The organism is Paraburkholderia sp. USG1 (assembly GCF_031570135.1).
Classification (GTDB): Bacteria; Pseudomonadota; Gammaproteobacteria; order Burkholderiales; family Burkholderiaceae; genus Paraburkholderia; species Paraburkholderia dioscoreae.
Genome location: NZ_JAMWXW010000014.1, coordinates 169609 through 212901, shown reverse-complemented (window position 1 = coordinate 212901; position 43293 = coordinate 169609). Strand labels below are relative to the sequence as shown.

Genomic DNA, 43293 nt, shown 5'->3' with positions numbered 1-43293 from the left:
ACACCACCGGTTGCTCGACTGGTGCGGCGGTAGTTTCGATCCTTCTGCCTTTGACCTCCAAGGCCTCAACGAACGCCTCTTCGAGATCAAATTCTGATCGTCAAGACGGCCGCCAAATGTCGCTTACGAAGAACCCACAGGCCTGCATCGAGGACATTGAATACCGCCAGAGTCGTGGGCTCGATCAGCGGATCGTCGCCACGCTCGCCGGCTGCGACTGGATTCGTAATGCCCAGAACGTCATATTGAGCGGTCCGACCGGCGCCGGAAAGACGTGGGTCGCCTGCGCGTTTGCACAGCAGGCCTGCCGGCAGGGCTTCTCAGTACTTTATGTCCGCGTTGCCCGGTTGTTCGAGGAACTGAAAATTGCGCACGGCGACGGCAGCTTCACCCGTCGACTGGCTCAGCTTGCGAAGATGGACGTCCTGCTGCTGGACGACTGGGGCCTGCAAGATCTCGATCAGGGCGCTCGCAATGATCTGCTTGAAGTGCTCGACGATCGCGTCGGAACCCGATCAACGATCATCACCAGCCAGTTGCCCCTTGAGCACTGGCACGCATGGCTACAGGATCCCACACTCGCTGACGCCATTCTCGATCGTCTCGTACATCAGGCACACAAGCTCCCATTGAAGGGCGAATCAATGCGCAAAAAGAACAAACCCGACGACGACATAGCCTGATTCCGAACACTCACGCTACAATCCATGCACTACGCAGTACCGCCTTCCAGCCTGTTCGGCTTCGCCGAAACGTCCGTTCGACATCCCCGAAATACGCACTCACGTCGAATTCAGTCTCATCGTTCCCGATGCGGAAAACCAGTCACTCGCTGGAGAAATCGCGAAGCTTCTTGTGTCTCAACCTGACTAGCAGGCAGCTCAAATACACCCCGACAGAAGTAGCCTTACCCATAAATAGCGGTCCCTTGTAACGTCGGAATGACCTGCTTGTCCATCATATGTAGGCTCGGCCATGATGGTCGCGACGTGTGGAGAGAAAATATTGGAAGAAAATTGATCCGGTGGCTCCTGTGAATAGTGGAGCCTGGATCGGGGCGAGGAAAGGAATTTCGTACACCGTAAATGCAACTGGCGTGGCACACAAGATTGTATGTCATCGATGAAAATGCGATTTCATCGTGATCTGCAATCAAGCTGAGAAAAAGGCCTTGCATGCTGCAAGGCCTTCGGGGTGAGTTTCACGCATGTGCCCAATCTGCTTCATCGAGTTCGCTGCGGTCAATCCGGTTGTGATTGACCAGCAGTGTACGGATGGTCAAGCTGGATACATGGAAGTGGTGAGCGACATCCTGCTGGTTCTCCATCGAGTAATCTCCATCCAGCATGTCGTCAACGGCCTGGAACGGACTGAGGAGTTCTGCTGCGAATGCGCGCTGCATTTTCTGGCGGTAAGTATCCGAGCGCGTGGCGGGACGCATGGGATCTTCTGTGGTGTGGATCAGGCTGTCACCCAGCAGACGGGCCAGTTCGAAACGACGCCCTGTATCCCATCTGGAGCGCAGCACGGTCCGTTGACGCTGATCAGACTCAGACAAGGTGAAGGACAGGTCGAGTGCCTGTTCTGAACGGTTAAGGATATCGCGTGGTGCCCCGTACATCTGGACGAGCCGGTCATTTGTGATCGCGACATCCGGATCGATGTTTTCCTGAGATCGAAGTAGTTGTGCCGCGCGGATACCTACTCGCCACGCTGCGTCTGCATCATGGGGAGTCGGCGCGTGCAGCGTGATGCGGTCTTGAGGGTTGGTAACAGTGCCTCGTGCATGACCTAATTCAAGCAGGTGTGCGATATCGGGTACGGCCTTGCCTGGAATGCGGTTAGCGGCGATTTCTTCAAGCGCTGTTTGGCCTGTGGCTACGATATTGCCCGCGAATTGATGGAGCAGGCCTTCGTCCATTTCGCCCGGATCCTCTCCCAGCAGGGCTTCGAGTTTGCGGTGCATGGACAAGGCCGGATCTTGGCGTTCTTCGATGACATCCCGCCAGATTTCGTGCAGGTTGCTGCCGGCAACCCCGCGCGTTTGCAGTCGTTGCAAAACCGCTTCAATAAACAGATCGATTCCGACTTCAAAGTCAGTGGCAGGGAGGACGCTTACGCTGTCACTGATATAGCGGTATGGTGTGTTTGCGCGCTCCGCTGTGGGCTTGCATACCAGCGTAACGCTTTTCCCATCGGAAACGATGCGAATATTTGGCCAGATATAGCCGCCACCGATGCTTGCCATCGCGTGCGAGAGTTCCCAGTCGAGCGACTGCTTGTGTGGTTCCCAACGCAGGCGCCACCAGTTCCAGGCGAGCCACTCGGCGAGGTGGTAGGCGGACAGATAGGGCGAGTGCCGGATGCTCTGCAAAAGCCGATCGTGGCCTGCCGTCAGGCAGGCATCGTAGGCGTAGATGCCAAGCGCAGCAAAACCGGCTCGCTCTTCCGGCGATCCCGTTTCCAGTTCTGCCCAGTCGGCATTTATTGACCAGCGTTCTGACATCTTTCTTTCCAGATCGATTTTACGTACTTGTGCATGTCATCTTCATCTTCCAGAGGATACCCGTGGTATTCCCCAGTCCCGTGGGTGTCTGTTTTGGCTTCAAATACCTCGCCATGCTCTGACACGCTCCAGATGAACTTCGGGAATCCATTGGCCTGAGGCTCGCTGATCAGGCCACATTCGATACCGCTCGCTACAAGCTGCTTCGCCTCAGCGAGGCGGATGGTCCGTTCCAGATCACAGAGTGACTTGGTGGGGCGGGGGTTTGTTCGCTGTAACCCGTAATCAGCCGGATTGCGCTTGTGGTGACCACTGCCGACGTAGCGTACGGCTTCCGTCAGCGCCACTTTCTCGTCCTCGGTCAGACGCTCGGGTGGGGCGATGCGGCGTTTGGGGTTATTTCCGTTGCGTGCCATAGACTTGATCCGGCTCGAGTTGCAGGCAATTCTATCCCTAACCTGATTTCCTAAGTATTTTCGCACACCTAGGAGGGCTTCGAGGGCTGTGATTGCCTGTGCTGGCTGGTCACAATCGGCCTGAACATTTCCATGGCTAGCCGAAAGGGCCCTCCTTTTTGGCCGGATGCGGCCGATAATCGTCACGCTGCGATTGCAGTTTGTGGGTCTGGCTGTACCGTATCTATATACGTTTGCCAATCGTTCATCAGGATGCGACGTTTGTCGAACAGGGCTCCGCGCTGATAGGCTGCCTCGCTGTCGTCGGCAAGCTTGTGCGCCAGCGCGTGTTCAATAGGTTCCTTCGCGTGGTGTGAGACTTCACCAGCCCAATCACGAAAACTGCTGCGCATGCCATGTGGTACCACCGGCCGATTTCCTTCCATTGGATCGACCCATATGGGCAGGCCGGCTTTCCGTCTCCTGCCATTGATTATCTTGATGACTTTCGCCATTGCGGCGTTTGACAACCCCTCGTCTCCACTTGGAAAGACATAAGGGTTTTTGCTAATCTTCTTGCCCGCATCGCGTTCAGCGCATAGTGCATTCAGGATTTCTATGGACCGCGGGGAGAGCGGGATGTGATGGGCGCGACTGCGCTTCATCCTCGGGCCAGGCACAATCCAAACCTCGTTTTGGAGATCGATTTCGTCCCATGTTGCGCCGATGGTTTCGTTGGTCCGGGCGGCTGTCAGTATCGTGAATTCCAACGCGCGGGCTGCTACGCCCGGACGTTCACGGAGTTCCCGCATGAACGCATTCATGTTTTTGTAAGGCAGTGCGGGAAAATGCGACTCGTCCTGCACCTGACTCGGTTTCGGCAGGAGGGTGTCCAGGTGGTTCAGCCATGTAGCCGGGTTGTCTCCCGTCCGCAGCTTGCGGGTCTTCGCCCACGCGAGAATCCGTTCAATCCGGCCCCGGACCCGGGACGCTGTTTCGTTTTTTGTGGTCCAGAGTGAATCCCGCTCCAGAATGCGGATGACGTGGTGTGTGTCAATATGTCCCACATCCAGAGCGCCGATAATCGGACTGGCGTATGTTGCCAGGGTGTTTGTCCACTGATCTGCGTGTTTGACGTTCTTCCAGCCGCCGCGATGCGCCTCAATGTACGCGGCGCTGCACTGGTCGAATGTCATCCGGTTGGCGGCCGTTGCCTTGGCTGCGGCGCGCTCCATTTTAGGGTCGCCGCCGGCGGCCAGGATGGAGCGTTGCTCAGCGGCTTTCTCGCGCGCTGTCTTCAGGCTAACAGCCGGGAACGCGCCGAGTCCGAGATCATGTGTTTTACCATATCGGCTATATCGAAATATCCATGACTTGGTTATGGTTTTGCTTACCTGAAGCCACAGGCCACCGCCGTCGCCGTAGTAGCCTGGGACTTTCAGTTCATCCACGCGCCGTGCCGACAGCTTGCTGGTTCCTCGTGCCACGAATCTCTCCGCCTAACCCATCTACCCACGTTTCTACCCATGTTGTGGTCGTTGATTCCACTGTTCAATAGTAGACGAAGATGGACATAAAATTCAAGAGAAACAAAGGGTTGGGTGATAATGAGTGAGGTGGTGTGAGATGCCGGTATAGGCGGAGACGGACTCCGTCTCCGCCAGCGATGGTGGCAAACCCCGCAGAGTTTAGGCTCTGCGGGGTTTTGTTTTTTGGGGCGCATTATTCGATACGTCCTTTCTGCCCGCGTAGTCATAGCCCATCAAACCCTTCTATCACCGGTTTCCGCCGCGTGCGGTGGATGCCCCTCTCGGTTCGGAGAACCAAGCCGCAGTTTCTGCGAGATGATTGGGATCTGTCTGGTAGTCGAACGGCCGTAGCGCGCTACGTTGATAACACCGGCAAACATCGGGCCGAGCTCTGCGATGATCTCGACCCGATGCAAGTATTAGCGGGCGTTTGAATGTTTCATGTCCTCTAATCATCGATGGCCGTCCTTGTGACGAAAAATATGTACAACGAACCGATCTGTTGCATCGTGCAACCTGCCGAACAAAGTGCGCCGAGTAGGGGTAGGGCGGCTCAATCTCTTGCCTGGAGGTCAACCTGCATGCCAAAAAACACGGAGCCTCCGCTAACTGCCCCTTCGCTATCAACATACTCACACACCACGAATGTGAAGGGTATTTCGTACCATGCCGCTGACCGATGAAGTGCTCATGCGACGCTTTAAAGTCCTTATTTTTTCGATATTCTGGATTGGCTGTCTGATCGGCCTGGCTATCTCTATTGACGACACAAAAGATTTTCTCTACGCGGCCGTCAAAGCCCCTGGTCGAGTCGTCCCGCTAAATGCGGGTGGCAGTCATCCGCAGATCGAATATGTAAACAAAAAAGGGGAGCGCGTTTCATACCCTCAGGGCGGGTGGATTGCTGGCTATAAGGTCGGCGACCGGGTCACCGTTCTCTATCTGGAATATTCCCCCAATCCCCGTCCGACGATTGGTCGGGTTGGTGCGATCTGGTTTCCGAGTATTTTATTGACTGCATTTGTTGTAGGTATTCCGGCCATAGGGCTGTTTAATTTATTGATTGTGAAGTTTCCTGGGAAAGGGGATCACAGCAAATGGCGTATCTGAGGCAAAGCAAGTGGACCTATGATACAAGCGCGACGCTGGGTCTCAGTCTGGGTTTTTCCGTGATATCGGGCAGTATGATATCGTTGAATGATCCAGACAGAAATCCGCACCACTTCCATTTTGGCGCGTTCGGCGTTGGGATTTCTCGAGGCCTTGCTCTGACGAGAATAGAAGTTCCTCAGATAATAGTCAGGAACTATGATTTTTCTGGCTCGGTCGCTCTGTATGACGTGATAATCACGCACGTTGCGCCGCTCGCGAACGAAACAACTTGCCACGAAAGTGTCCGCCTATCCTTTTCGACCATGAAGCAGGAATATATCGTTCAGAATCCTCTCGGCGGCAGCGGTGGGACGGTGACGGCCATGATGTATATCAAAGAAAATAGCACCGTCAGATAGAGCAACGCTGCTGTAAGACGACATTGAAGAGACTGTCCATCTGGACGGGGCGCGCCGAATAACGATGGCCTGATGGCGGCGGCAACCCTGCGTGTCCGCCAATGTGCGCCTGCTCGGCCGTCAAGCGCTGCAGCACGCGGCGCCACGAGGACGAAACCTGAGCCGTTACGAACACCCGCACCGATTACAACACCACCCCTTCTTCACCAAAACCTCATCCAATGTAACGAGACGTAACCAGTCACGCGCGAGTGCGATGTTATGCATCAGTTATTACAAAGTTGAAATACGCTGGACAGCGCCTTGCGTTATATTGCCGCCAACAACACATTCTTCCAAAGGGTGATCGATGAAGTCCGCTCGTTTTGTTCCGCTTCTGATCGGGGTTTTCGCGTTGGGCGCGTCGGGTGCTGCAATGGCCGGCGGTCTCAACGTGGGTGTCAACATCGGCATTCCCGCGCCGGTTTACGTCGCGCCGGCACCGGTCTATGCACCGCCGCCGCCGCCTCCGCCGCCGGTCGTGTATCAACCGGCTCCCGTGTACTACGGCGGCCCGTCGATCGTAATCGGCTGGCATGGCGACCGCTATTGGGACGGCCGCCGCTACTGGGCGCGCGATGACTGGTATCGCCATCATCCCCCGGGGCGTTACAACTATGGCCACGACCATTACGATAATCGTCGCGGCTGGCATTGAGCGTCCAGACAGGGATTGATCGAACCGCGAAGTCAAAGAAAAGCCGCCCGGGAGGGCGGTTTTTCTATTGGGCTTCCGCAACAGGCTAGCGAAACACAGCTGCTCGAACAGAGCGCCACACGCTCAAGCGAATCACACTCTCACTCCGCAACAGCAGCCATGCCGCCCACCACCGCATTAAAGCCGCTATCGACGTGCACGATTTCCGCGGTCACGCCGGCCGCCAGATCCGACAGCAGGAAAGCCGCCGTGTTGCCGACCTGTTCGATCGTCACATTGCGCCTGAGCGGCGCATTCTGTTCGACGAACTCGAGAATCTTGCCGAAGCCCTTGATGCCGCTCGCAGCCAGCGTCTTGATCGGGCCCGCCGAAATGCCGTTGACGCGCACGCCTTTGGCGCCGAGCGAGACCGCCAGATACCGCACGCTCGCTTCGAGCGAAGCCTTGGCGAGACCCATCGTGTTGTAGTTCGGAATCGCGCGCTCGGCGCCGAGATAGCTCAGCGTGAGCAACGACGCGTCCGGTGTGAACATGGACTGCGCGGCCTTGGCGAGCGCGGGGAAGCTGTACGCTGAGATGTCATGCGCGATGCGGAAATTTTCGCGCGTCATGCCGTCGAGGAAATTACCGGCAATCGCTTCACGCGGCGCAAAGCCGATCGAGTGGACCAGACCGTCGAGGCCGTCCCAGTGTTGCTTCAGCGAAGCGAAGAGGGCGTCGATCTGCGCGTCGTCGGCGACGTCGCAGGGGAACACCAGTTCGCTGCCGAACTCGCCGGCGAACTCCGTGATGCGGTCCTTGAAGCGCTCGCCGACATAGGTGAACGCCAACTCGGCGCCTTCGCGCCTGCAGGCTTGCGCGATACCGTATGCAATCGAGCGGTTCGACAACAAGCCGGTCAGCAGGATACGTTTGCCAGCGAGGAAGCCCATGGAATCTCCTGTTCAGATCGGCGTGCCTCACACGTCGACGCTGTGTGCAACCGGCGTGCGGATCGCGCAGGTTTATTGGGTAGAATTCTCTCACACTGCAATTGCCCACTGATCAACAAGACCTCTATGACGACTGGCTCGCGAAGGGTTCCAACGCCTCGTGCACTTCAGTGCAGCGTGATTCACAGACCCTCGCGCGCCGGCTGCGCGCTCGTGCCGCGTTCATGGCGCTCCCTCTGCGCGGCCATGATGTGCGGCGTGCTGGCGGTGGCCGGGTTGCTCGTGGCGCCGAGGGCGCAGGCGGTCCATGCGATCGCGCAATACGGCGACCCGAAATATCCGGCGAATTTCAAGCACTTCGACTACGTCAACCCGGACGCACCGAAGGGCGGCACGCTGGTGCTGGCCAATCCGAGCCGCCTCACGAGCTTCGATAAATTCAATCCGTTCACACTGCGCGGCAATACGGCGCCCGGTGTGGACCTGCTGTTCGAAAGCCTCACCACCGGCAGCAGCGACGAAGTGGCGTCCGCCTACGGGCTGCTCGCCGACGACATCAGCATCGCGCCGGACGGCTTGTCCGTCACCTTCCACATCAATCCGCGCGCGCGCTTTTCGAACGGCGAGCCGGTCACCGCCGACGACGTCAAGTTTTCGCTCGATACGCTGAAGAGCCCGCAGGCCGCGCCGCAATTCGCATCGATCTTCGGCGAGATCACGCGCGCGGTGGTCGTCGATTCGCAGACGATCCGCTTCGAGTTTCGCCAGCGCAATCGCGAGTTGCCGTTACTTGCGGGCGGTATGCCGGTGTTCTCGCGCAAGTGGGGGATGAAGCCGGACGGCAGCCGGATTCGGTTCGACCAGCTCGCGTTCGAAAAGCCGATCAGCAGCGGTCCCTATCTGATCGAGCAGTACGACAACGGCCGAACGATCACGTACCGGCGCGACCCGAATTACTGGGGCGCGGCGCTGCCGGTGCGTGTCGGCACGAATAACTTCGATCATATTGTCTACAAGCTGTATTCGGACAGCACGGCGCGTCTGGAAGCGTTCAAAGCGGGCGAGTACGACGTACTGGTCGAGTATGTCGCGCGCAATTGGGTTCGGCGTGACGTTGGCAAGAAGTTCGATAACGGCGAGCTGATCAAACAGGTGTTTCCGCAACATAACGGCACCGGCATGCAGGGCTTCATGCTCAACACGCGGCGGCCTTTGTTTCAGGACGTGCGCGTGCGCAAGGCGCTCGATCTCGCGCTCGACTTTCAGTGGCTCAACCGCCAGTTGTTCTTCAATCAGTACACGCGTATCGACAGTTTCTTCGCCAATACCGATCTGCAGGCGAAGGGGTTGCCGTCGCCAGGCGAGCTGGCGTTACTCGAACCGTGGCGCGCGAAGCTCGACCCGGCGGTGTTCGGTCCGCCGCCGAAGCAGCCGGACACCGATCCGCCCGGCTCGCTGCGCGCCAATCTGTTGCAGGCGCGCGCGCTATTGCAGCAGGCCGGCTGGACCTATCGCGACGGCGCGTTGCGTAATGCCAAAGGCGAGCCGTTCCGCTTCGAGATTCTGGACGACTCCGGCTCGTCCGCGCAGATGGAGCCGATCGTCGCGACCTTCATCCGCAATCTGCAGAAGCTCGGCATCGAAGCCACGTTTCGCGTGTCGGATTTCGCGGTCTATCAGAAGCGTCTGGACAGCTTCGATTTCGACACCACGACGATCCGGATGCCGGACGTGCAGGTGCCCGGTTCGGAGCAGATCGAGCGCTTCGGCAGCAAGGCCGCGGATACGCAAGGCTCCGACAACATGATCGGGCTGAAGTCGCCCGCGGTCGATGCCATTCTGAGCGCGCTCGTGCATGCGCAGACCCGCGAGCAACTGATCGATGCCACCCACGCGCTCGACCGCGTGCTGATGCATGGCTACTATGTCGTGCCGCATTGGTACAGCGCGACGCACCGGGTGGCGTTCAAGCGCGGCCTCGCGTGGCCAAAAACATTGCCCCTGTACTATTCAGCAGAAGGCTGGATCACGTCGACGTGGTGGTTCGCGCAGCCGCAAGCCCAGGCCCAGCCGCGCTAACGCGTCATTCATTCATCGCCTTCGCACCGGAACCGCCGCTATGTGGAGCTACATCCTCAAACGCCTGCTGCTCATGATCCCGACCCTGCTCGGCGTGCTGACGCTGACTTTCGCCGTGATCCAGTTCGTCCCCGGCGGCCCGGTCGAGCAGATGCAGCACGAATTGCGCAAAGGCGCGGAGAACGGTGCGCCGTTCGGTTTGCGCGCGCATAGCGGCGTCGACGCGCAGCAGATCGCGCAACTGAAGGCGCTCTACGGCTTCGACAAACCGCCGCTCGAGCGCTATGTGCTGATGCTCAAGCGCTTCTCCACTTTCGATCTCGGCCAGAGCTATTTCCGCCATCAAAGCGTGTGGTCGCTGATCGTCTCCAAGCTGCCGGTGTCGATCAGCATCGGCTTATGGACGTTCTTTCTGACGTATCTGATATCGGTGCCGCTCGGCATTGCCAAGGCGATCCGCAACGGCTCGCGCTTCGACGTCGCAACGAGCCTCGTGGTGCTGATCGGCTACGCGATTCCGGGCTTTGTGCTGGGCGTGTTGCTGCTCGTGCTGTTTGGTGGCGGCACGTTCCTGCAACTGTTTCCGCTGCGCAATCTCACGTCGGACAACTGGGCTCAATTGAGTGTCGCCGGCAAGGTGCTCGACTATCTGTGGCATATCGCGTTGCCGATCACGGCCTCGGTCGTGGGCAGTTTCGCGGTGGTCACCATGCTGACGAAAAACGCTTTTCTCGACGAGATCCGCAAACAATACGTGCTGACCGCGCGCGCCAAAGGTCTGTCCGAAAAGCGCGTGCTATGGAAGCACGTGTTCCGCAATGCGCTGTTGCCGCTGATCGTCGGGTTTCCGGCCGCGTTCATCGGCGCGTTCTTTACCGGCAGTCTGCTGATCGAAACGCTGTTTTCGCTCGACGGGCTCGGGCTGCTGTCGTATGAATCGGTGGTGCGGCGCGACTATCCGGTCGTGCTCGGCACGCTGTATCTGTTCACGCTGATCGGTCTTGCAACCAAGCTGATTTCCGATCTTTGCTATGTGTGGGTCGATCCCCGCATCCAATTCGAACAACTGGAGCGCTGATGAATCGAGCCCGTCTTTCCGCCGATGCGTCGGCGCGCGCCGAAACCGCGCGCGCGTTCGTCTCGCCTTCGCCTGCGCGCCGTGTCTGGCAGCGCTTTCGCCAGCAGCGCCTGGGCTACTGGAGTCTGATCGTATTCGTGGTGGCGTTCGCGGCGAGTCTGGCTGGTCCGCTGTGGTCGAACGACAAGCCGCTCGTGGTGCGCTATGAGGGCAACCTGTATTTCCCGATGTTCAAGACCTACGCGGAAACCACGTTCGGCGGCGATTTCCCGACGCCGGCCGATTATCTCGATCCGTATGTCAAGCAGCGCTTCGACGCGCCGGGCAATTTCGCGCTGTATCCGCCGAATCGCTACTACTACGACACGCTGAACTACTTTTCGAAGGCGCCGAACCCGGCCCCGCCGTCGCGCGACAACTGGCTCGGCACCGACGACCGTGGCCGCGACCTGTTCGCGCGTTTGCTGTACGGCTTCCGGGTGTCGGTGGAATTCGGGCTGGTGCTGACGCTGATCGGCACGATACTCGGAATTGCGGCGGGCGCCGTGCAGGGTTATTTCGGAGGACGTATCGATATCATCGGGCAGCGTTTGATCGAAATATGGAGCGCGATGCCCGAGCTTTATCTGCTGATCATCTTTTCGTCGATCTTCGAGCCGGGCTTCATTCTGCTGATCGTGCTGCTCTCGCTGTTCGGCTGGATCGGCCTGTCCGACTATGTGCGCGCGGAGTTTCTGCGCAATCGCCACCAGGATTATGTGCGCGCGGCACGTGCGATGGGGCTGTCGAACTGGCAGATCATGTGGCGGCATGTGCTGCCCAATAGCTTGACGCCGGTCATCACCTTCCTGCCGTTTCGCATGAGCGGCGCCATTCTCGCGCTGACGAGCCTCGACTTTCTCGGTCTGGGCGTACCGTCGCCGACGCCGAGCCTCGGTGAACTGCTCGCGCAAGGCAAGGCGAATCTCGACGCGTGGTGGATTTCACTGTCTACCTTCGGCGTACTGATAGCGATGTTGCTGCTGCTGACCTTCATGGGCGATGCGTTGCGCAACGCGCTCGACACACGCATCTCCGATGCCATGCGCGCCGGAGGCAATCAATGAGCGCCGGCTTGCAGAACAACGCACCGCAGGCCGCGACGCCGCTGCTCGAGCTGGAGCATCTGCACGTGCGCTTTGGCGACACGGTCGCGGTGAAGGACGTCACGCTCGCGATCCAGCGGGGCGAGCGGGTGGCGCTGGTCGGCGAATCGGGGTCGGGCAAAAGCGTGACCGCGCTGTCGATCCTGCGCCTGCTGAGCGACGCGCAGGTGAGCGGCTCGATCCGTTTCGACGGCGAAGACCTGCTTGCCAAAAGCGAGCGCGAAATGCGCGGCATGCGCGGCTCCGATATCGCGATGATCTTTCAGGAGCCGATGACCGCACTCAATCCGCTCTATACGGTCGGCGACCAGATCGCGGAAACCATCGTCGTGCATGATGGCGTAAGCGCGCACGAGGCGCGCAAACGCGCGGTGGCGCTGCTGGGGCGCACCGGCATTGCCGAACCGGGCAAGCGCGTGAACAGCTATCCGCATCAGCTTTCCGGCGGCCAGCGTCAGCGCGCGATGATCGCAATGGCGCTGGCGTGCCGTCCGCGTCTGCTGCTGGCCGACGAGCCGACCACCGCGCTCGACGTCACGATTCGCGCACAGATTGTCGAACTGCTGCTCGAATTGCAACGCGACGAAGCGGAAAAGCGCGGCATGGCGGTTCTGCTGATCACGCACGATCTGAATCTGGTGCGCCACTTCGCGCAACGCATCGCGGTGATGGAGAAGGGCGTTCTGGTGGAAAGCGGGCCCGTCGAGCAGGTCTTCGGGGCGCCGCAGCACCCATACACGCAGCGTCTGCTGGCGAGCCGCCCGGAACGCACGGTTGTGCCGGTGCTGCCGATTGCGCCGGTGGTGCTCGAAGGGCGCGACATCTCGGTCGATTTCAAAACGAAGCTGCCGGGCTTCAGCGGCTGGTTTCGCTCGGGGCGGTTTCGCGCGGTCGCGGACGCCAATGTGTCCGTGCGGCAGGGTGAAACGCTTGGGATCGTCGGCGAATCGGGTTCGGGCAAATCGACGCTGGCGATGGCGTTGCTCGGTCTGCAGCGCACCGTGCACGGCGAGATCGAGTTTCAGGGCAGGCCGCTCGGCAGCTATCGCGGCGCCGAACAGACCGCCTTGCGCTCGAATATGCAGGTCGTCTTTCAGGATCCGTTCAGTTCGCTGTCGCCGCGCCAGACCATCGAACGCATAGTGGGCGAAGGGCTTGCGCTGCACCGGCCGGCCATGACGCCGCAAGCGCGGCGCGACAAGGTGATCGCGGTACTGCGCGAAGTCGGCCTCGACCGCACGGTGCTGCAACGCTATCCGCACGAATTTTCCGGCGGCCAGCGTCAGCGGATCGCCATTGCGCGCGCGCTGGTGCTGGAGCCGCGCATTCTGATCCTCGACGAACCGACCAGCGCGCTCGACGTTTCCATTCAGCAGCAGGTGTTGAAACTGCTCACCGGGTTGCAGCAGAAGTACAACCTGGGCTTCGTTTTCATCAGTCACGATCTGGCTGTTATCGGGGCGATGGCGCATCGTGTCGCGGTCATGCAAAACGGTTCGATCGTGGAAACGGGGGGCGTTGAGGAAATTTTTGCGAGACCCGCGCACCCCTACACTCGAAAGCTGCTGAAAGCAGCTCTTGACCATTGATTTTTCACCCTTTCACCAATTGGGTGCGTGTCTCGATTGATTTTTTCTATTTGTTTTGACACGTGAATACTTACTGGCTAGTATCGACCAAACTTTTTCCGTAGCTCCCTGATTCTTAGGCAAAAAATACCGACCAATGCAGCACAGAAACCTAACCCAGGCTGGTACGCGCGTCGTCGCCGGGATGTTCATTGGCGTCTTGATGGCAGCAACTCCCGGCGCGTTCGCCGACGAAGTAAGCAGTTTCAATCAGAATGCCTCATATTCGACCCTCAGCGGGTCGAATTCTTTGCCCACTTCCAATTCGCAAACCACCGCGCCGGAAAGCGACAGCGGCGCCAAATCGTTTCTTTCCGGCATGGCCGGAAAAGCGGGCGACGTGGTGGTCGGCGCGCTGAACATGATCGGCGTGCGCTACCGCTGGGGCGGCAATACACCGGATTCCGGGCTCGATTGCAGCGGCTTCGTGCGCTACGTGTTCCAGGACACGCTCGGTATGGCGCTGCCGCGCCGCGCCGAGGAAATGAGCCGCGTCGGCGAGAAGGTTCGCGTGAGCGACCTGAAGCCGGGCGATCTGGTGTTCTTCAACACCATGCGCCGCACGTTCTCGCACGTTGGCATCTATATCGGCGACAACAAGTTCGTGCATTCGCCTTCCACGGGCAGCACGATCCGTGTCGACGACATGGATAGCGGCTACTGGGAAAAGCGCTTTACCGGCGCGCGCCGGATCGAGACGTCCTATCAGGACGGCCAGGATCTGCGCAAGCGCGTGAACGCGGCGATCGGCGGCAATCAGTAAGGGATAGTGTGGCCCGGTCTGTGGCCCATTCCGCGGCGGTTCCGGCGTAAAAAAGCCTGCTTCGTTCGAAGCAGGCTTTTTGCATTTGAGCGGCCAACGAGCCGCTTCGCAGAGCGCTTCAGGTCCGCTACGTCGCTACGCGACTCGCTGCCAGCTTGCGCTGCAACTCCGGCATCATCTTCGCCACCGCTTCTTCGCCGGCCAGAATCGCGGCGTTGCGCTGGGAGAAATCGCTGCCGCTCATGGCGGCCAGATTCGGCCGGATCACGACGTCGGCGTACTTGTCGAGTTCATAGGCCTTGATCGTCTGGCCCATGATCGTGAAGGTTTGCATCAGCACGTCGAACGAGCTGGCCGTCAGGCCGCTTTCCGGGCGCTGCGAGATATCCACGGCGATCACGAAATCCGCGCCCATCTTGCGTGCGAACGACGCCGGCACCGGGCTCACCAGCCCGCCGTCCACATACTCGTGTCCGCCGATCTTCACCGGCTCGAAAATCGACGGCACGCTGCACGACGCACGCACCGCGACGCCGGTATTGCCGCGCTGGAACAGGATCGGCTGGCCGGTTTTCAGGTCGGTCGCGACCACGCCGAGCGGCTTGGCCATTTTCTCGATCGGACGGTTGTTGAGCGTCGTGTTCAGGTAGTTCTGCAACGCGACGCCTTGCAGGAAGCCGCGCGTGCGAAACGGCATGGCCCAGTCGCTGATCGATGCTTCGTCCATGCTCAAGGCGAGCTTGTTGAGCGCGAAGCCGTTCATGCCCGACGCGTACAACGCACCGACCACCGAACCCGCACTGGTGCCGGCCACCAGGTCGATCTGGATATTGCGCGCCTCGAGCCCCTTGATCACGCCGATGTGCGCGAAGCCGCGCGCGGCGCCGCCGCCCAGCGCGAGCGCGACGCGCAGCGGCCGCTGTGGCTTGTCGAGTGGTGGCGTGTTGGTGGTGGGCGTGGCGGCAACGGGCGTGCTATCGGTTTTGCCCCCGGTGGTGGTGCAGGCGGCCAGCACCGCGGAGGCGGCGGCCAATGAAAAGTTGCGGCGGGCGAGGCGAGGCGATGAGGGTTTCAACGAGTTCTCCAGCAACGGCGCGGGCAACGCAATCGGCGTCACCCTTGCCGCGATCAGGCAGATAGTCAGACGACAGGATCGCCGGCGGCGATACCAAGGCGCTGTGGATTGAACTCCGGCCGCAGCGCGCGCACATCATAAATCAAAGCCAGGTGCGCGCGGCGGCGCGGTAATGAAACGTTGCAGAGGAAACGCTCGGGCGCTGCGCGACGCGGCACGCGGGCCGCATTGGCCGTTCGGACGAGGGCAGGCAACCCGCTTGCGGAAGGTATAATTCGCCTCTCGCATTTATTTCCTTCGTGTCCATGCGCGGCGCCTGCCTGCCGCACGGGCGCGGTCCGCTGCCACGCTTCACGGGCTGCTTCACGGGCTATGTCCCACCCAGGCGCCGGCGCCTGTCTTCCGAGTAACCGCTAATGACCACCTCTGTTCGCACCCGTTTCGCACCGAGTCCCACCGGCTTCATCCACCTCGGCAACATTCGCTCCGCGCTTTACCCGTGGGCGTTCGCGCGCAAGATGAACGGGATCTTCGTGCTGCGGATCGAGGACACCGACGTCGAGCGCTCCACAACTGAATCCGTCGACGCCATTCTCGAAGGCATGGCGTGGCTCGGCCTCGATTTCGACGAAGGTCCGTTCTACCAGATGCAGCGCATGGACCGTTACCGCGAAGTGCTCAAGCAGATGCAGGACGCGGGGCTGGTGTACCCGTGCTACATGTCGACGGAAGAACTGGACGCGCTGCGCGAACGCCAGCGCGAAGCCGGCGAAAAGCCGCGCTATGACGGCACGTGGCGCCCGGAGCCGGGCAAGGTGCTGCCGGAGCCGCCCGCGGGCGTGCAGCCGGTGCTGCGCTTCCGTAACCCGCTCAACGGCGTGGTGGCATGGGACGACGCCGTGAAGGGCCGCATCGAGATTTCGAACGAGGAACTCGACGACCTCGTGATCGCGCGGCCGGACGGCACGCCGACCTACAACTTCTGCGTGGTGGTCGACGATCTGGATATGCGTATCACGCACGTGATTCGCGGCGACGATCACGTCAACAACACGCCGCGGCAGATCAACATTCTGCACGCGCTCGGCGGCGAGCCGCCGGTCTACGCACACTTGCCGACCGTGCTGAACGAGCAGGGCGAGAAGATGAGCAAGCGCCACGGCGCGATGAGCGTGATGGGTTATCGCGACGCCGGTTACCTGCCGGAGGCGGTGGTCAACTATCTGGCGCGTCTGGGCTGGTCGCATGGCGACGCGGAAATCTTCTCGCGTGAACAGTTCGTCGAGTGGTTCGATCTGGAGCATCTGGGCAAGTCCCCGGCCCAATACGACCACGACAAGCTGAACTGGCTGAATGCGCACTACATCAAGGAAGCCGACAACGCGCGCCTCGCGGAGTTGGCGCGCCCCTTCTTCGCTGCGCTCGGTATCGACGAAGCCACGCTTGCCCAGGGCGCCGATCTGACAGCCGTGGTGGGCTTGCTGAAGGATCGCGCATCGACGGTAAAGGAAATCGCAGAGAATGCCGCGATGTTCTATCGTGCGCCGGCGCCGGACGCCGAGTCCCTCGCGCAGCACGTGACCGACGCGGTGCGTCCGGCGCTCGCCGATCTGGCCGCCGCGCTCAAGACAGTAGAGTGGACCAAGGAGGCAATCGCGGCGGCATTGAAGGGCACGCTCGGCACGCACAAGTTGAAGATGCCGCAGCTTGCCATGCCGGTGCGTCTGCTGGTGGCGGGCACCACGCACACGCCGTCGATCGATAGCGTTCTGATGCTGTTCGGGCGTGATGTCGTGGTGAGCCGTATCGAAAAAGCGCTGGCCTGAGCGCGTTTGCATGCGACTTGCGAAAAAAGTCGCATGCAATTGCTCAAAGGGTATTTACAAAGCGAAAATTGGCCTCTAAAATCTCGTTTCTGTTCTGCAAGGGGGTATAGCTCAGCTGGGAGAGCGCTTGCATGGCATGCAAGAGGTCAGCGGTTCGATCCCGCTTACCTCCACCATCAGAGCAGAATGAAGTCGTCCCGAAGTCTGGGGCTTGTAGCAAAAAAGACTTCACAAACAGTTGTAACGTAGTTAAAATAGCGGTCTTCGCAGTTGACGAAACGAAATAACTGACAAGTTAGCGTAAGTTGGCAGCGAGTTAAAGACAGATCTGAAAAGATTATGTCCCCTTCGTCTAGAGGCCTAGGACATCACCCTTTCACGGTGAGTACAGGGGTTCGAATCCCCTAGGGGACGCCAAACATCAGCGTCGCTTTAGTGTTCCGAGTTCAACTCGGTGGGCAGTAAAGTGGCGCAGCTTGCAGAGAAATAACCGACGCTCGCAAGCTAGGGTGTAAAGACTGGAGTGGTAGTTCAGTCGGTTAGAATACCGGCCTGTCACGCCGGGGGTCGCGGGTTCGAGTCCCGTCCACTCCGCCAGACAAAGCCCGTTCATCCAAACTTGAACGGGCTTTTTCATTAAAGGTATAAGCAGTACGTTGTCCCCTTCGTCTAGAGGCCTAGGACATCACCCTTTCACGGTGAGTACAGGGGTTCGAATCCCCTAGGGGACGCCAGAGCATCTGGCGTCGTTCGGTTGGAAGTATGAGCGATGCAGTGTGACGCAGTGGTAAATGAGCCAGCCTCATAAGCTGCGGCGCAAAAAATCTGGAGCGGTAGTTCAGTTGGTTAGAATACCGGCCTGTCACGCCGGGGGTCGCGGGTTCGAGTCCCGTCCGCTCCGCCAGATTTGAGAAAGCCCACTTCGAAAGAAGTGGGCTTTTTTTATTTCGCTATCCATTGCGCCTGGGTATGCTCGGGACAAACAGCCATTGCCAGCGCGCGCGGCCTGTTTTACCGTTGATCCGACTCATCTCCGTCGCTCCGCCATGTTCGATCCAACCGAAGCTGCGTTACCGTTTCATCTGCGCAAAGCCAGCATGGACGATTTCGAGTTCGCCGAGGCGCTGACTCGCAACAATATGGGCGGTTACTATCGCCGCCACCATCTCGTCTGGCGCGGCGATCTGTTTCTCGGCAGTTGGCGCGAGTCGGAGAATTTCATTCTCGAGGTGGACGGCACGCCGATCGGCGTGTTGCGCATCACGCAAGAGGGCGACTCGCTGCATATTCGCGACGTGCAGATTGCCGAAGGCCATCGCCGGCTCGGCGCCGGCACGTATCTGCTCGATGTCTCGCATCAATGGGCGCGCGAGCGTGGGTTGCGCGAGTTGCAGTTGCGTGTGTTCGTCGACAATCCCGCCGCACGGCTCTATCAGCGCAAAGGCTATAAGCTGACCGGGCCGCGTCTGGCGCAACTCGGCGCGATCCGTCATCTGGCGCGACGCGTCTGAGGCGGACGCTCAGCGCCCGGCATCCTCCTCGGCGTCCTCGGCATCCGCGCGGTCCTGCGCCGCCGTCTCGTTGTCCGTCTCCATGTCGCCACGCTCCCCATGTTCCACGCGATGTTCGGAGCCACGCTCGATGAACGCGCGCGGACTTTCGCCGAACGCGCGCCGGAACATCGCGGAGAAAGCGCTCTGACTCTGATAGCCCAGTTCCAGCGCGACATGCGAGAGCGGCCTTCCCTGGCTCAACAGCGGAATCGCGCGCGCCAGAATCGCCTGCTGGCGCCATTGCGAAAAACTCACGCCCAACTCCTGACGGAACAGCCGCGCAATCGTGCGCGTGCTTGCGCCTACGCTGGACGCCCATTGTTCGAGCGACTCGCCATGCGTCGGGTCCGCGATGACCGCTTCGCACAGCGCGCGCAGGCGCTTTTCGTTGGGCATTGGCACCGAGAGCGGCAGTGGCTCGGATCGTGTCAATTCGTCGAGTGCGAGCGCGCCGAGCAACTGCTCGCGCGTGGCCGAGATGCCGGGTGTGTCGAGCGCGGCGATCACTTCACGCAGCAGATCCGAGACTTCGACCACGCGCGGCGTGTCGAGCCCGGCCGGCACGGTACTTTCGGTGATGTACAGCGTGCGCAGGAACGCGTCTTCGACAGCGACCACTTCGTGCGTCACGTGCGGCGGTACCCAGATTGCGCGCGACGGCGGCACCATCCACGTCGTGCCGGTCGTCGCCACTCGCAGCACGCCGCGCGACGCATAGGCCACCTGCGCCCACGCATGCGTGTGACGCGCAATGCGCCAGCCCGAGGGCATCTGCCGGGAACGCACGCGGATGGGATGCGCATCGGTCGGCTGGAACTCGGGAGGAGTGTCGGCGAAGCGTACGAAGCTCGACAGGTCTGAGTCGACGGACGAAGTCATGGTGAAGATCGATCCCGATAACGGAACGCGAGAAGAGCGGACCCGGAAAGTAGTCTCAAGGCTCCGCCATGCAAAACCCGCTACGGCAAACCGCCGCGGGCTTCTCATTGTAGGTGTTGCGTGGCACCCGGCGTTGCATAATGTGTCGATGCCCAGACCCGAGGAGAACTCCATGAGCTTTGCAACCGCGGACTTGTGCGACGCGCACGAGGACCAACTGGCGCTCGGCACGTTGCGCGTGCTCGATCCCGTTTTTCACCTGTTCAGCCGTGCCGAGTGTTTCAGCGGCGAAGCGGTGACGCTGAAGGTATTCGAAGACAACGCACTCGTGCGCGCCACGCTCGAAGAGAAGGGCGCGGGCCGTGTGCTGGTGGTCGATGGCGGCGGCAGCCTGCGCTGCGCGCTGGTGGGCGGCAACCTTGCACAGATTGCGCAACAGAACGGTTGGGCGGGCATCGTCCTGAACGGCTGTGTGCGCGACACGCTGGAGCTCAATGAAGTGAACGTCGGCATTGCAGCTTTGGCAACCTGCCCGCGGCGCGGCCAGAAACTCGGCACCGGCGAGCGCGGCGTGGCGGTGCAGTTGCCCGGCGCGCTAGTGCGTCCCGGTGAATGGATCTACGTGGATAGCGACGGCGTGCTCGTGGCGAGCGCGGCATTGAAGTGAACAGAGCTGAGCTCGACCGCAGCCAGGACGCAGATTCGAACAGAAGCACAAGTCACCCGAACCCCCTTCAAGGAGAGCAAACGACGATGCAGACCGTCTTTGTATACGGCACATTGCGCGCCGGTGAAGTGAACGACATCAGCGAAGCGGCGGCGCGCAACGAGATCGCCGCGCCCAATCTGCTGGGCACGGCCACGGTGCGCGGCCACCTGTTCGATTTCGGCTCGTACCCGGGTCTCGTCGTCGACGAAGCCGGTGTCGATGTGATCGGCGACGTCTATGAGATCGACGACGAACTGGTCGCGGTGCTCGACGAAATCGAGGCGGTTTATCCAGGCGTCGAGGATCGTTTCCTCGCGCGCGAGGTGATGGTGAAAGTCGACGGCAATGTCGTGAACTGCCGCTTTTATCCCGTTGCGCCGAATGCGGTGAAGGGCTTGCCGGAAATCAGATCGGGCGACTGGGTCGAGCATCGCAGCTCGCGCTGACTGAACGCGTCACGCGTGCATAAAAAACGGCCCGGCAGGCATGCGCCTGTCGGGCCGCCCGGTCGGTCAGCCTTGCGACTCAAGCCGCTTTCGCGCCGCGTGCGCTGCACGAATAAGCACGCGAAATGACACGCGAAAGCGGACTTGCTACTGCGTCGTCCGTCACTCCTGCACCTGATGCCACCAAGGCGCTCGAGGTCCGACGCCGGCCTCAGATCTCCTCGTACAGCGGCAACGTCAGGAAGTCGGTGAACTGCTCCGACGTCGACATTGCCTCGAAGATCTGCGCGGCGCGCTCATACGGTTTCGTATCGCCGCCCACGGCCTGCTTCACCTTGTCGAGTTCCTGCACCGACAACGCGCGCACCAGCTCGGCCGTGACCTTGCGGCCGTCATCGAGCTTGCCCTTCGGCGAGCGAATCCATTGCCACACCTGCGAGCGCGAGATTTCCGCGGTGGCGGCATCTTCCATCAGGTTGTGGATCGGCACGCAGCCGTTGCCCGTGAGCCACGCTCCCAGGTAATGAATGCCGACGTTGATGTTGTTGCGCAGACCGTTCTCGGTGATCGGCGTTTCAGGACGGAAGTCCAGCAGGTCGGTTGCCGTGACGAGCACGTCGTCGCGTTGCTTGCCGATCTGGTTCGGCTTGTCGCCGAGCACCTTGACGAACTCTTCCATTGCGATCGGCACGAGGCCCGGGTGGGCGACCCAACCGCCGTCGTAGCCGTCGCCGGCGTCGCGCGCCTTGTCCGAGCGCACGCCGGTCATTGCCTTGTCGTTCGCGGCCGGATCGTTCTTGATCGGAATCAGCGCGCTCATGCCGCCGATCGCCGGCGCACTGCGGCGATGGCAGGTCTTCAGCAACAGCAGCGCGTAGGCCCGCATGAACGGCGAGGTCATGGTGATCTGCGAGCGGTCGGCCAGACAGAAGTCGCGGTCGGACTTGAACTTCTTGATCGCCGAGAAGATGTAATCCCAGCGGCCGGCGTTCAGGCCCGAGCTGTGTTCGCGCAGTTCGTACAGGATCTCGTCCATCTCGAACGCGGCGAGGATCGTTTCGATCAGCACCGTCGCGCGAATCGTGCCGCGCGGCACGCCGACCGCTTCCTGCGCGGCCACGAAGATGTCGTTCCACAGGCGCGCTTCGAGATGGCTTTCCATCTTCGGCAGATAGAAGTACGGGCCCGAGCCGCGCGCGACCAGTTCCTTCGCGTTGTGCACCATGAAGAGCGCGAAGTCGAAGATGCCGCCCGACACACGCTTGCCGTCCACCTTCACGTGCTTCTCGTCCAGATGCCAGCCGCGCGGACGCACGATCAGCGTGGCGATCTTGTCGTTCAGCGTGTACGACTTGCCGTTCTGTTCCAGCGAAATCGTGCGGCGCACTGAGTCCTTCAGATTGATATGGCCGGTGATCTGGTTATCCCAGCTCGGCGCATTCGAATCTTCGAAGTCGGTCATGTACGAATCCGCGCCCGAATTCAGCGCGTTGATGATCATCTTGCGCTCGACCGGTCCGGTGATTTCCACGCGACGGCACTGCAAGTCCTGCGGCAGCGGTGCGATTTTCCAGTCGCCTTCACGCACGCTTTTCGTTTCGGCGAGGAAGTCGGGACGCTCGCCGGCGTCGAGGCGCTTCGTGCGTTCCGCGCGTGCCTGCAACAACTGCTGACGGCGCGGTTCGAAAGTGCGGTGCAGCGCGGCGACAAGTTCGAGCGCTTCGCGCGTGAGAATCGTGTCATAGCCCGGCTTGATTTCAGCCGTGATTTCCATGCCTTGCGGCAACTGCAACGATGCATGCGATGACTGCGGGTTCGCCATGTTTTCTCCTTGGTCGGTCAGATTGCAAAGATACAAATGTTGAAATGCGGGTGATGCACGTCGCGCAGTCCAGTGGTAGCCGTCACGCGCCAGGGCTGTGGCGTGGGCGGCCGCCGCCGGCGCCGCTGCTGCGGCCGGGCGATGCCAGGGTTTTCAGAAAAGCGGGCAGATCGGTCATGCCTGCGCCCGCGCCGTGCGGCGTGACGCCCAGTTCTTCGGCTGGTGCGTTTTGCCGGTTGAGCCAGAAAGTGGTGAAGCCGAACCACGTCGCGCCCGCCACGTCCCAGCCATTCGACGACACGAAGACGATCTCGCGCGGTTCCACGCCGAAGGCTTGGGTGCCGAGTGCATAAGCGGCGGGTGAGGGTTTGTAGGCGCGCACGGCGTCGACGGATAACACGTGGTCGAACAGGCCCGTCATGCCGGCGCTCTTCACGGCGATGTCGAGCATTTGCGGATTGCCGTTCGAGAGAATCGCGAGGCGCAGGCGCGAGGTGGATTCGCCGCTTGCGGGCGCCGCTGCCGTGGAGGACACGTCGTGCAACAGGCGCAGTGCGGGCACGGCGTCGGGGAAGGCGGACAGGCACGCATATTCGTCCATCAGACGTTTTTCGGCGCTGCGGCCTAGCGTGAGTTGAAGTTTTTTCGCGGCGAAGCGCAACGCGTCGAGCGTGATGTCCCAGAACGGCCGGTAGTGCGCGCCGGGTGTGCCCACCGGAGCGGCGAGCGTGCGCAACTGCGTGTATTCGATCTGTTTCTGCCGCCACAACTGCGAGAGCGCGTCACCGTTGCCGGGGAATAGCTGCTCCGCGGCAGCGATCACCGAATGCACGTCGAAGAGCGTGCCGTACGCGTCGAAAATCACTGCTTTGGGGGAGAGTGTCGTTGTGGCCGACATTGCCGTGCACTCCTGTCAGAGGTCAGGACGGATTGTATTAGTGATGCTTCATGCTAAAAAAGAGGCTAAACATCACTTGATCTTTTACTTTCATGCACCTAATCTGACGCGCACCATCCACCTTCCCGCGCGGTCTTTCAAGGTCATTTGCCTTGGGACGGCGCGGCTCCAATCGCTTATGGACCGTTTCAAGCAGATCGAGACTTTCGTGACCGTCGCAGCCAAAGGCAGCCTGTCCGCTGCGGCCTCGGCCGAAGGCGTGGCGCCGGCCATCATCGGGCGACGCATCGACGCGCTCGAAGAGCGTCTCGGCGTCAAATTGCTGGTGCGCACCACACGCAAGCTCACACTGACCTTCGAAGGCTCGGCCTTTCTCGAGGACTGCCAGCGCATCATTCACGAGATGCAGAACGCGGAAGCCAGCGTGTCGGCGGGCGGCGTCAAGGCGAGCGGCCATCTGCGGCTCTCCGCGCCCGCGGGCTTCGGACGGCGGCACGTTGCGCCGCTGGTGCCGGCGTTCACGGTCGCGCATCCGGACGTGTCGATCACGCTCGACCTGTCCGACCGGCTCGTCGATCTGGTCAACGAGGGTTTCGACTGCGCCGTGCGTCTCGGCGAATTGCCGGATTCGTCGCTGGTGTCGCTCAAGCTCGGCGAGAACCGCCGGGTCTGCGTCGCGTCGCCGACGTATCTGAGCCGGCGCGCCGCGCCGCACAGTCTCGCCGACCTTGCGCATCACAACTGTCTCGCGCTCGGCGCGAGCGCCAACCAGCAGCGCGGCTGGATGTTCCAGCAGGACGACAAGGTGGTCTCGATCAAGGTGTCCGGCACGATGGAATGCTCGGACGGCGCGGTGCTGCACGACTGGTGCCTCGAAGGCTACGGTCTCGCGTGGCGCTCGTGGTGGGAGGTCGGTACGGACATCGCGGCCGGGCGGCTCGTCAGCGTGCTCGACGAATTCGCCGCGCCTCCCATCGGCATTCATGCGGTGTTTCCGCAGCGTCGCCATCTGCCGCTGCGAGTGAGACTGTTTCTGGACTTTCTCAAGCATACCTATGGACATCCCGGCTACTGGGGCTGACGTCGGCCGGCGCCGCGCGACCTTGCCCGGCGATCGCGCCGCCGCGAACGAGGGGTTTCCGATATGCGGACAGACCCTCGGCAGATCCATAGGCCCGATTCCGCGACCTACAATCGATTGAAGCGGCTTGTACGCCGAGCCTCGTTGGACGCTGACGCCGCGCTGCGCGCAGCCGGCGACGGAGGACATCATGTTCAGGCACATTCTGGTTCCGACCGACGGTTCAGACCTGTCACGCAAAGCAATCGACGGCGCCATCGATCTCGCGCAAGCCGTCAACGCGCGCGTGACCGCTTATGCATGTCTGCCGCAATACCCGTACTCGCCGTTCTCCGACGTGGTGGTCGAGCCGCCCTCCGAATTCCTGCTGCGCAGCGAACGCGAAGCGCGTGTGCATCTGCGTGAAGTGGAAACGGCGGCGCGCCGTGTCGGCGTTCCGGTCCATAGCCGGACCAGCGTGCACCCGGCGCCGTATCTCGGCATTATCGAAGCGGCGGAGCAGGGTGGCTGCGACGTGATCTTCATGGCGTCGCACGGGCGCCGCGGTCTGGGCAGCCTGCTGATCGGCAGCGAAACGCAGCGGGTGCTCACGCATACGAAGATTCCAGTGATCGTGTATCGCTGAATTGAAGCCGACAAAATTGGAGCCGATAAGAAAACGCGCCGGCGGTGAGGCCGGCGCGCGCCGTGTTCGCCGCACAATTCGTTGCGCTGGCTTTGTCTCTGCTGCTGTCTCTCCCAGATTCCAGCCGTCGGCGCTGATCGACTCATGCGCCGACGGCTTGCTCCTCCCTGTGACGGCGCCTTTCTGACGAAGGCTGCTGGTCCGTCTGTCTGCCTTGTTGCCCTTTGTTGCTTCGTTCAGACCGCGGGGTTGCTTACGCGACCCGCTTGTCGAAGAACTGTTCGTCTTCCGTCGAGCCGTGCAGTGCGGTCGTCGATGCTTCGCGTTCGACCGTTTGCGTCACGGCGTCGAAGTAGCCGGTGCCGACTTCGCGCTGGTGCTTGACCGCGGTGAAGCCCTTTTCGGCCGCAGCGAATTCAGCCTGCTGCATTTCGACGAAGGCGGTCATCTGGTTGCGGGCATAACCGTGCGCGAGGTTGAACATCGAGTAGTTCAGCGCGTGGAAGCCTGCCAGCGTGATGAACTGGAACTTGTAGCCCATCGCACCGAGTTCGCGCTGGAACTTGGCGATCGTTGCATCGTCGAGATTCTTCTTCCAGTTGAACGACGGCGAGCAGTTGTACGACAGCAGTTGATCCGGATATTCCTTGTGGATCGCGTCGGCGAATTTCTTCGCGAACTCGAGGTCCGGCTTGCCGGTTTCGCACCAGATCATGTCGGCGTACGGCGCGTAGGCGAGGCCACGCGAGATCGCCTGTTCGAGACCCGGCTTCGTGCGGTAGAAGCCTTCCACCGTGCGCTCGCCGGTCAGGAACGGCTTGTCGTTTTCGTCGATGTCCGAGGTGATCAGGTCGGCGGCTTCCGCATCGGTACGAGCCAGCAGCACGGTCGGCACGCCCGAGACGTCGGCGGCCAGACGCGCGGCGGTCAGCTTGGCGATGTTTTCGCGAGTCGGCACGAGCACCTTGCCGCCCATGTGGCCGCACTTCTTCACCGAAGCGAGCTGGTCTTCGAAGTGCACGCCGGCAGCGCCCGCTTCGATCATCGCCTTCATCAGTTCGAACGCGTTCAGCACGCCGCCGAAGCCGGCTTCCGCGTCCGCCACGATCGGCGCGAAGTAGTCGATATAGCCTTCGTCGCCCGGGTTCTTGCCTTCCGACCACTGAATCTGGTCAGCGCGCGTCAGCGTGTTGTTGATGCGCTTCACGACGAGCGGCACCGAGTTCGCCGGATACAGCGACTGGTCCGGGTACATTTCACCCGCCACGTTCGCGTCGCCGGCGACTTGCCAGCCCGACAGATAGATCGCCTTGAGACCGGCCTTGACCTGTTGCATGGCCTGATTGCCGGTCAGCGCGCCAAGCGAGTTGACGAACGGCTCGTTGTTCACGCTTTCCCACAGCTTTTGCGCACCGCGCTTGGCGAGCGTGTGCTCGACCTGCACCGAACCGCGCAGGCGGATCACGTCTTCCGCCGTGTAGCTGCGCTTCACGCCTTTCCAGCGCGGATCCGTTTCCCATTGCTGCTGAAGTTGTTTGGCTTGTTCTTGACGGGACATGATTTGCTCCTTGGTTGCCTGTAATGAATAAGTAACTCTGTCGACCAGAGTGGGCGCTTCAACGCTCACTCTGGTTCCATGCAAACTTGCGGTCTTCGTCGACGCGGTCGGCCTGATTGGGTGTTCCGTTTCGTGAAGTCTTATATAAGAGTCTAGGCAAATCGAGGGGCACACAACAGTCGCTAAGAGATGTTTTTTGAATATTTATTCTTATTTATAATCAGTGACTTATAGTGTGCGTTTCACATCAAGAAACGACTTTTCCCATCTTGCAATAGGTCGTCTTGTGCCGTGCAGCACGATTTTTTACGACGCAAAAAAATTTTCCACATCGTGAAATTTGTCAGGGCGACCGGCGAAAAAAAACCGGCGCGTAAGCACCGGTTTCTTCCTGCCGACGAACAGCGCGAAGCTGTTCGGGTAATGTTTCAAGCCCACTGAGTACTTGCTGGGCACTGCAACGGCCCGAAAGCCTGAAGCAGCGTGCGCCCACAGTCCAGTACTTAGCTGCCGCGACGCGCCGTACGCGGGCCGTCGCTACGGCGAGCGCCGTAGCCGCCATCGCGCGAACCGCCGCCGAAGCCGCCTTCACGCGAACCGCCGCCGGCCGACTTGCCGGCCCAGCCGCCGCCGTTGCCGCTGCCGCTGCGCGAAGCGCCGCCGTTGCCGGCCGGCTTGCCCGAGCCGCTACCGAAGCGACGGCCACCGCCGTTGCCACCGCCCGGACGGCCGCGGCCGCCAAAGCCAGGACGGCCGTTACCCGACGGAGCCGACTTGCGCGGCTCGAAGCCTTCGACCACATTGACCGCCAGCGGGGCGCGCACGAAGCGCTCGATGCGCTTCAACGCGCCCTGTTCCGCGTGATGCACGAGGCTCACCGCGATACCCGAGCGGCCGGCACGACCGGTACGGCCGATGCGGTGCACGTAGTCTTCGGCGAACTTCGGCAGGTCGTAGTTGAACACGTGCGTGATGCCGGGGATGTCGATGCCGCGAGCGGCGACGTCCGTCGCCACCAGCACGCGCACGCGGCGCTCGCGCAGCGCGCGGATCGTGCGGTTACGCGCGCCCTGCGGCAAATCGCCATGCAAGGCGGCCGATTCGAAACCGGCGTCGGCCAAACGGCCGGCCAACTGGTCGGCGTCCATCTTGGTTGCCGTGAAGACGATTGCCTGGTCGAGGCCTTCGTCACGCAGCAGATGGTCGAGCAGACGATCCTTGTGATCGCGGTCGTCGACGTAATGGACGGTTTGCGCGATATTGGTGCGCTGTTCCAGACGCTGAACGATCTCGATACGCTCCGGATCCTTCAGCAGACGACCGGTCAGCGAAGTGATCTTGCCGTCGAGCGTGGCCGAGAACAGCATGGTTTGACGCGTAGCCGGCGTAGCGGCAACGATCGTTTCGATGTCTTCGATAAAGCCCATGTCGAGCATGCGGTCGGCTTCGTCGAGCACGAGGATCTGCAGTTGCGACAGATCGATGCGGCCGCGTTCCAGGTGGTCGATCAGACGGCCCGGCGTGGCAACCAGGATTTCCGGGTTCTTCGCGAGCAGCATCAATTGCTGGCCGTACGCGACGCCGCCGAGAATGCTGACGGTGCGCAGACGCTTCAGGTGCTTGCCGTAGGTGGCGGCGGCGGTGGTGACCTGCATGGCGAGTTCGCGGGTCGGCGTCAGAACCAGCATGGTCGGACGGGCAACCGGCTGCGGACGGCGCGTGCGGGCGCCGTCGGCCGGGCGCGGCTCACGCGGCTGGCCGGCTTGCGCCTTTTGCAGTTGCGAGAAACGCTCGATGGCGGGCAGCATGAAAGCGGCGGTCTTGCCCGAACCGGTCGGGCTCGAGACCATCAGGTCGCGGCCGGCGATACCGGCGGGAATCGCGCGTTGCTGAACCGGCGTGGGGTTCTGATAGCCAGCGGCGGTCAGCGCGGAGACGACGTCCGCGGACAGACCGAGCGACGCGAACGACGGGCCGGCCGGTGCCGCGGCTTCGGCGACGACGGCTTCCGGAGCGGCAGCGACGGCTGCGGCTTGGGCGGGTGCTGCGTCACTGCTTGCGAGACCGAGTGCCTGGTCGGCGATGGCGTTCAACGGGCTGCTGGGGGTATTGCTCGAAGTCATGAGAATCCTTGGTAAATCCTTGGTACACACGGAATTAAAACGTCGGCGCCAATCGGCATACCCAAGTCGTCGGATTCAGCGAGCAAAGAAGCAGCGAGCAAATCGAAAAACGGGGGCAGCTCGCGACAATGAAGGCGAGCTTTTCGTTAGAAGCTGTATCGGATGCGACATGCCAACACGGCGTGCCGCCAGCCTGGGACATGATCGCCCGTAGGGGGCTAGGCAGGAGGGGACAGGTTCTAAACTGGATTGGAGCTAAACGCTACGAGGCGCTGCGCCGCAAAGGCCGCTAGGAGAAAGCCGGGCAAAGCAGTGAAGCGCAGGCAGCATTGTATAGGGTTTTGCTGCACCGCGCCACTGTTAGGAAGTTTCCTGGCAGAAAAATTGCAACGGCGGCCGGCTGAAGGGCGGTCCGATCGCCGATCGGGCCGCCAGTTACCGCTTCGGAGCCGCTTCAGGCCGACGCGCCGCTCTTTAGCGATTCGACCAGGTCGACGTATTGCTGCTTCGCGGCGTCCTGCGCGGTGCCTTTGAGCGCGGCCCACGCGTCGTACTTGTATTTGCCGACGATGTCGGTGAAACCCGGCTTGTCGCCCTGAACATCGCCTTCGCTAGCCTGCTTGAAGAGGGCGTACAGACGCAGCAGCGTGAGATTGCCCGGGCGTTCCGGCAGTTGTTTCACATCTTCCTGAGCCTGGGCGAACTGGGTATTGATGTCGGTCATTTTGGTTTGCCCGCTGGGCGGGGTCGGGGTTGAGGTCGGCTGACGATCATAACAACTGCATGCCGCCGCGGGGCTGAGGGCTTATTCCAAACACCGGCTGCAGGGCTTGGCGCGGAGCCGGATCACCCGAGGGGAAAATCCGGACTATCTAGAGGCGCAAGCCAAACCATGCAAACCATCCACGCCGCAAGCCAAACCACATTCGCGCGCGCAGTGCCGATTACAATACGGTCCATGACTGAAACTGTGCTCCTCGCCCTCGATACTTCAACCGAATTCTGCTCGGTGGCACTGCTGTCGGCCGCTGGCCATGCAACTGGCGCCGCGCCTGCCGCCTCCGGGCCGCTACGCACCGAACCGCGCGTCTGGGTGCGCCACGAGCAAACTGGCGCGGTGTCCAGCACGCGTCTGCTTCCCGCCATTCGCGAACTGTTCGACGAAGCCGGCCTGAAACTGGCGGACTGCGACGCTATCTCGTTCGGCTCCGGTCCCGGCTCGTTCACTGGCCTGCGTACGGCGACCGGCGTCGCCCAAGGCCTCGCATTCGGCCTGAACCTGCCGGTCGTACCGATCAGCACGCTGCTCGCGTGTGCCGAAAGCGCGCGTATGCGCGATCCGTCGGCCGCGCGCGTGCTTGCCGCGCTCGACGCCCGCATGGACGAAGTTTATTGGGCCGACTACGCCTGGGACGAAGCGCAAAGCGAATGGCGCACCGTCCAGCGGGCTTCGCTCGATGCGCCGGACGGGCTCGTGTTGCCCGGCGTTCCGTTCACGCTGGCGGGCAACGCCGCCGCGGCCTTCGGCGCGCGACTGCCCGCGCTCGCCGCGGCGCACAGCGTCGATGGCGAAGCGTTGCCGCACGCCGTGCCGCTCGCCCACGCCGCGCTGCGCGCGTTTCGCGCCGGCCGCACGGTACCCGCCGATCAGGCCGCGCCGGAGTACGTGCGCGACAAGGTCGCCCAGACCACAGCCGAGCGCGTCGCAGAGAAAGCCGAAAAAGCCGAAAAAGCCGCCAGAATCGCGCACGATGTCCCTCACGGCGAGGGCCGGCAATGAGTGGCGTGTTGCTCGCGGACCGGTACATGTCGCCGATGACCGAAGGCGATCTGGACGAAGTCGCCGCCATCGAAAAGATCGCCTACGAGTTTCCCTGGAGCCGAGGCAATTTCGGCGACTCGCTGCGCAACGGTTACTTCGGCGTCTGCCTTCGCCATGTCACGGGCACGCTGATCGGCTATTGCGTGTTGATGCCGGTCGTCGACGAAATGCATCTGCTCAATCTGTGCGTGACGCCGGCTGCGCAAGGCGCCGGTGCCGGGCTCGCGCTGCTGCGCGAAGCGGTGCGCATTACCCGCGCCGAAAAACTCGAGGGCCTGTTGCTGGAAGTGCGGCCGTCGAATCATCGGGCGATCCGGTTGTATGAGCGCTTCGGCTTTACGTCGATCGGCCGGCGCAAAAACTATTATCCGGCGCGACATCGCAGCCGGGAGGACGCCATCGTCATGCGTTTCTCGTTTGCCACGGAGGGCGCAGATGGCGCTGCATGAATTGGTACTGGAAGAGTTCGGACTCGCGCCGCTGTGGGTGCGTCGCGGGTTGGCGGCGGCCTCGCAAGCGGCTGCTGAAGCACAGGCCGAAGGCGGAGCCGGAGCCGCGCAGGGCGTTGGCGACACGGCCGGCCAGGGTACGAGCCGTGACGATGTGCGCGGGTTGCCGCCCGCCGCGCGCGCGCACTCGCAGGAAGCCACGCCGGCCTCTGCGCTTGCAGAGGAAACTGCGCCGCCCGCCGCGCGCTCGCGGGAGAGTGCGTCGGCGGCAGTGCGCACGCAGGAAACTGCGCCGCCCGCGCTGCGAGCAGGCGATGCACGACGGGCCGATGCCGCGCCGGCACAGAGCGAACGCCACGCGCTGCCTGCACAGGATGCGGCGCAGGCGGAGCCAGGCCGGGCACAAACGCCCGCCGAAACGCGTCAGCCCAAGCAACCGCAGCAACCATCCCGAACACCCGAGCCGCCGGCATTCGACGCCCCACCGGAAGACGATTTCGCATGGTTCGACGACCTGCCGACCCACGCGCCGGCAGACGCACCCGACGCAGCCCCCCCAGCCCCAGCAATCCACACCCTCGACTGGGACGCGCTGAGCGAGCGCGTCGCCGCCTGCCGGCTGTGCCGTCTGTGCGAGAAGCGCAGGAGCACGGTGTTCGGCGTCGGCGATCGCGGTGCCGACTGGATGCTGATCGGCGAAGCGCCGGGTGAGAACGAAGACCGTCTGGGCGAGCCGTTCGTCGGCCAGGCCGGCAAGCTGCTCGACAACATGCTGCGTTCGCTGACGCTCGCGCGCGACACCAACGTCTATATCGCGAACGTGATCAAATGCCGGCCGCCCGGCAACCGCAATCCCGAACCGGACGAAGTCGCGCGTTGCGAGCCGTATCTGCAACGTCAGGTGGCGCTGGTCAAGCCGAAGCTGATCGTCGCGCTGGGCCGCTTTGCGGCGCAAAGCCTGCTGAAAACCGACGCGAGCATTTCGTCGCTGCGAGGCCGCGTGCACGAATACGAAGGGGTGCCCGTGATCGTGACGTACCACCCGGCGTATCTGCTGCGCAGCCTGCCCGACAAGGCGAAAGCCTGGGCCGATCTGTGCCTCGCGCGCGACACGTGGCGTGCGGCGTGCGGTGCGCCGTCGAACGCGTCGAAGTGATGACTGCCGGGGGCGCGGCGGCCGGTTCGTCCGGCGCGCCCGGCATCGATGCCGCGAGCCGCGCCACGCTGCTCGACAGCTTGCATGATCCTTCCGTGCGCGCTCTCGCATGGTTGCTGCTGAGTGCCGATTTGTTGCGCCCGCAACCACCGGTGGGCGTGCTGGCGAATCCCTTTGAGACGCAGCAGGAAGCGCAGGCGACCGTCGACTGGCTGCGCGCGCTCGACGCCGCACCCGAGCCCCTGCATCACGACCTCGCGGCGACGCGCATCACGCGACTCGGCCGCTACGCCGAACGGCTGCTCGGCTGGTTCCTCCAGCACGGACCGGCGGCGCGGCTGGTGGCCGCGGGCGTGCCGTTGCGGCGTGCGGGCGTCACGCTCGGCGAATGCGATTTTCTGGTCCAGACGCAGCGGGGCGCGCGGCTGCATTGGGAACTGGCCGTCAAGTGCTATCTGCATGCAGGCGAAGAGCGGGGGCAGTCGATTGCGCCGTTGTCCGCTCAGTCATCCGGGTCGCCATCCACGCCGTCACCCACGTCGTCACTCGCTCAGTTATCCAACTACGTCGGCCCGAACCTGAAAGACCGTTTCGACCTCAAGCTTGCCCATGTGCTGGCTCATCAACTGCCGTTGAGCGCACGTGAGGAGTTTGCCTCGGTCGGCTATCCGGGGCCGTGGACGCCGCAGATGTTCATCAAAGGCTGGCTGTTTTACCGGCACGGCGAAACGCCGTCCGATCCTGTCGAACTCGATCCGGCGCATGGCCGTGGCTGGTGGGTCACGCGCAGCGACTGGCTGGCGTTCGCGGCCGCTGCTACGCAGAAGTGGCGCACCCTGCCGCGGCTGGAATGGCTCGCGCCGCAGCGGCATTCAGCCGATGAGGCGCAAAGCGCGGGCTTGAGTTTCGTCGATGCGCCAACGCTCGCCGGCCAAACGTCGCATCAGCCCGGCCCGGCGATGGTCGCCGCGTTCGCCGAGGACAGCGCGGGCAACCTGATCGAGCGCTCGCGCGGCTTTATCGTGCCGGACGAGTGGCCGGAGCAGGCCCGGAACTACGCGCAGCAGTAGCAGCGGTTAAAAAAACGCTGCATAAGACGGCCGACCCAGCCCGTCAGCCCCGACGCCCCTCACCACCACCGATAGAAATGATGCACCGGCCCGACGCCGCTACCGACGTCGAGCCGATCGCTCGCTTGCAGCGCGCCGGTCAGATACTGCTTCGCATCGGCGACGGCGCTCGCCAGATCGCTACGTTGCGGAATCAGCGCCGCGATCGCCGACGACAGCGTGCAGCCCGTCCCGTGCGTATTTTTCACCGGCACACGCGGGCCGCCCAGACGCAGCGCGCCGCTCTCCTGCACCAGCCAGTCCGGACTGTCCGCCGCGCTCAGATGGCCGCCTTTCATCAGCACCGCGCGGGCGCCGAGCGCACGCAGCGCTTCGCCTTGCTCGACCATGCCGGCTTCGTCGGTTGCGGCTTGCACGCCGAGCAGTGCGGCGGCTTCCGGCAGGTTGGGCGTGAGCAGATCGGCGAGCGGCAGCAATTCGTCGCGCACCGCCGCGACCGCGTCCGGCAGCAGCAACGCATGGTTGCTCTTCGAAATCATCACCGTGTCGAGCACGACGTGCTTCGGCTTGTGCCGGCGCAGCGCGTCGGCCACCGCGCGGGCGATCGGCGCGTTCGCCAGCATGCCGATCTTCACCGCGTCGATGCGGATGTCGTCGAACACCGCGTCGAGCTGCGCGGTGACGAAGCCGGGGTCCGGCGTGTGAATCGCGGTGACGCCGCGCGTGTTCTGCGCGGTGAGCGCGGTGATGACGCTCGCTCCATAGGCGCCGAGCGCCGAGAAAGCCTTCAGGTCGGCCTGAATGCCGGCGCCGCCGCCGGAATCGGAACCGGCGATGGTCAGCACATTGGGAATCGGTTGAGTCATGGCAAAGCGAGGAAGAAAGAAGGCGCGGGCTTCGACGCGAGCGGAAACCCGCCGCGGATCAGTGCTTGACTTCGCCGATCAGCGCGACCGAGTCGAATGCGCGCTGATTGGCCTGGTGACGCCGCATGACGAACCACATCATCACGCAGACGAACGTGCCGAACAGCACGATCACCGCCGTGACCGGCACGTCCAGCCACACGAGCACGGCGTACAGGCACAGCATGACGAGCACGGACAGGTTTTCGTTGAAGTTCTGCACGGCGATCGAATGACCCGCCGACAGCAGCACGTGCCCGCGATGCTGCAGCAGCGCGTTCATCGGCACGACGAAAAAGCCCGACAGGCCGCCGACGATCATCAGGAATATATACGCGACGATCAGATAGCCCGGCACATGCATGCGGCCGAAATAGAGACCCCAGTGGGCGGGGAACAGGTCGCGCGTGTAGAAGGCCATCAGCATCACGGCGATGCCCATCATGATGCCGACCGGCAACACCGAAAGCGACTTCTTCAACGGCACGCGCGAAGCCGCGAAAATCGCGCCGGCCGCCACGCCCACGGCGACCACCGCCTGCAGGATCGCCGCCTCGGAGAGCGACATGTTGAGCGACACCTCGGCCCACTTCAGCACGATGAATTGCAGCGTCGCGCCGGCGCCCCAGAACAGGGTGGTGACGGCGAGCGAAATCTGGCCGAGCTTGTCGCGCCACAGCACGAGAAAACAGTCGGCGAAATCGGTGACGAGTTTGATCGGGCCGCGCTCCTGTTTCGGATAGCGCGCACCAGTGTCGGGAATACGCAGATTGAACAGCGCGGCAATGACGTAGATGGCCATGATGACCAGCATCGCCGCCTCGGCGGGTGTGTTGACGGTGGGAATGTGCTGCCGCAGGATCGGCGCGGCGATGTGCGGGCTGATCAGCGCTCCGCCGAGCACGGTGCCGAGAATGATCGAGCCGACGGTGGTGCCTTCGATCCAGCCGTTCGCGGCGACCAGCCGGTCAGGCGGCAGCAGCTCGGTGAGAATGCCGTACTTGGCGGGTGAATAGGCCGCCGCACCGAAACCCACAATGCCGTACGCAATCAACGGATGCGCGCCGACCAGCATGGTAATGCAGCCGACCACCTTGATGGTGTTGGTGACGAACATCACGCGTCCTTTCGGACGGGAGTCGGCGAAGGCGCCCACGAAGGCTGCAAGTACGACATACGACAGCACAAAGAACAACTTGAGCAGCGGCGTCATCCAGTTCGGGGCGTGAAGATCTTTCAGCAGTGCGATAGCGGCGATCAGAAGCGCATTGTCGGCCAGCGACGAAAAAAACTGCGCGGCCATGATGGTGTAAAAACCTTTTTTCATCTGATGCGATGCTGTCCTCGCTGCGGTCTGTCCGCCCCGGCCGCTGGTTGAGCGTCCGGGCTTATGCCGTTCGAAATGGGTTGTGCGCACGGCTTTATATCACGAAAATAGCTGGATTCGGACTAGCAAAATCCTTGATCGCACCGCCCAGCGGGCTGCCGAGCGCCGAAAACGCCCGGTAAGCCGCTGATTCGCAAGCGTCTTTACGAAAATATCCCATGCCGCGCCCCCTTTCAGCCACGATTCACACCTCCGCCCTCGCCAATAATCTCGCCGTCGCCCGGCGTTACGCGCCGAAATCCAAAATATGGGCCGTCGTCAAGGCCAATGCATACGGGCACGGCCTTGCACGTGTTTTTCCGGGCCTGCGCGCAACCGACGGCTTCGGGTTGCTGGACCTGGAAGAAGCCGTGAAGTTGCGTGAATTGGGCTGGGCCGGGCCCATTCTTCTGCTTGAAGGCTTTTTCCGCCCGACCGATATCGACGTGATCGACCGCTACAGCCTGACCACCGCGCTTCATTCGGACGAACAGTTGCGCATGCTCGAAATGGCGCGCCTGTCAAAACCGGTCAACATCCAGTTGAAGATGAACACCGGCATGAACCGCCTCGGCTATACGCCGGAGAAATTCCGCGCCGCGTGGGAGCGGGCGCGCGCTGCCCAAGGCGTCGGCCAGATCACCTTGATGACCCATTTCTCGGACGCCGACGGCGACCGCGGCGTCGACTACCAGGTGGAGGCGTTCGAGCGTGGCGCGCAGGGCATTGCCGGCGCGCGCAGCCTGGCCAATTCGGCGGCTACGCTGTGGCATCCTGCCACGCACTTCGACTGGGTGCGTCCGGGCATCATCATGTACGGCGCGTCGCCGTCCGGCGTGACGGCGGCGATCGAAGGCACGGGGTTGCAACCGGCCATGACGTTCGCCTCGGAACTGATCGCCGTGCAAACGCTCAACGAAGGCCATACGGTCGGCTACGGTTCGTCGTTCAAGGCGCGCGGCTCGATGCGCATCGGCGTGGTGGCGTGCGGCTACGCGGACGGCTATCCGCGCGTCGCGCCGGAAGGCACGCCGGTGATCGTCGAGGGCGTGCGCACGCGGATCGTCGGGCGCGTCTCGATGGACATGCTCACCGTGGACCTGACGCCGATTCCAACCGCCAACGTCGGCTCGCGCGTCGAACTGTGGGGCAACGCGCTGCCGATCGACGACGTCGCGCAGGCCTGCGGCACCATCGGCTATGAGCTGATGTGCGCCGTGGCACCGCGCGTGCCGGTGCGCGCGGAGTAAGGGCGCGGTTAAAGGGGCCAAGGGCAGTGCGGCACGGCGGCCAACGGGTCGCCCATCGAGCGTCTCAATGTGTCAATCCAAACAACAGCAATTCAGGCAACAAGCGCGTGGCTAAACCCAAGACGGTGTACATCTGTAGTGAATGCGGCGGGCAATCGCCGAAATGGGCCGGCCAGTGCCCCTCGTGCAATGCGTGGAACACGCTGGTCGAGTCGGTGGCGGAAGCGCCTTCCACGCATCGTTTCCAGTCGCTCGCGAAGAGCGCGCCGGTGCGCCGTCTCGCCGATATCGAAGCGTCCGACATACCGCGCTTCACCACCGGCGTGAGCGAGTTCGACCGCGTGCTGGGCGGCGGTCTGGTGCCGGGCGGCGTGGTGCTGATCGGCGGCGATCCGGGCATCGGCAAATCGACGCTGTTGCTGCAATCGCTCGCGGAAATCGCCGCCGACAAACGCGCGCTCTATATCAGCGGCGAAGAATCCGCTGCGCAGATTGCGTTGCGCGCGCAACGACTTTCGTTGCTGGAGCCGGGCTCGAAGGCGAGCGAGCTGCAACTGCTGGCGGAAATCCAGCTGGAAAAAATCCAGGCGACGATCGCCGAACAGCGACCCGATGTCGCGGTGATCGACTCGATCCAGACGGTCTATTCCGACGCGCTGACTTCCGCGCCGGGCTCGGTCGCCCAGGTGCGCGAGTGCGCCGCGCAGCTTACACGGATCGCCAAGCAGTCGGGCACCACCATCATCATGGTCGGCCACGTGACCAAGGAAGGCGCGCTGGCGGGGCCGCGCGTGCTCGAACACATCGTCGACACGGTGTTGTACTTCGAGGGCGACACGCATTCGTCGTACCGTCTGGTGCGCGCGATCAAGAACCGCTTCGGCGCGGTCAACGAACTCGGCGTGTTCGCCATGACCGAGCGCGGCTTGCGCGGCGTGGCCAATCCGTCGGCGCTGTTTCTGTCGCAGCACGAGCAGTCGGTGCCGGGTTCCTGCGTGCTGGTGACGCAGGAGGGCACGCGGCCGCTGCTGGTCGAAGTGCAGGCGCTCGTGGACGCCGCCAACGCGCCGAATCCGCGGCGCCTCGCGGTCGGTCTGGAACAGAACCGGCTCGCGATGCTGCTGGCGGTGCTGCATCGTCACGCCGGCATCGCCTGTTTCGATCAGGACGTGTTCCTGAACGCCGTGGGTGGGGTGAAGATTACCGAGCCCGCTGCCGACTTGGCCGTGCTGCTCGCGATCCATTCGTCCATGCGCAACAAGCCGCTGCCCAAGGGCCTGGTGGTGTTCGGAGAAGTGGGCCTCGCCGGCGAAATCCGGCCGTCGCCGCGCGGTCAGGAACGTTTGAAGGAAGCCGCCAAACTGGGCTTTTCCGTCGCGGTGATTCCCAAGGCCAATGCGCCAAAGCAGCCGATAGAAGGCTTACAGGTCGTTGCGGTCGAGCGGATCGAACAGGCCATCGACCGGGTCCGCACGCTCGAATAGACGGGGCTTCGGGCGTTTCGGGGCGCCCGCCGTTCCGTAATGGCCGGTAAATATCTCCATATTGGCTGTAACCTACCCGACATTCCTTTTTCCTAAGCTGCGAGGGTCTGCATCCCTTCTGATGCCCGAAAAAGGATCGCGCCTTGAAACAGTCATATGAAACCGTAGCCGAGCGGCCAATACAGGTGCGCGGCTGCCGTGTCTCCGCGCCCATTCGCCAGCCATGGGGCGGCGCCTGCCGGATCGTCGAATGGATCGACACAGCGGGGCAGATTTCACGGCGAGTCGTGGCCGAAGACGCCACCGCCGCCGAAGTCCGTGCGACCATCGACCGTCATGTGGAAGGCCGTAAGCACATGCTGTACGACGATGAAAAGACGCCGCGTCAGACCTTGCCGCGGCAGACGGTGGCGCGGCGCTGAGGTTGTTAGGGCGGGGTGGGCCGTGCCGGAAAGTATTGGGCGGTTCTCGTTGTGAGACGAACTGAGACGAGCGCGCTGCGCGGATCGACTGCAGATTTGCCGCTCAAACTGAACAGTACCCGCAGCGCACATATCCCCACGTTACCGGATCGACCGCTCTTCCTCGTCTTCGCCGCCCGCATTCGCCGTATCGTCAGCCTGCGGATTGAACAGCGGATGCCGCGCCGCCTCGGCCGGCGTGAGCACCGGCGAGACACAGCAGTCGAGCGGCTCCAGCATCGCAACCCATTCTTCCAGCGCACGCTTGCCGATCACGTCGGCGAGTTCCTGCGTGAGCGCGGCGGCGTCCGGGCCGCCGATGGCCTGGCCGAGACTCCAGTGGCGCGTCGCCCATTCGGGCCGGTCGAGCGCCATGCAGAGCGTTTCCCAGAACTTCAGTTCGAGCGCGCCGACCGCGAGCCAGCGGTTATCGAGCGTGCGGTAGAGGTTGTAGCAGGGCACGCCGCCATTCAGCAGACTGCCGCCGGCCGCTGGCACCGCGCCGTCGTTGGCGAGCGCGACCTGCGCCACGACGTTGTGCGCGTAGGTGACATGCGTCATGGACACGTCGACGAAGCGGCCTTCGCCGCCGCGCGACACATGCCATAACGCCGCGAGAATCTGCGTGACCGCGCTCAGGGCGCCGCCGAGCAGATCGGCGATCTGGAAATTCGGCAGGATCGGCGCGCCGTCGCGGCCCGCCAGTTGATCGAGCACGCCTGCGTAGCCGATGTAGTTGAGATCGTGGCCGGCATGGTCGACGAACGGCCCGCTCGCGCCATATCCGCTGATTGCGCAATAGACCAGCCGGGGATTGATGGCATGCAACGTTTCGTAGCCGATGCCGAGCCGCTCCATCACGCCGGGCCGGAAACTCTCGATCAGCACGTCCGCTTCGGCGGCGAGCGCGCACAGCACGTTGCGTCCCGCCTCGGATTTGAGGTCGAGGCGCGTTTCGCGCTTGCCGCGATTCACCAGCCGGTAAAACGCGCCGGGCCGGCCCGCCACGCGGTCGCTCGACGATTGCATCATCGTGCGGGTGGGGTCACCGGCGCCGGGTGCTTCGATTTTGAGCACGTCGGCGCCCAGCTCGGCAAGCCGCAAGGCGGCAACCGGGCCCGGCAGCAGGCGCGTCAGGTCGAGCACGCGCAGTCCTTGCAGCGCGGGCGGTGTCGGTGTGGCCGATGAGATGGCCGATGATGCAGGCGGTGAGACGGATGATGTCGCAGAAGACAAAGCCAACCTCTCGTCGATGCCGGCGCGGACCTGAAACAGCGTGCCGCTAGCCGATCTGTTCGAGTTCCTCGTGCGTCTCGAGCCATTCGGCTTCGAGCGCTTCGAGGCGCGCGTTCACATCTGCCTGACGGCGGATCGCCTCCGTCAGTTTGCTTTTCTGCCCGGGCTCGTAACTCGCCGGATCGACGACGAACGCGTCGAGCGTCGTCTTCTCCGCGTTGAGCGCGTCCATTTCCTTTTCGATCTTCGTAATCCGGCTTTGCAGCGGCTTTTTCAGGTGCGCGAGCTTTTGACGCGTTTCGGCTTCGAGGCGCCGCTGTTCCTTGCGGTTCACGCCGTTGTCCGCGCCGCCGTCACTGCCGTTGCCTCCATTGCCACCATTGCCAGCGTTCGACGCCGTGCCCGCCTTGAGCGCGGCGCGTTGTTCGGCCGCATGTTGCAGCAGCCAGTCGCGGTAGTCGTCGAGATCGCCGTCGAACTCTTGCAGGCGATGTTTCGCGACCAGCATGAATTGATCAGTGGTGGCACGCAGCAGATGCCGGTCGTGCGACACCAGAATCAGCGTGCCTTCGAACTGCGCGAGCGCCATAGTCAGCGCGTGACGCGTTTCGAGATCCAGGTGGTTGGTCGGTTCGTCGAGCAGCAGCAGGTTCGGCTTTTGCCAGATGATCAGCGCGAGCGCGAGGCGGGCCTTTTCGCCTCCGGAGAAGGGCGCGATTTTCGAGGTCGCCATCTCACCGGAAAAATTGAAGCTGCCGAGGAAGTCGCGCAATTCCTGTTCGCGCGTGTCCGGTGCGAGGCGCGCGAGGTGCTGCAACGGCGTGTCGTCCGGACGCAATGTTTCGAGCTGGTGTTGCGCGAAGTAGCCGATGCGCAGCCCCTTGCCTTCCCGCACGTGGCCGCCGAGCGGTTCGAGCGTGCCGGCGAGCGTCTTGATCAGCGTGGACTTGCCCTGGCCGTTTGCGCCAAGCAGGCCGATGCGCTGACCGTTCTGGATGGACAGCATGACGTGGTCGACGATCGGAATCTCGACGCCCGGTTCGCTCTCGCTGCGATAGCCGCAGCGCACGTCTTCCATCACCATCATCGGATTCGGCGCGGAATCGGGGGTGCGGAACTCGAACGTGAACGGCGAGGCCGCATGCGCCGGCGCGATCAGCTCCATCTTTTCCAGCGCCTTGACGCGGCTTTGCGCCTGGCGCGCCTTGGTGGCCTGCGCCTTGAAGCGGTTGATATAGCTTTGCAGATGCTCGACCGTGCGCTGCTGTTTTTCGTACGCGCTTTGTTGCAGCGCGATCTGCTGCGCGCGCAGCACTTCGAATTGCGAATAATTGCCGCCGTAGCGCTTGATCTGCTGCTGCTCCAGATGCAGCGTGACATTGCAGACCGAGTCGAGGAATTCGCGGTCGTGCGAGATCACGATCAGCGTACCCGGATAACGGTGCAGCCAGTCTTCGAGCCAGACGATCGCGTCGAGATCCAGGTGATTGGTCGGTTCGTCGAGCAGCAGCAGGTCGGAGCGGCACATCAGCGCCTGCGCGAGATTCAGCCGCATGCGCCAGCCGCCTGAAAAGCTGCTGACCGGTTCGCGCGTCTGTTCGAGCGTGAAGCCCAGACCGAGCAGCAGCGCTTCGGCGCGCGCGGGCGCGGTGTAGCCGTCGGCGTCGGCGAACGCGGCGTGCGCTTCGCCTTCGGCCGCGCCGTCATGGGCGGCGGAGGCGGCGGCAATGCGCGCTTCGATCGTACGCAGCGCGGCATCGCCGTCCAGCGTGTAGGCGAGGGCGGTCTTGTCCGCGGCAGGCGTTTCCTGCGCGACGTGGGCGATCTGCCAGGTCGGCGGGATTGAAAAATCGCCGCCGTCCGCATGCAGTTCGCCGCGCAGCACGGCGAACAGCGTCGACTTGCCCGCGCCGTTCGCCCCCACCAGGCCGGCCTTTTCGCCGGGGTTGAGGGTGAACGTGGTGTGGTCGAAGAGCGGCTTGGTGCCGCGCGCGAGGCTGAACTGGTTAAAGCGGATCACGAAGAGGCCGGCTGGAGAAAACCGCTATTTTAGACTGCCGGGCCCGACACCGGGCGCTCAAGCGGGATCGGTCATTCGGCCGACTGTACCGGCGCAGCTTTTGGCATAGACTGACGGCTTTCACGGGGGGAGCCCATGACATCGATTTATTCGTTTTCGGCACGCACGCTCGGCGGCGAGGAAGTGAGCCTCGAGCAATATAGCGGCAAGGTTTTGCTGATCGTCAACACGGCGAGCGAATGCGGGTTCACGCCGCAATACGCCGGCTTGCAAAAGCTGTACGAGACCTACGCGGCGCGCGGGCTCGCGGTACTCGGCTTTCCGTGCAACCAGTTCGGCAAGCAGGAGCCGGGCGACGCCGCGCAGATCGGCAGCTTCTGCGAAAAGAATTACGGCGTGACGTTCCCGATGTTCGACAAGGTGGACGTGAACGGTGCGAACGCGCATCCGCTATTCCGTTATCTGACGGGCGAGGCGCCGGGCGTGCTGGGTCTCGAGGCGATCAAGTGGAACTTCACCAAGTTCCTGATTGACCGTGAGGGCAATGTGGTGAAGCGTTATGCGCCGCTGACGAAGCCCGAGGCGATTACCGAGGATATCGAAAAGCTGCTGTGAAGCCACGGTACGGCGACGGCGGCTTGGCGTTGCGTCACGGCGGCCTCTACAGGATGGGTGAAAAGAGCCGCGCCACGTGCATCAGCACGCGCTTCAAGGCGCCTGCCTGCCGGTATTCATTGCGGTCGATTTCGCGCGATTCGGCGAAGTCGGCCAGCAGCATTGTTTCGACCTCTTTGGCAAAGCCGCGATCCACGGTCAGCACCATGATCTCGAAGTTCAGCCGGAACGAGCGGTTGTCGAGATTGGCGCTGCCGATGGCCGCAGCCACGCTGTCGATCAGCACGACCTTCTGATGCAGGAAGCCCGGCTGGTAGCGGAAGATCCGGATCCCCGCGCGCAGCGAGTCATACGCATACAGTTTCGACGCGGCGAACACGACGAGGTGATCGCGCCGGCTCGGAATCAGAATGCGCACGTCCACGCCGCGCAGCACCGCGAGCCGCAACGCCGAGAACACCGCTTCATCGGGGATCAGGTAGGGCGAGGTGATCCAGATCCGCTCGCGCGCCGCATTGATCGCTTCGACGAAAAAGAGCGAACAGGTCTCCTGCTTGTCCGCCGGGCCGCTAGGCACGACGAGGCAATGCATGCCCTGGCC

General features: G+C 62.6%; 38 protein-coding genes and 5 tRNA genes (1 of these 43 only partly in view). 27 read left to right on the top strand and 16 right to left on the bottom strand.

Going from position 1 to position 43293, the window contains the following annotated elements; translation table 11 throughout:
• Positions 1-50: 50 nt before the first annotated feature.
• Complete coding sequence (gene istB / locus NE850_RS20300) at positions 51-683, top strand: IS21-like element helper ATPase IstB (RefSeq protein ID WP_405044869.1); 633 nt, start codon at positions 51-53, stop codon at positions 681-683.
• 518 nt (positions 684-1201) lie between these two features.
• Here istB and NE850_RS20295 read toward each other — a convergent pair.
• The 3 genes from NE850_RS20295 to NE850_RS20285 all read right to left on the bottom strand — a co-directional run bounded on the left by NE850_RS20295 (position 1202) and on the right by NE850_RS20285 (position 4388).
• Positions 1202-2506 carry a hypothetical protein gene (locus NE850_RS20295; protein WP_310699305.1) on the bottom strand — a complete coding sequence of 435 codons (1305 nt, stop codon included), beginning with the start codon at positions 2504-2506 and terminating at the stop codon, positions 1202-1204.
• A complete protein-coding gene (locus NE850_RS20290) occupies positions 2485-2922 on the bottom strand; it encodes a hypothetical protein (protein ID WP_310699304.1) in 438 nt (145 codons plus the stop codon). Before NE850_RS20290 ends, NE850_RS20295 begins: the two co-directional genes overlap by 22 nt.
• Before the next feature lie 182 nt (positions 2923-3104).
• Positions 3105-4388 carry a phage integrase central domain-containing protein gene (locus NE850_RS20285; protein ID WP_310699303.1) on the bottom strand — a complete coding sequence of 428 codons (1284 nt, stop codon included), beginning with the start codon at positions 4386-4388 and terminating at the stop codon, positions 3105-3107.
• Positions 4389-5096: 708 nt separating this feature from the next.
• On the opposite strand from NE850_RS20285, the gene NE850_RS20280 reads away from it, so the two are divergent.
• Positions 5097-5540, top strand: a complete 444-nt coding sequence (locus tag NE850_RS20280; protein ID WP_165186285.1) for a DUF3592 domain-containing protein — start codon at positions 5097-5099, stop codon at positions 5538-5540.
• A gap of 750 nt (positions 5541-6290) precedes the next feature.
• Positions 6291-6638: a hypothetical protein gene (locus tag NE850_RS20275; protein ID WP_007181383.1), complete on the top strand. Its 348-nt coding sequence runs from the start codon at positions 6291-6293 to the stop codon at positions 6636-6638.
• Positions 6639-6778: 140 nt separating this feature from the next.
• On the opposite strand, the gene fabI is transcribed toward NE850_RS20275, so the two are convergent.
• Positions 6779-7570, bottom strand: a complete 792-nt coding sequence (fabI, locus tag NE850_RS20270) for an enoyl-ACP reductase FabI (protein WP_007181384.1) — start codon at positions 7568-7570, stop codon at positions 6779-6781.
• Positions 7571-7816: 246 nt separating this feature from the next.
• On the opposite strand from fabI, the gene NE850_RS20265 reads away from it, so the two are divergent.
• The 5 genes from NE850_RS20265 to NE850_RS20245 all read left to right on the top strand — a co-directional run bounded on the left by NE850_RS20265 (position 7817) and on the right by NE850_RS20245 (position 14263).
• A complete protein-coding gene (locus tag NE850_RS20265) occupies positions 7817-9649 on the top strand; it encodes an extracellular solute-binding protein (protein WP_197740252.1) in 1833 nt (610 codons plus the stop codon).
• 40 nt (positions 9650-9689) lie between these two features.
• Complete coding sequence (locus NE850_RS20260; protein WP_007181386.1) at positions 9690-10727, top strand: microcin C ABC transporter permease YejB; 1038 nt, start codon at positions 9690-9692, stop codon at positions 10725-10727.
• Entirely contained in the window at positions 10727-11833 is a 1107-nt protein-coding gene (locus NE850_RS20255) for an ABC transporter permease (RefSeq protein ID WP_310699302.1), read from the top strand. The genes NE850_RS20260 and NE850_RS20255 overlap by 1 nt, the downstream gene beginning before the upstream one ends.
• Positions 11830-13461 carry an ABC transporter ATP-binding protein gene (locus tag NE850_RS20250; protein ID WP_007181388.1) on the top strand — a complete coding sequence of 544 codons (1632 nt, stop codon included), beginning with the start codon at positions 11830-11832 and terminating at the stop codon, positions 13459-13461. Before NE850_RS20255 ends, NE850_RS20250 begins: the two co-directional genes overlap by 4 nt.
• Positions 13462-13597: 136 nt before the next feature.
• Positions 13598-14263, top strand: a complete 666-nt coding sequence (locus NE850_RS20245; protein ID WP_007181389.1) for a C40 family peptidase — start codon at positions 13598-13600, stop codon at positions 14261-14263.
• Positions 14264-14390: 127 nt separating this feature from the next.
• On the opposite strand, the gene NE850_RS20240 is transcribed toward NE850_RS20245, so the two are convergent.
• Positions 14391-15338: a patatin-like phospholipase family protein gene (locus tag NE850_RS20240; protein WP_035518557.1), complete on the bottom strand. Its 948-nt coding sequence runs from the start codon at positions 15336-15338 to the stop codon at positions 14391-14393.
• A gap of 416 nt (positions 15339-15754) precedes the next feature.
• Here NE850_RS20240 and gltX point away from each other — a divergent pair, with 416 nt between their 5' ends.
• From gltX to NE850_RS20205, 7 genes are all read left to right on the top strand, one after another.
• Positions 15755-17164, top strand: a complete 1410-nt coding sequence (gltX, locus tag NE850_RS20235) for a glutamate--tRNA ligase (RefSeq protein ID WP_310699301.1) — start codon at positions 15755-15757, stop codon at positions 17162-17164.
• A 100-nt stretch (positions 17165-17264) separates the two neighbouring features.
• Positions 17265-17340, top strand: a tRNA-Ala gene (locus NE850_RS20230).
• Positions 17341-17505: 165 nt separating this feature from the next.
• Positions 17506-17581 (top strand) — tRNA-Glu (locus NE850_RS20225).
• A gap of 103 nt (positions 17582-17684) precedes the next feature.
• Positions 17685-17761, top strand: a tRNA-Asp gene (locus NE850_RS20220).
• 61 nt (positions 17762-17822) lie between these two features.
• A tRNA-Glu gene (locus tag NE850_RS20215) sits at positions 17823-17898 on the top strand.
• 93 nt (positions 17899-17991) lie between these two features.
• A tRNA-Asp gene (locus NE850_RS20210) sits at positions 17992-18068 on the top strand.
• Between the two features lie 142 nt (positions 18069-18210).
• Positions 18211-18675: a GNAT family N-acetyltransferase gene (locus tag NE850_RS20205; protein WP_007181392.1), complete on the top strand. Its 465-nt coding sequence runs from the start codon at positions 18211-18213 to the stop codon at positions 18673-18675.
• Positions 18676-18684: 9 nt separating this feature from the next.
• Here NE850_RS20205 and NE850_RS20200 read toward each other — a convergent pair whose 3' ends face one another.
• A complete protein-coding gene (locus NE850_RS20200) occupies positions 18685-19596 on the bottom strand; it encodes a helix-turn-helix domain-containing protein (RefSeq protein ID WP_007181393.1) in 912 nt (303 codons plus the stop codon).
• A 172-nt stretch (positions 19597-19768) separates the two neighbouring features.
• On the opposite strand from NE850_RS20200, the gene rraA reads away from it, so the two are divergent.
• Both rraA and NE850_RS20190 read left to right on the top strand, forming a co-directional pair.
• Positions 19769-20263 (top strand): ribonuclease E activity regulator RraA, encoded by a 495-nt coding sequence (rraA, locus tag NE850_RS20195; RefSeq protein ID WP_007181394.1) that lies wholly within the window; start codon positions 19769-19771, stop codon positions 20261-20263.
• An 86-nt stretch (positions 20264-20349) separates the two neighbouring features.
• Entirely contained in the window at positions 20350-20751 is a 402-nt protein-coding gene (locus tag NE850_RS20190) for a gamma-glutamylcyclotransferase (protein ID WP_007181395.1), read from the top strand.
• A 211-nt stretch (positions 20752-20962) separates the two neighbouring features.
• Here the strand turns inward: NE850_RS20190 and aceB are convergent, their stop codons facing one another.
• Positions 20963-22573 (bottom strand): malate synthase A, encoded by a 1611-nt coding sequence (gene aceB, locus NE850_RS20185; protein WP_310699300.1) that lies wholly within the window; start codon positions 22571-22573, stop codon positions 20963-20965.
• Between the two features lie 82 nt (positions 22574-22655).
• Entirely contained in the window at positions 22656-23471 is an 816-nt protein-coding gene (locus NE850_RS20180) for a haloacid dehalogenase type II (protein WP_007181397.1), read from the bottom strand.
• A gap of 178 nt (positions 23472-23649) precedes the next feature.
• On the opposite strand from NE850_RS20180, the gene NE850_RS20175 reads away from it, so the two are divergent.
• Both NE850_RS20175 and NE850_RS20170 read left to right on the top strand, forming a co-directional pair.
• Positions 23650-24552, top strand: a complete 903-nt coding sequence (locus tag NE850_RS20175) for a LysR family transcriptional regulator (RefSeq protein ID WP_035518035.1) — start codon at positions 23650-23652, stop codon at positions 24550-24552.
• Positions 24553-24742: 190 nt separating this feature from the next.
• Positions 24743-25177 carry a universal stress protein gene (locus NE850_RS20170; protein WP_007181399.1) on the top strand — a complete coding sequence of 145 codons (435 nt, stop codon included), beginning with the start codon at positions 24743-24745 and terminating at the stop codon, positions 25175-25177.
• A 253-nt stretch (positions 25178-25430) separates the two neighbouring features.
• Here the strand turns inward: NE850_RS20170 and aceA are convergent, their stop codons facing one another.
• The 3 genes from aceA to NE850_RS20155 form a co-directional block, all read right to left on the bottom strand.
• The gene (aceA, locus tag NE850_RS20165; RefSeq protein ID WP_007181400.1) at positions 25431-26735 is read right to left on the bottom strand and encodes an isocitrate lyase; all 1305 of its coding nucleotides are present in this window, start codon (positions 26733-26735) and stop codon (positions 25431-25433) included.
• A gap of 503 nt (positions 26736-27238) precedes the next feature.
• On the bottom strand, positions 27239-28858 hold the full coding sequence (locus NE850_RS20160) for a DEAD/DEAH box helicase (protein ID WP_007181401.1): 1620 nt from the start codon (positions 28856-28858) through the stop codon (positions 27239-27241).
• Between the two features lie 454 nt (positions 28859-29312).
• Positions 29313-29582, bottom strand: coding sequence for an acyl-CoA-binding protein (locus NE850_RS20155; protein WP_007181402.1), 270 nt, complete (start codon positions 29580-29582; stop codon positions 29313-29315).
• Positions 29583-29816: 234 nt separating this feature from the next.
• Here NE850_RS20155 and tsaB point away from each other — a divergent pair, with 234 nt between their 5' ends.
• The 4 genes from tsaB to NE850_RS20135 are packed head-to-tail and all read left to right on the top strand — an operon-like array spanning position 29817 to position 33355.
• Entirely contained in the window at positions 29817-30638 is an 822-nt protein-coding gene (gene tsaB / locus NE850_RS20150) for a tRNA (adenosine(37)-N6)-threonylcarbamoyltransferase complex dimerization subunit type 1 TsaB (protein ID WP_035518558.1), read from the top strand.
• Positions 30635-31129: a ribosomal protein S18-alanine N-acetyltransferase gene (gene rimI / locus NE850_RS20145; protein WP_007181404.1), complete on the top strand. Its 495-nt coding sequence runs from the start codon at positions 30635-30637 to the stop codon at positions 31127-31129. Before tsaB ends, rimI begins: the two co-directional genes overlap by 4 nt.
• Positions 31116-32285 carry a uracil-DNA glycosylase family protein gene (locus tag NE850_RS20140; RefSeq protein ID WP_310699299.1) on the top strand — a complete coding sequence of 390 codons (1170 nt, stop codon included), beginning with the start codon at positions 31116-31118 and terminating at the stop codon, positions 32283-32285. Before rimI ends, NE850_RS20140 begins: the two co-directional genes overlap by 14 nt.
• Positions 32285-33355, top strand: a complete 1071-nt coding sequence (locus NE850_RS20135; protein WP_007181406.1) for a DUF1853 family protein — start codon at positions 32285-32287, stop codon at positions 33353-33355. The genes NE850_RS20140 and NE850_RS20135 overlap by 1 nt, the downstream gene beginning before the upstream one ends.
• A 59-nt stretch (positions 33356-33414) precedes the next feature.
• Here NE850_RS20135 and thiD read toward each other — a convergent pair whose 3' ends face one another.
• Positions 33415-34221 (bottom strand): bifunctional hydroxymethylpyrimidine kinase/phosphomethylpyrimidine kinase, encoded by an 807-nt coding sequence (thiD, locus tag NE850_RS20130; protein WP_310699298.1) that lies wholly within the window; start codon positions 34219-34221, stop codon positions 33415-33417.
• Between the two features lie 58 nt (positions 34222-34279).
• On the bottom strand, positions 34280-35587 hold the full coding sequence (gene lplT / locus NE850_RS20125) for a lysophospholipid transporter LplT (protein WP_007181408.1): 1308 nt from the start codon (positions 35585-35587) through the stop codon (positions 34280-34282).
• Between the two features lie 218 nt (positions 35588-35805).
• Here lplT and alr point away from each other — a divergent pair, with 218 nt between their 5' ends.
• The 3 genes from alr (at position 35806) to NE850_RS20110 (ending at position 38782) form a co-directional block, all read left to right on the top strand.
• Positions 35806-36876, top strand: a complete 1071-nt coding sequence (gene alr, locus NE850_RS20120) for an alanine racemase (RefSeq protein WP_007181409.1) — start codon at positions 35806-35808, stop codon at positions 36874-36876.
• Between the two features lie 107 nt (positions 36877-36983).
• On the top strand, positions 36984-38360 hold the full coding sequence (gene radA / locus NE850_RS20115) for a DNA repair protein RadA (RefSeq protein ID WP_007181410.1): 1377 nt from the start codon (positions 36984-36986) through the stop codon (positions 38358-38360).
• A 143-nt stretch (positions 38361-38503) separates the two neighbouring features.
• The gene (locus tag NE850_RS20110; RefSeq protein ID WP_007181411.1) at positions 38504-38782 is read left to right on the top strand and encodes a DUF2866 domain-containing protein; all 279 of its coding nucleotides are present in this window, start codon (positions 38504-38506) and stop codon (positions 38780-38782) included.
• A 141-nt stretch (positions 38783-38923) separates the two neighbouring features.
• Here NE850_RS20110 and NE850_RS20105 read toward each other — a convergent pair whose 3' ends face one another.
• Both NE850_RS20105 and NE850_RS20100 read right to left on the bottom strand, forming a co-directional pair.
• Complete coding sequence (locus tag NE850_RS20105; RefSeq protein ID WP_035518559.1) at positions 38924-39982, bottom strand: CaiB/BaiF CoA-transferase family protein; 1059 nt, start codon at positions 39980-39982, stop codon at positions 38924-38926.
• Positions 39983-40103: 121 nt separating this feature from the next.
• The gene (locus NE850_RS20100; protein WP_007181413.1) at positions 40104-42077 is read right to left on the bottom strand and encodes an ATP-binding cassette domain-containing protein; all 1974 of its coding nucleotides are present in this window, start codon (positions 42075-42077) and stop codon (positions 40104-40106) included.
• Between the two features lie 135 nt (positions 42078-42212).
• Here NE850_RS20100 and NE850_RS20095 point away from each other — a divergent pair, with 135 nt between their 5' ends.
• Positions 42213-42692: a glutathione peroxidase gene (locus NE850_RS20095; protein ID WP_007181414.1), complete on the top strand. Its 480-nt coding sequence runs from the start codon at positions 42213-42215 to the stop codon at positions 42690-42692.
• A 46-nt stretch (positions 42693-42738) separates the two neighbouring features.
• Here NE850_RS20095 and cls read toward each other — a convergent pair whose 3' ends face one another.
• On the bottom strand, positions 42739-43293 hold the end of the coding sequence (gene cls / locus NE850_RS20090; RefSeq protein WP_007181415.1) for a cardiolipin synthase. The gene runs 897 nt beyond the window's last position; 555 of the gene's 1452 nt are visible here — the last part of the coding sequence; its start codon lies beyond the right edge, outside the window — the gene reads right to left on this strand; the stop codon is at positions 42739-42741.

Coding starts and splice junctions, on each gene's coding strand:
- NE850_RS20295 (WP_310699305.1), bottom strand. CDS start 2,506: ATGTCAGAACGCTGGTCAATAAATGCCGACTGGGCAGAACTGGAAACG.
- NE850_RS20290 (WP_310699304.1), bottom strand. CDS start 2,922: ATGGCACGCAACGGAAATAACCCCAAACGCCGCATCGCCCCACCCGAG.
- NE850_RS20280 (WP_165186285.1), top strand. CDS start 5,097: ATGCCGCTGACCGATGAAGTGCTCATGCGACGCTTTAAAGTCCTTATT.
- NE850_RS20275 (WP_007181383.1), top strand. CDS start 6,291: ATGAAGTCCGCTCGTTTTGTTCCGCTTCTGATCGGGGTTTTCGCGTTG.
- fabI (WP_007181384.1), bottom strand. CDS start 7,570: ATGGGCTTCCTCGCTGGCAAACGTATCCTGCTGACCGGCTTGTTGTCG.
- NE850_RS20265 (WP_197740252.1), top strand. CDS start 7,817: ATGATGTGCGGCGTGCTGGCGGTGGCCGGGTTGCTCGTGGCGCCGAGG.
- NE850_RS20260 (WP_007181386.1), top strand. CDS start 9,690: ATGTGGAGCTACATCCTCAAACGCCTGCTGCTCATGATCCCGACCCTG.
- NE850_RS20255 (WP_310699302.1), top strand. CDS start 10,727: ATGAATCGAGCCCGTCTTTCCGCCGATGCGTCGGCGCGCGCCGAAACC.
- NE850_RS20250 (WP_007181388.1), top strand. CDS start 11,830: ATGAGCGCCGGCTTGCAGAACAACGCACCGCAGGCCGCGACGCCGCTG.
- NE850_RS20245 (WP_007181389.1), top strand. CDS start 13,598: ATGCAGCACAGAAACCTAACCCAGGCTGGTACGCGCGTCGTCGCCGGG.
- gltX (WP_310699301.1), top strand. CDS start 15,755: ATGACCACCTCTGTTCGCACCCGTTTCGCACCGAGTCCCACCGGCTTC.
- NE850_RS20205 (WP_007181392.1), top strand. CDS start 18,211: ATGTTCGATCCAACCGAAGCTGCGTTACCGTTTCATCTGCGCAAAGCC.
- NE850_RS20200 (WP_007181393.1), bottom strand. CDS start 19,596: ATGACTTCGTCCGTCGACTCAGACCTGTCGAGCTTCGTACGCTTCGCC.
- rraA (WP_007181394.1), top strand. CDS start 19,769: ATGAGCTTTGCAACCGCGGACTTGTGCGACGCGCACGAGGACCAACTG.
- NE850_RS20190 (WP_007181395.1), top strand. CDS start 20,350: ATGCAGACCGTCTTTGTATACGGCACATTGCGCGCCGGTGAAGTGAAC.
- aceB (WP_310699300.1), bottom strand. CDS start 22,573: ATGGCGAACCCGCAGTCATCGCATGCATCGTTGCAGTTGCCGCAAGGC.
- NE850_RS20180 (WP_007181397.1), bottom strand. CDS start 23,471: ATGTCGGCCACAACGACACTCTCCCCCAAAGCAGTGATTTTCGACGCG.
- NE850_RS20175 (WP_035518035.1), top strand. CDS start 23,650: ATGGACCGTTTCAAGCAGATCGAGACTTTCGTGACCGTCGCAGCCAAA.
- NE850_RS20170 (WP_007181399.1), top strand. CDS start 24,743: ATGTTCAGGCACATTCTGGTTCCGACCGACGGTTCAGACCTGTCACGC.
- aceA (WP_007181400.1), bottom strand. CDS start 26,735: ATGTCCCGTCAAGAACAAGCCAAACAACTTCAGCAGCAATGGGAAACG.
- NE850_RS20160 (WP_007181401.1), bottom strand. CDS start 28,858: ATGACTTCGAGCAATACCCCCAGCAGCCCGTTGAACGCCATCGCCGAC.
- NE850_RS20155 (WP_007181402.1), bottom strand. CDS start 29,582: ATGACCGACATCAATACCCAGTTCGCCCAGGCTCAGGAAGATGTGAAA.
- tsaB (WP_035518558.1), top strand. CDS start 29,817: ATGACTGAAACTGTGCTCCTCGCCCTCGATACTTCAACCGAATTCTGC.
- rimI (WP_007181404.1), top strand. CDS start 30,635: ATGAGTGGCGTGTTGCTCGCGGACCGGTACATGTCGCCGATGACCGAA.
- NE850_RS20140 (WP_310699299.1), top strand. CDS start 31,116: ATGGCGCTGCATGAATTGGTACTGGAAGAGTTCGGACTCGCGCCGCTG.
- NE850_RS20135 (WP_007181406.1), top strand. CDS start 32,285: ATGACTGCCGGGGGCGCGGCGGCCGGTTCGTCCGGCGCGCCCGGCATC.
- thiD (WP_310699298.1), bottom strand. CDS start 34,221: ATGACTCAACCGATTCCCAATGTGCTGACCATCGCCGGTTCCGATTCC.
- lplT (WP_007181408.1), bottom strand. CDS start 35,587: ATGAAAAAAGGTTTTTACACCATCATGGCCGCGCAGTTTTTTTCGTCG.
- alr (WP_007181409.1), top strand. CDS start 35,806: ATGCCGCGCCCCCTTTCAGCCACGATTCACACCTCCGCCCTCGCCAAT.
- NE850_RS20095 (WP_007181414.1), top strand. CDS start 42,213: ATGACATCGATTTATTCGTTTTCGGCACGCACGCTCGGCGGCGAGGAA.